The following is a 57,268-nucleotide window of genomic DNA, read 5'->3' on the forward strand; positions in this document are numbered from 1 at the left end:
AAACCGAGGTGGTCCCGTTTCAGCCGGATCACAGTGCTCAGGATTCGAGCGGCGTTGACAGCCGTCCGGGCGGGCCAGCCGTCGCTGCTGCATGAGGTCGAGTTCGCCGGTGGCCCGGTCGGCGGCGGCGATGTGTCGGGCAGCCGCGTCCGGTGTGATCCTCTCCAGGAGGTAGTCCCGCAGGGTTTGTGGGAGCGGTTGTCACGGCAGATCGGCGTGGCGATGGAGCCGTGCAAGTCCAGCACACGGATCGCGGGTCGGCAGTCCGCGGGCTGACAACAGGGTAGGAGCGGCGGGCCCGGCGTTTGCGGGTGGTCCCGGACCCGCAGACCGCAGACCGTACTACAACGCCGACCTGGGCGGATGGACGAGCCAGGATCGTCACCTGTCCACCTCCGGGCTTGGGTAGGCCGAGGCTCTTCGACAACTCCGCCGCGACGGTCAGGCCCGGCATCCGGTCGGCGAGGTGCTGCGCCGCGTCGCGCTTGTCGGCACGGACGTCGTCCGGCGTTTGGCCGGCTGCGACGTGATGTTGAGCTCTGCTGGCTCCGATGCCGAGCAGGGCCCAGTGCGCCGCCTGGTCGGCGGGGATGCCTGCCTGCGGGTACTCCCGGGCGGCGCGGTACCACACCTGCGGGTCGTGGCCACCTCGGCGCAGCTCGGTGCGGAACCGATCCGCGTACCGGCTGAGCTCGCGTAGCAGACCCCTGCCGTGCCGGTACGGTGGGGGCGAACGCGGCGTGTTCGTCGTACGGCTCGCACGTTGGCCTTTGCGTATGCGCTGTCGATCCGGGCGTCCACGACGATTCCCACTGCTGGCACCGTTCGGTGTGGACTTGCGGTATCGATCTCCCCAGGACGCCCACCGACGAGCAGAGGGCTCCAAGGGCGGGCGGCCCCCCAGCCGTCGACCCGAGGGTCTACAAGCAGCGTCAGGCTTCATCAGCAAGATCGGTGGCGGCACCGTCGAGGAGGGCGTCATCGGGTATGGGCAGCGCAGCGCCGGGTCGTCCAACGCCGTCGTCGAGGAGTCCAGGGAGGCCGGCGAGGACGAGTACAGCGCTTCGGTCAGCCCTGAACAGCGCCGGCGTGGGTTACTCGCTGGGCATTTCGGAGACAGAGAAGTTCTGACCCGTACCCTCCTCGTCGAACGGAGATAGCTATGCTGGAAAACCTCGCCGTGGTCGGCGGCCCGAAGACGCCTGTCGCCACACCGGTGCTGATCGGCTTCTTCGTCCTCGTCGCGGTCGCCATGGTCGTGATCCTGTTCCTGCGCTCGCGCAACAAGTAGCACCGCACGATCCGGGCCGGCCGGGCCGCACCGGCCGTCCCGGCACACCCCAATGTGGACCGGCACATGCAGAAAGAGAACAGCCGCGGGCCGGGTGTGTGGCGCTGGTAACGCTCGTTCAGTAATGGGCGAGGATCTGCGTGACGGGATGACCAAGAAGAGCGGCGACATCGGCGAGTTCTGCGGCGTCAAGTTCGTATTTTTCGCGCGTCGGGTTCATGGCGCTCACCTCGAACCGTGCGAACCCCATCGGCCAGTCGTACCGGAGGGTGTCCAGCAGGACGACCGCACCGCAGCATGGCACGGCGACGTCCAGTCTCTCGAAGCCTTCGTCGTTCTCCTCGGCCAGGTCGTAGAGCCAACCCACGTCGCTTTCTCCGTCGCACCGCGAGCACCTGATCCGGGTAGTGTTCTCGCCAGCGTCGATCAGGGTTACTCGATCGTAGAACTCGTAGTCGACCTCTTCGACATCGTCAGCGGGGCCGGAGAACAGCCGAGCGACATAAGCTGCGGCCGCAGCGGCGGCGTCGGGGGTAGGCTGCCATTCCAGGTCAGTGGGAATCAATCGTATGTACCCATCGCTCACAACGCTCAGGATGTCTGATGCCGTTCGCGCAGGTTGCATCGGGTAGGCATGGACCGCACTCAACTCGGCACCTCCGGACGTCCACCGGTGCCGGCGCCGGTCACGGATCGTGACGACTTCGGGTGGGGTGGCGCACGGGCTGCGGCTACGAGAGTAAGCACTGGTGACGTCTCCAGAACGGAAACGACCTCCTCACGCAGCTGCGAGCTGTTCGTAGTCGTCGACGTCAAGCCTCAGGCTTGCGGCGGCGACATTCTCTTCCAGGTGTGCCTGGGAAGAGGTGCCGGGGATCGGCAGCATGACGGGCGAGCGGTGCAGAAGCCAGGCCAGCGTGACCTGTGTAGGGGTCGCGTGGAGCCGATTGGCGACGGCGGTGAGCGAGTCCGCGGCGCCGCCCCTTGTCATCGGCGCGACTGGAAGCCATGGGATGAAGGTGATCCCACGTTGTTCGCAGTGTTCGAGTACGTCCTCTGAGGCTCGGTCGGTGAGGTTGTAGCGGTTTTGAACGCTGACGATCGGAGTGATCTGCTCGGCCTCCCTGAGTTGGTCGACGGTGACTTGCGAGGGCTCTGTTGCGTCGCCGGTTGCGGGCCTGGGGCAGTGTTGACGCATGAAGCGATCGGGCCAGCGTCGTGCGTGGTCGCCGCCAGGGTCGGCGTTCGCCGGGTTCCGGTTTCCGGCTGAGGTGATCGTGGTCGCGGTCCGCTGGTACCTGCGATTCAACCTGTCCTACCGGGATGTGGAGGAACTGCTGGTCGAGCGGGGTGTCGAGGTCGACCACGTCACCGTGTACCGGTGGGTGCAACGCTTCACCCCGCTGCTGGCCGACGCCGCCCGGATCGCCCGCCACTCGCCTGGTGACCGGTGGTTCGTCGACGAGACCTACGTCAAGGTCAATGGTGTGTGGCGATACGTGTACCGGGCCGTCGATCAGACCGGGCAGGTCATCGATGTCCTCGTCTCGGCCCGGCGGGACGCCGCCGCGGCGCGACGGTTCTTCCAGCGGGCGCTGCGGATGCTGAAGGTGACACCCGTCGAGGTGGTCACCGATGCTGCCCCGGTCTACCCGGCGGTTCTCGACGAGCTTGTTCCGTCGGCCTGGCATCACGTCGAGCGGTACGTCAACAATCCGATCGAGGCCGACCACAGCCAGCTCAAGCATCGGTTACGGCCGATGCGTGGGTTACGGACCGGCGTCGCCAGGGGATGCGCCACCAGCACACCGGTGGCGCGGTCGGCGGCAAGCAGCACACGATCCCCGGCCACGAGCCGGCACCACCGCCGCACCGCCAACGGCAGAAGCAGGTGACCGCGATCGTCGATGCGGTGGACACCATCGGGGGTCGCACGGACCACGATCATCCCGGCCCGCTCGCGAACGTCCGCCGCACCCGCGAAGGACGCACCAAACGCGAGATCATGCGCAGCCTCAAGCGCTACATCAGCCGGCAACTCTTCCGGACCCGGAACAGCGCCCACTCAGCCACCAGCACCACTTGACAGCTATAGAAGCATCTCAGTGACTGGGTGGTGCAGCAGGCCCGCAACCTGATACTGGGCCTGGGAGAGCGAGCCAACCGGTTCCGGTTCCTGATCCGGGACCGGGATGCCAAGTACGCTTCCATGTTCGACACCGTGCTCCGGGTTGAGGGCATCGAGGTGCTCCGGACGCCGCCACAGGCGCCCCGCGCGAACGCGTTCGCGGAGCGCGTGGGTACGCACGGTCCGGCGGGAATGTCTGGACCGGATCCTGATGTACAACACGCGGCAACTGCTCGCCGTACTGGGCGAATACCTTGCGCACTACAACGGGATCGGCCGCATCAGGCCTGCGGGCAACGCTCACCTGATCGGGACAGCCTTCCGGCGAAGGTAGCTGATCTGGGTGCGGTGCGGGTCTGGCGAAGGAAGATGGTCCACGGGTTGATCAACGAGTACGAGCAAGCAGCGTAGTCGAAACCGAATTTTCGAACGGTACACGCTCTGTCAGCTGAAGTTGAGAAGGACGCTCTGGTCGACGACGATGGCGTGTGCGACGTCGGTGAGCTTCTTGTTGTTGCCCCGGGCGTAGGTGCGGATGACGGTGAACGCCTCATCGACGCTGATTTGGCGGGCTTGAGCGACGGCACCTTTCGCTTGTTCGATCACGATCCGGCTGTTCAGGGCGCCCTGTAGTTGCTCGGTCAGGACTTCGCCGCGGTGGATGGCGCGTTCCTGCAGCAACGCGATCGCGGCGATGTCCGCGAGGGACTGCACGATCGGCACGTCCGCACCGTCGAAGTCACCGCCCTGAGTGTCGCCGAAGACGTTCAACGCCCCGATGGTCTGGCTGCGTAGTCGCATCGGGAAGGCGTGTACGGACTGGAACCCGGTGGCCGTGGCGCGGGGGGCGAAGCGGGGCCACCGGGGGGCGGCTTCGCCGAGGTTCACGTTGATGACGGGCTGCCCAGTGCGGAACGCCTCCAGGCAGGGCCCCTCGCGGGTTTGCAGTTGGAACAGTTCGAGGAGTTTGACGTTCTCGTTGGAGCCTGCCATGAACTCGAGTCGGCCGTCCTTGCCGGCCAGGACCAGGCCGACGGCGGCGGCGCCGACCAGGTCGGCGGTCCGGTCGGTGAGCATGTGCAGGAACTCGAGCAGGTCGAACTCGTCGACCAGGGTGTCGGCGACCTCGACGAAGATCGTCGCGAGGCGTTCGGCGGAAACGGTGGTCATGCCTGCCTCCCGGCATCGATGCGTGAATACAACACGGTCATGGGCGATCTCGGTCGAACTGCAACCTGCGGGCCACGACGTCACGGGCGACATCACCCAGGCCGCGACCCTCGGCGTACGCGTAGGCCCGCATCCTTGCCATGGCCTCACTGAGTGTCCCTCCGATCTGCACCATCACCATGCCTTGGGCCTGGAACAGTTCCGCCCGGTAGCCGACCGCGTCGGCCACACCATCGTCGGTGTCGACGTCGCTGGTGGCTTCGTGCTGGTCGAGCAGGGCCTCCAGGGTGAGGTCGGCGAAGGTCATCGCGTCGCTGAGCTGATCCGCCGACAGTGCCCCGGGGTGATCGCGGAAAACGTCCAGGACGCCCAAACGGGCGGCGCCCATCTGGAGTGGGAACGCGAACACGGCTCGGACGCCGCTGTCGTGAGCGGCGGGACCGTACATCGGCCAGCGGGCCGCCGCGTCGTGGGCGAGGTCTGGGATCAGGACCGGGCGGCGGGAGTCGAAAGCATCGATGCAGGGACCTTCACCGAGGACGAACTGGAGTTCCTCGATCCGCTCGCTGTGTGGGTCGGAGGCCGCGCATACCCCGCGTACACCGTTGTCGGTCAACATGCTGATCCCGGTCCCGGACGCCGACAACGTTCGGGCGGCTGTCTGACACACCCGCTGGAGGTAGTCGGCGGTGCTGTGGGACCGGCCTGGCTGCGCCGCGATGAGATTCCTGATCGCGGTGACCCGGTCAGCCACGACGTACACCGGAGCAAAACAGCGGGTCGGTTCGGCGGCACAGCGTCGCCGTGGGAGTACCGGAAATGGGAACTGGCACGGCTACACCTCTGCGGCGGATGAAGTGACCGCCGGGGCTCGGGCAGTAGGACCGGATGGTCCGATCCTGCTGGAAGCCTACTCGCCCTGACGAATCTTGCAGATGCGTGCACCAGAAGCATCGGCCGGCTTGCCGGTAACCACGCCCCAGGGCATGATGCTTGATACGGCTCCAGGTGGTGGGCCGTTGCCCCGGACCCGGCATGACACACGCCACGCAAGGCGGGACCATGCCTCAAAACTCCGACGGCTTCTACCAGGAATCCGATCACGGTCTGACCCTCACCGCTCGCACTCTGCCCGGCGGTGATCGCCGTACCTACCTGTGCCTGGCCGGCGAGATCGACATTGCGTCATCTGCGGTCCTGTCCAAGGCCGTCGACTGGCTGACCGCGTTGGGGCCGGTCATTGTGCTGGTGGACCTCGCCGAGCTCACCTTCGCCTGCTCGACGCTATCCAACTTCGTCGTACGAGTCCGCCAATCGATGCCGGACGACGCCGAGCTCATCCTGTGGCGGGCCAGGCCGGCGACCGAATGGATGTTACGGGTCACCGACATGGCAACCATCGCCACTATCCGCGACGAGGCCCAGTGATGCCCCCACCGCACTCGTCTGAGTCCTTACCTGCCAAGTGCGGAATGAACCCATCCCTTGACATACGTCGTGCCAACCGAGGATGCGCGAGCGTCGGCCCGCATAAGTGATGCCCATAGTTGATTTTGACCTGACTCTTGGCGGACATCATTAGCTTGATCAGCCCTTTGCTCGCTGTCGGCAGCTCGGCCACGTCGTCGTTCGGCTCGGCATCATCGAGCACGCATCTGGCCTACGGCGCCGAAAGCGCTTACTGAGCAGGTGTTGCGATGGACTGGTAGGTACGTCGTTCTGATATGGACAAAAACTGGTGACGCTATGTGCCCACTGTTGCGCCACGAGTGAATGACCGGGAGGAAGAATTATGACAACCGTCGGTTCGGTCATCGACCGGCCTGCCAGCGCGGCGCGCGGTAGCGACTATGGGCAACTTCTGAAGCGCGTCAAGGACGATGGCCTATTGGACAGGAGGGCGGGCTACTACACATTCAAGATCACGGTGACCGTGCTGGCGTTCACCGGCGCGTGGGTGGCATTCGTGGTGATCGGTCCGTCCTGGTGGCAACTGGGTCTGGCCGCGTTGTTGGCGGTGCTGTACACCCAGGTCGCCTTCATCGGCCACGACGCCGGCCACAAGCAGATCTTCCGTACCAGGCGCGCGAATTACCTGCTCGGCGTGACACTGGGCAACCTGTGCGTCGGGCTGAGCTACGGGTGGTGGATCGACAAGCACAACCGTCACCACGCCCACCCCAACGAAGTCGGCAGCGATCCCGACATCGCACCAGGTGTGCTGGTCTTCACCGGGTGGCACGCCCCACTCCGCAGCAGGGTGGTCCGGCTCTGGCGGCGGCTACAGGCGTACATGTTCTTCCCGCTGCTGCTGCTCGAAGGACTGAACCTGCACGTTGCCAGCGTGCGGGCACTCGCCGGACCGACGGTCAGATCCCGCGCCTACCGGGCGACGGAGATCACATTGTTCGCCGTGCACACCGTGGGCTACCTGGCCATTGTGTTCCTGGTGCTCTCATCCTGGCAGGCAATCGCGTTCATCGCGGTTCACCAAGCCCTGTTCGGCCTCTACATGGGTTGCTCGTTTGCACCCAACCACAAGGGCATGCCCGTGCTGACGGCCGACGACGACCTGGACTACCTGCGTCGACAGGTGCTCACCTCCCGCAATATCCGCGGCGGCCGGCTGATGGACTTCCTCCTCGGCGGGTTGAACTACCAGATCGAACACCACCTGTTCCCGAACATGCCGCGGCCCAACCTGCGCCGCTCGCAGCACCTGGTCCGCCGGTTCTGCGCCGAGCACGACGTCAGCTACACCGAGACCGGTCTGTTCGCCTCGTACCGGCAGGTCCTGCGTCACCTACACCAGGTCGGACGCCCAGGCGCTGACCCCACGCCCCTTACACAGGACGGCTGACCATGCATACCGCCACGCCACGGGCCACCATGTCGCCGCGGTCACCGCCTTGCAACATCGACTGGTATTCGCCCCTGTCCGAGCCAGCCGGGCCGGTCTGGACGGCGGGTGGTGGCCCCGCTCCTGGGAGCCGGCCGAACTCCCCGGACTCGTCCTGACCCGGTCCAGCCGCTACGGGCGGATGCGGAACGTGATACTCAACGACGGCGTCCCTGAGCACGTATTTGGCCGCTGTGCTCGCGCTGAGCGCTATTGCCCCGACCACCGGCGAGCCCATCGGGGCGGCTCCGAACGCAGACCATCCCGGTGCATTCGGCACGTACGGACGCTCTCGCCCGTTGTGCCCCACCTCTGCAGGGCACACCCTGTACATCACCTCGGACCCAGATGCACAGGCGAGGAGTCCACCTTCCGTCAACGGGGCTGAGAAAGAACCGGGTTACCGAGCGGAATGGCGCGGGGGAGCGGTTTGGGCATCGAGCCGGGCAACTGGACCGGTTCCACTGTCAGCAGACGCACCGGCCATGCCCGAACGCGCACGACCGCTGACGTCGAGCCAGCAGCCGCGCTGGACATCATCTCCCAATGAACCCTCTTCGCACACGGAGGCCCCCGTCACCCCTGTCAGTATTCAGCGCCCTTACCGCAGCCCGCTCGGACGACTGACCACGGCGGAACGCCGGACGGCACTCGCGGCACCTGCGACATCCGAAGGATTCCTCGGCCTCTGGGTACAGATAGACCGGCCGGGGGATGCATGTCCGGGCACCAAGACCACCGCAAACTCGACTCGGAAATCGCCTTCCTCGCTCGCCCAAACGGGGCGCGGCTTACCAGATCACTGAGATCACCAGGATGAGAAACGCGGTGAGCACTAGTGATACCAGTAGTGAGCCAATGCATCCCAGGCGGTTGGAAAAGAACACGAACACAGCTGCTCCTGCCTCCGACTCGATCTGTCCTTGGGAACGCGATACCCGCCGTTCAGGACAGCCAGAGGGCGCCGACACTTTCAGGAGCGCCTACCACGAAATGCCGCTGGCCCGTCAGCGCACTACACGTCCTACGATCCCTAATACCCAGACCCAGGGGCGATTATCGCTCGGCCCGACGAGGCCCGCCCCGCTCGCCAGTGTTGCCGTGCGTCGATTCCGGATTCGAGGAGGTGACGCTGCCCTCCGCCCGCGCGGGGTGGTCGGTGTCGGGAGGGCTAGCGCTTCCTCGCGACCGGTCAGGGCGTCGATTCCGCGATGTTTCCGGGTTTGCCACCAGGGGGTGAGAGGCTGGAGAGCAGGCTGCGGATCGTTGCAGTTGTTGTGTGGCGTCGGTCGGTCACTTCAGAGGGCGGCGTCGAAAAGCCAAGATCGCAAGGGCGGCGGCGCAGACGGCGGCGGCGAGGACCGGTGGGGGTATGGCCCGCACCGAGCCGCCGATCTTGGTTGTCGCGGCGCGGGCGGAGGCGACCAGGGTCGACTCGGCCTTGCCGGTGGTCTGCGCGCTGGCTTTCGCCGAGTTGCGTACCGTGGCGGTCGCCTGTTGGGCCTTTTGTACGACCGGGTTGACAGGCTGAAGGGCCTTCTGGCTCATTGTGCGGGTCAGCTGCGTCGCTTTGGTCTTCGCCGACTGGCTGGCCTGGTTGACACGGTGTCCGAGTCCGCCGACGGCGGTGGTGGCCTTGGTGCGTGCACGGGCCTTGACGTCGGTCTTGGCGGTCAGGGCGGCCACGGTCTCGCCGAGTTCCCCGCGTGTCTGTTGAATGTCGCGCCGGGTCTGGTCCGGGTTACCGTTTCCCGATGGCGCGCTCATGGCTGCCTCCGGGTCGTTGCGCCACGTATCGCCTCGGTGTCGGCTCGGACACTGTCTCTGGTCGCGGTGGGCGTGGCGGGCATCGCCGTTGCGGCCCAGGTCGTCCTGGGTGTGCACGATGTTCGCTCGGATCTGGTCCTGGCCGGCGCTCACTGCGCTACCCCGATCGATGGTCATCCTGGCCCCTGACCGCACCAGAGGTTCGACGCAGCGTGCTGGTGGTCTGTGGCAGGGCCTTGAGACCGCGCATCCGTTGGCGTGCGACGGCGACCAGCACCCCCGCGATCAATGCCCAGATCGCCGCGACGATCAATGCCGCCCAGCCCTGGTCGATGGCGTTCGACAGTCCCCACCACATCGCGTAGGAGAGAAACAGCAACACCATGAAACCGCCGAGGGCCGCGGCACCGAACATGCCAGCGACCTTCGCCGCGCTGCCGATCTCGGTCCGCGCCTCGACCTTGGCCAGCTCGATCTCCTGACGGATCAGAGCCGACGTGTCCCGGGTGATCCCGCTGAGCAACGTACCGATGGAAGCCCTGCCCGGATCGCGTTCCCGTTCCGGAGCGGCGCTCGGTCCACTGGCCGCGCTGCTCATCGCGGACCGCCCGGTCGTGCCTGCACCGCCTCGCTCGTTTCGGTCCCTTGGGCCATCGCATTACTGCGGCCGTCGAACGGCACAGTCTGTCCGGCCGGGTCCGGCTGGTATGCGGAGGTGCTGCCCGGTTGGCCGCCCTGGCGGTGACCATCGCCGTGTTCGGCCGTCTCACCGCCGTCCTGCATGCCTCTCATGCTCTTGCCCAGCCCCGGCCGGCGAGGACCCCGGCGATTGCGGCGCCAGCGAGGAAGAGGCCCGGATTGCGTCGGGTGTAGTCGCGTACCTCGCTGACCACCGTCGCCGCTTCGCGCTGGTCCAGCCACTGCGCCGCCTGGTTTGCGCGGTCGGCCGCGTGCCGAACCAGATCGGTGGCAACGCCCTGCTGGCCGCTCTGCTCCGACATCGCCTGTAGCTCGTTGCCCAGAGCCCGTAGTCCTTCGGCCGCAGGATGCTGCTGAGCACCGGCCTGATCCTTGAGCTGGGCCGACGCCTGCTCCATCAACTCCTGTGCCTGCCGGCTGGCCTCGTGGGCCACGTCCCGACCCTGAGCCGCGGCGCTCTGCGCCAGCTGGCCCCCCGCTTGTGCAACCTGCTGGCCGGTCTGAGTGGCTCCCTGCTTGGCAGCCTGCGTCTTCGACCCTCCGCCGCTCTGCACCATGCCCGGCCCTCCGTCAACGCCGCAGGCCATCTAGCCCAACTGGCTGCGGCTACCCGCTATCTCCGCAAGTAGTCGGTCGCCGGCATCGGCATCGGTCATGCTTCCGGGTCACCGTACCGGCGCGGTCGTCAAGTGCATGGGTTGTAGCAGCCGCCGGTCGGCTTCTGAGATCGATCGGCCTGAAGCCGAGGATACGGGTGCATATCGAGGTGGATCAGTCAGAAACGCCTGCTCCTGGTGAAAGTGCCGAAGATCCCGCGGGCTGACGCAAGACCGGCGTCAGTCGAGGGAGGCGCGGCAGCGAGGTCGAGGTCGTGGTCGCCCGGGTAGAGCTCGTACCGCGCCTGCTTGCCGTCGGCGATTCAACAGCCATCCTCGCTGCCCCGCTAGATCCTGCAGGGCAGCCAGCGCGGACGTGACCCGCGCGGCACGATCGGATGTCCTAGATCCGCCCGCGACCTTATTCGTCACTCACGAGTCTGGCACGCAGGAGGCCTGTCGGGCGCCCGCCAGTCGTCGAAGCCAGAGCCGCGTCGCGATGAGCAGAGAATCGCTGGTCAGGTCGGCAGGTCGTCGCGCATCTGCTCAACCTGATCCTGTAGGCGGTTCACCGCGTCCTGGTCGTTGAGGAAGGTGCTGACACCGGCTGCGAATGCGATCGCGACCAGTACCGCCAGGATGCTGAGTACCAGGCCACCGATCGCGACGCTGTGGCCGGTAACCCCGGGCCGCCGGGCCATTCTCAGTCCGGCGACGCCCAAGACAACACCGATGATTCCGAGGATGAGCCCGACAACCGACAGGATCACCGTAAGCGAACTGATCAGGGCGGATACTCCGAAGACCAGGGCGAAGGTGGCCGCGGTGCTGGTCTTCGCCCCGGTTGCCCCACCGACGTCGTGCCGCGTCGCGTGCTGCGCACCGCGACCAGGGATGGGATGGTCAGCAGCGGACATAATGACCTCCTCCGCTAGAACGTGCTCCCCCCGCTATCCCCGATCCAATGGGATATATGCGGGCACCGACGCAACAACACGCAGATGCCCTTACTGCCATGAGGAACCTCATCCCTCTCGCAACCCGAACCCCCCGAGGCGCTGCTCGGGTCAGCTGTGTTGAAACACTGCTGTGCTGATCGAGTGCTGCGGAGGACTGTCAATACGCCATAATGAATCCTGCCGGGGGCAGGTGATCTCGGCGGCCCGCCCGGATTGGATCCTTCCAATCGCCGGACTGCAGACCGTCCAGTTCCGCCGCCTGGTCAGGCTGGTCGTCGAGCGTGGCGGGGAGGCGATCACTGACGGCCGACCAGGCCGGCAGTTGGCTCTCGACCTTGCCGACCGGGTGTTGCTGACAGCCGCGTACACGAATCTGACGATGCAGATGGGCCTGCTGTTCGGGATGCCGCGCCCACCGCACATCGGGTCATCAACACCGTCGGCTGCCTACTCGCCTGGCCCCGGTACACAGGGCAGAATCGACCAGATCACCATCGCTGATGGCACCCTGATCCCGACCTGGGACCATCGCCTGACCGCGCCGAGCATCGAATTGGTGATGTTCATAGTTCGGTAAGGTGTTGGGTGATGCGTAGCAGCACGTGATCGGGCGGCCCGGCGACGAAGGTGGCGGTGTCGGCGAGTGCGGCGATCAAGGGCAGTCCACGGCCGCCGACGGTCAGCGGGGCGGGGAGGTCGGCGTGCAGCCGGGCGCCATCGGGGGTGCTGCCGCGGTTGCCGACCTCGAGCAGACAGACGTCGTTGTCGATGATGATGATGGTGATGTCGACGGCGCTGTCAAGATCGGCGTGCATCACCGCGTTGGCGCATGCCTCGGTGATCAGTACGGCGAGGTGGCCACGGGCGTCCTCGGTGGCGTCGGTGAGGGTCAGCAGGGTGCTGAGTACATGGCGGGCGCGGGTCACGGAGGAGGGTTGCCGCGGGAGCGACAGCGTCATGCTCACCCGCATTGTGTAGCTCCTCCCGAGCCCGTGCGTGAACCGCCGGACTACTGGTCACACCTTAGGCGGATGCTCCGTTGTGATCAGGACTACCCGGGGTTGCTGAGGCGAAACGGACAGGGTGTCGGTTCGAGGTACGTCTCCGGCGGCGGTTCACCCGCCGGCCGCATAGGGTGAGCGGGGATCATCCGCGTGGGGAGGTTGTTGTGGATCTGCTGTTGTCGGTCCGGCCGGGTCGAGGTTGCACCGTGCTCGAGGTGCGCGGCGAGCTGGACATGGCGACGTCCCCGCAGTTGCGTGAGCGTCTGCAACGGTTGGTTGATGCCGGTGACCGTCAGGTAGTAGTGGATCTGGCCGAGGTGGGGTTCATGGACTCCAGCGGGCTGGGCGTGCTGGTGCTGATCTTCAAGGCATTGCGTGACGTCGGCGGTCGGCTGTGCCTCGCCGCGGCGCAGCCCGCCGTGCGCAGCGTCCTGACGATCACGTCCGTCGACCGCGCGATCCACCTCTATGACAGTGTGGAGGCGGCTGAAGCCGAGGTGCCGTTGCCGGACAACGCGACAGGCCGATAGTCAGTCGGGCACCGCGGTGCTGGCACGCACCTGGTCAGCGCCGCCACTGGTACGCCGGTTCTCGCTGTGCCCGCTGTGCCAGTCGAGGATCAGCAGGGTGGCGTCATCGGCCAGAGTCGGTCCGCTGACCTCGAGTACGGCGTCGGCCAGCGCCCGGGCAGCCTCGCGCGGGTGCAGATCGGCGATCGACCGGAACAGGTCCGGTAGGTCCAGGCTGGCGGCGTTGCGTTCCCGCATGCCGTCGGTGACCACTACCAGACGGTCGCCGGGTCGCAGCGTGATCTCGCCGGCGAGGTAACCGGCCTCGGCGAACATACCCAGGGGGAAGTTGCCCGGTAGTTGGAGTGCCCGGGTGTCCCCGTCGCGTATCAGCATCGGCGGCACGTGCCCGGCGTTGAGCAGCGCGCACACCCCGGTGCGCAGGTCGAGACGGCCGAGGACCGCGGTGACGTAGCTGCCGGGCACGGGGGCGTGTTCGGCCACGGCGGCATTGGCAACGTCGGCCTGCTCCACCAGCCCGGCCGCGCGGCGGCGGCTGTTGCGCAGGCTGCCCACGCCCAGGGTGGCCGTCAGCGCGCTGGCCACCCCGTGCCCCATCGCGTCGGTGACACTGAAGTGCAGTACGTCCCGGGCGAGGCTGTAGTCGAAGGTGTCCCCGCCGATGCTAGCAGCGGGTTCGAGCCAGCCGGACAGGGTGAACGAACTACCCTCACACGTGAACGAGCCGGGCAGCAGGCGGCGCTGGATCTCCCCGGACAGGGTGAACGGGGTCGTGCGTTGCCCCCACTCGAAAAGATCGGTGTACCGCCGATTGGCGATCACCACGAATGCCAACATGTGCGCCGTACGCGCGATCTCCTCCAGCACCGGCGCGGCGGGCTCGTCCGGCAGAATCATCTCCAGCAGGCCGATCGCCTCACCACGGTCGGTCACCGGCGCCAACACCGTCCACCTGCCGGACCGGGCGACAACCTGCACCGTCTGGCTGCGTAGCGCCTGCTCGGCGGGGCCGCCGTCGAACGGGATCACCGTGGCGACCTCGTCACCGTCCCGGCGTCCCGCACCGGCGCCGTCGAGCGACACGTGCGCCAACCGAACCAGCGCCCGACCGCTGAGGTCCGCGATCAAGAACGCGGCGTTACGCGCCCCCAGCGCCGCACCGAGTTCCCGGGTGACTGCCTCGACCGCCTCGACCGGCGAGGCGTTCTCCGCCGCTTCCAACATATCGGCCATGATCCGCCCTCGACTGCTTTCCACGGTCGGAGCCTACGAGACCGGCCGGTCCTCGCCGAGCACGACGATCGTCACAACAGACGTCGGCAGCCATCCAGATCCCAATCCAGGTGATGTTCGACATCGGTGGGAGTACGGCCGCGCTTTAGTTGAGGTGTCGGCGTGGCATAACAACGAAGGACCGCCACCATCTGAGCTGACCCCGGCGTACTTCTGCGGCTCTCGGAGCTCCCTGTGGCCGTCATACGGCACTGAGCTGTCTTGGCGGGCCAGCCGTAGCCCCGTCGTCACCCCGTCGACCTTGCCGTTGGCATAGCGGAGGAGTCCGGTGCGGTGAGCTGCGCGGTGCAGCTGCGCCGCTGGGTCGCCGAACCAGCAGCGACCGCGTCGACTACCGGCTGACCGTCAACGACGAGACCGCGCAGGAGCCGTACCCCCAACGAGGACCACCCGGCGGTGGCCGCCCTGGCAGCGGCCATGACCGACGAGTTCGGCCAGCCGGCCGGACGGAGGGGCAACGCCGGCGGTGGCCCCGCCGACCTGCTCGCCAACACCCTCGACACGCCGGGGAGGTCAACCGGCAGCCCGCTCGGGTGCCCCGCGCCGAGCCGCCTCGGGCCCCGGTACCACCCCGGCCGCCCTTGCCGGTGCCGGGACGGCCGGTGCGGTCTGGGCGGGCTTGGCCGGCGTGGCGGTGGCAGGAACCCGAAGGGCTGGCGGTTCGGTGCCCTCCCGCAGCGCGGCGCGGGCCAGCACCTGCTGCAGGGTGACGGTCCGCTCGGAGCGACCTCGTCCGATGAAGCTGACGAACCAGTGCAGCACGGCCGTGACCCGGTTCTTGAACCCAACCAGATACAGCAGGTGTACGGCGAGCCAGAGCAGCCACCCGCTGAGCCCGGCCAGCCGGAGCCGGCCGATGCTGGCCACTGCGGAGAAACGCGAGATGGTGGCCATGTTCCCCTTGTCGCGGTACCGGAACGGCTCACGTGCCGACTCGCCGCGTACCCGTCGGACGATCTGCCGGGCCGCGTGCTGCCCGCCCTGAATCGCCACCTGGGCGACGCCCGGCAACCGGTCCAGTGCCATCAGGTCACCGATGACGAACACCTCCGGATGTCCCGGAAGGGTGCAGTCCGGTTCGACCCTGACCCGACCGGCACGGTCGGTCTCGGCACCGGCCGCGGCGGCCAGCCGGGTTCCGAGCGGGGAACCGGACACCCCGGCGGCCCAGATCTTCGTCATGCATTCCATCCGGTGTCGCCGACCGTATCGGTCGACCAGCTCGATGCCGGTATCGTCCACGCCCACCACCGTCGTGCTCAGCTCCACCTCGATTCCGAGGCGGTGCAGCTGGCGCAGGGCCTTGGTGGACAACTGGTCCCCGAACGTGCCGAGGACCGATTCGGCCGCGTCCAGCAGCACGATCCTGGCCTTGCGCGGGTCGATCCGCCGGAACTCGCCCGGCAGGGTCCGGTGGGCCAGCTCGGCGATCTGCCCGGCCATCTCCACCCCGGTCGGCCCGGCACCGACCACCACGAACGTCATCCATCGCTCGACCGCCGCCGGGTCGGTCTCCAACTCGGCTAGCTCGAACGCCCCGAAGATCCGTCCACGTAGCTCGAGCGCGTCGTCGATGCTCTTCATGCCGGGAGCGTGCTCGGCGAACTCGTCGTGGCCGAAGTACGACTGCGTCGCCCCGGCCGCGACGACGAGGCTGTCGTATTCCACGGAGAAGGTGGTCAGCGGAGCGCTGGCGGTGACGGTGCGGCGTTCCAGGTCGACGTCGGTGACCTCACCGAGCAGGACTTCGACGTTGCGCTGTCGGCGCAGGATCTCGCGGGTGGCGGGTGCGACCTCGCCGGGGGAGAGGATGCCGGTGGCCACCTGGTACAGCAGCGGCTGGAACAGGTGATGGGTGGTACGCGCGACCATGGTCACGTCTACCGGTGCGCGGCGCAGTGCCTTGGCCGCGAACAGCCCGCCGAAGCCGGAGCCGACGACCACCACCCGGTGCCGCCGTTCACCGGTCTCCGCGCCGCTGCCGGTCCTGGTTCGATTCACCTGTGTCCTCCCCCTGCGGTCGATCCACGCCCTCGGCGTGACTCGTCGTCCTCGAACCCGGATCCGGCTGGTGAATGTCGGCATTTTGCTGGTAAACGGTCCAATGGCCGGTACGCCCTCCCGGAGCGCCGCACTAGCGGCGACGCCCGGCGATCCGCCGGAGAGCGACGTAGGCGAGCCCTCCTGCCAGCAGCCAGGGTGCGGCGACGAGGATCGGATCGAGCGGTTGGTGCGCCAGGTCCGCGCGTCGGCCACGAATCCGGGAGGCCAGTCCGTGATGGGAGAACTCGCTGAGTACCCCGGTCTCGGTGACCGGGTTGTCGGGCCGCCGGGTCAGGAGTGACCGGAAGACGCTCTCGACCGTGTCGACCCGGTCCGCGGCCAGCAGCAGCAGCCAGTGCGCGGCCCGTCCCTCGCTGTACTTCCGGTAGGAATACCTGCGCATCACCCCGGAGAGTCCTCTGGGTGGGCAGGACGTGCCGAACACGGGGGTGAGGAACTGGTGCTCGATCGACCTCTCTCGTGGCCATCTCTCGGGCTGCCGTTCGGGAAACTCCCAGCGCGCGCCGTTGAGGTTCGGGTCGAACCTCTCCTGCGGTACGGAGGGGCGGTCCTTCGGGTCCAGGTCGACACCCCAGCCGGGAATGTCGGCACGTAGCTCATCACTGGAGCGAGCCAGGGGCGGCTTGTCGGGCGTGTACGGCATGGTCCGGCTCCCGGTCTGGTCAGGCGGCGTTCGGGATGATCAACGGCTTGATGCATCCGTCAAGTTTGGCGGAGAAGATGTGGTAGGCCTCCGCGATGTGCTCCAGCGGGACGCGGTGGGTCACGATGTCGCTGGGCTTGAGGTAGCCGTTGCGGATGTGCTCGAACAGGCGTGGCCACTGCCGCTTCACCGGGCACTGGTTCATCCTCAGCGTGAGCCCCTTGTTCAACGCGTCGCCGAACTTGACGGCGCTGAACATCGGCCCGTAGGCGCCCATCACCGAGACGGTGCCCCCCTTGCGTACCGAGTCGATCGCCCAGTTCAGTGCGACCGGCGATCCGCCCTGCAGCTTCAGCTTGGTGGCGGTCACGTGCTGGAGGAAGTTGCCGTCCGCCTCGGCACCCACCGCGTCGATGACGACGTCGGCGCCGAGGTGGTCGGTGATCTTCTTCAGGTGTACGACGATGTCGTCGTACTCGGCGAAGTTGTAGGTCTCGGCCTGGGCGAACGAGGCCGCCTTCTCCAGCCGGTAGTCGAGGTGGTCGATGACGATGACCCGACCGGCTCCCATGAGCCACGCCGACTTCGCGGCGTACAGACCCACGGGTCCGGCTCCGAAGACCACCACCACGTCGCCCTCGACGATCTCGCCGAGCTGTGCCCCGAAGTATCCGGTGGCGAGCGCGTCGGTGAGCATGACCGCGTCCTCGTCGTCCATCCACTCGGGAATGAGGCTCGGTCCGACGTCGGCGAACGGCACGCGGACGTACTCGGCCTGGCCGCCGTCGTAGCCGCCGCAGGTGTGGGAATAGCCGTAGATGCCGCCCACCGCCGTGGCGTTGGGATTGACGTTGTGGCAGTTGCTGAACAGGCCCCGGGCGCAGTAGAAGCAGGATCCGCAGAACACGTTGAAGGGAACCATCACGCGGTCGTTCGGTTTGACGTTCTGGACCGACGGGCCTACCTCGTCGACCACGCCGATGAACTCGTGGCCGAACGTCATCCCGACCCGGGTGTCGGGCATCATCCCGTGGTAGAGGTGTAGGTCCGACCCGCAGATCGCGGCCCGGGTCACCCGGACGATCGCGTCGTTGGGATGCTCGATCGACGGGCGGTCCTTCTCCTCGACCCGGATCCGGTACGGCCCGCGATAGACCATTGCTCGCATTAAGCTGCCTCCTGGGCTAGCGCGCTGGCGGACTGCTCGACCCCGGCCCCGTCCGAAGCGCTGCAGTTGGTACCCCCGATTCGGCCGAATCGGTAATTCGATGCCTGATCCGACCACGTTGCTACCCCCAGAAGCCGGCCCTACACCCGGCCGTCGCCGTCGAAGGTGGCGGGACCGGCGCGGCCCGATCGGCATGGTCGGCCGGGGCAGGGGTAGGTGGACACGCACCCCGAGGTGAGGTGAGGTGAGGGCCATGGCGGGAACCTGGTTGCTCGGTCCGGACGGCGGCGCCCAGGGAAAGCGTCCGACGGCGGTGCTGGTGGCGGTCCGCGACGACGGTGCGGCCGACAGCGGGCCGGGCTCGCGGACCTCGCTGACCGAGCTGCGCCGGCTCGCCGCCACCGACGGCCTGACCGTCGCCGATGAGATGGTGCAGAGCCGGCCCCACCCCGACCCGGCAACCTATGTCGGCTCCGGCAAGGTCGACGAACTGGCCGCGCTGGCCGAACGAGCCCGCGCGGACCTGGTGATCGCCGACGGCGAACTGACCCCGGGACAGGCACGCAACCTGGAGGAGCGGGTCGGGGTGCGGGTGGTCGACCGCACCGCGTTGATCCTCGACATCTTCGCCGAGCACGCCCGGACCACCGAGGGCCGGCTGCAGGTGGAGCTGGCACAGGTCGCCTACCAACTGCCCCGGCTGCGTGGCGGCGGCCGGGCGATGTCGCGGGTCGGCGGTGGCCGGACGGCCGGGGGTGCCGGCGTGGGTGTGCGTGGTCCCGGTGAGCAGCGGCTGGAGACCCAACGCCGCACCCTGCGGCAGCGGGCGACCCGGCTGCGCCGCAACGCCGTGGAACTCGCCCGGCGCCGCGAGCGCACCCGCAGCCGGCGGGCCCGTAGCCAGACGCCCTCGGTGGCGATCACCGGCTATACCAACGCCGGCAAATCTGCGCTGCTCAACCGGCTGACCGGCGCCGACGCCCAGGTCCAGGACGTGCTGTTCGCCACCCTGGACCCGACCGTCCGCCGGATCAGCACGGGCGACCTGACCTACACCGTCACCGACACCGTCGGCTTCGTACGGCACCTGCCGCACCAACTCGTCGACGCGTTCCGCTCGACGCTGGAGGAGGTCACCCGCAGCGACCTCGCCCTGCACGTGGTCGACGCCTCCGCACCCGACGCGCTGGACCAGATCACCACCGTGCACGGCGTACTGCACGAGATCGGCGCGCGGGACGTACCCGAGCTTCTGGTCCTCAACAAGATCGACGTAGCGCCGACGGAGTGGGTCGACGCGCTGCGGCGGGTCCACCCCGACGCCGTCCCGGTCTCGGCGCGCACCGGCGCCGGCATCGACCACCTCCGCGTCGAGCTCACACGGCGGGTACGTCGTCAGCACTGACCCGACCGATCCGTTCCGGACCGACCGGGAAGAGGTCGTGTCCCGCCGATGCCCGCGACCCCTGGACACCTCTCGCCCGCGTCCGATCTACTCCGCTCCGGCCCGGTCCGACGTGGCCCTCCGGCGGGCATCGGGGGCAACGGTGCGGTGGCCGGCCCCTGCCGCACCCCGCCCCGATGTCGAAGCGGGAGTCGTGACAGGGGCAGTTCCGGGTCTGCTCGTCGTCGTTGAAGGCCACGTGGCACCGGCCTCGCTCGTCAACCCGCACGGTTCGCCCTCGTCGAGGTCGACCTCACCTGCCTCGATCACCGACTTCGCCCGGCGCAGCGCCGTCCGCAGCAACTGGTCCGGATCGCGGCCCCGCAGCACCCGGCTGGTGGCGTACCCGTCACCGTCGCGAACTGGTAGGGATTCCTTGCGGCGGGCGACGATTGCCCGCCTACCCCGACGCCCACCGTGACCGCCAGCCATCGGCCGATCCCTGCCTGCCATGCCGCTCCTCCTGGATCAGGAGGTCGAAGGTTCCTCGTGTTGCGAGCGAAGGCCCCGCTTGGGGCAGGAATCCTCGCGAGTGGCGTGGCGGCGCCAGGACTGGGCTACGGGATTAGCGAACGGATAAATGGCCGGAGAGACGACCGGAGATGGTGTCGATGCCGGCCGGGCGTACCGCTGCCCAAACGGGACGTTCGACCTTGAGGACCCTGCCGCGTCGACTGCCGCCCCACGGCCGAGAGACCGAGCCCTCCGGTCCGGCCGGGTCCCGGTGGCCCGGTACGGGCGACCGGGTTGGCAGTCTCGATCGAACAGACATGGACGCTGCGACCTGGGGAACCTGCGTCGGGACCGATTCGATAGTGGGCCGGAGGAGGGGTGGCGAAGGTGACGGCTGGGGTGAAGCAGGACGTGCTGGACCTGCTGGTGGAGCAGCACAGTCAGATCAAGGCGCTGTTCGGGCAGTTGGGCCGGGCGCAGGGGGTGCAGAAGCGGGAGCTGTTCGAGGATCTGGTTCGGCTGCTCGCGGTGCACGAGAGCGCGGAGGAGATCGTCGTACATCCGAGTGCCCGGCGGAAGATCGATCGTGGGGAGGCGGTGGTGAAGAAGCTCGAGCATGAGGAGGACCAGGCCAAGCACGAACTGGCCGCGCTCTACGACCTCGGGGTCGAGCACCCGGATTTCGACGCGCGGCTGGCAAGGTTCGCCGACGCGGTCGTCGAGCACGCGAGCCACGAGGAGTTGCAGGAGTTTCCGGCACTGCGCCAGAACTCCTCCCCGGCGCAACTGGCGCGGATGGCGGGTGCGGTACGCGCGGCCGAGGCGATGGCGCCGACCCGGGCACACCCGCACAGTGGTGAGTCCGCCGCTGCCAACCTCGTTGCGGGTCCGCCGATGGCGGTGTTCGACCGGATGCGTGACGCCGTACGGGACTGGCGTCAGTCACACAGCGACCGGGACTGAGCGGCACGCCGCCGGACCGCCGTTGGATCAGTCAGGTCGGCCTGGTGCGGCCGACCGGACCCGGAACCCGGACCGAAGGAGCGCGAAGGTGGTCGCGGCTCGGGAGCGTCGCCGGCCGTCGCTCGGCGCCGGTAGTCCCAACTACCCAGGAGTAACCGCCGGAGGCCGGCGCGTCCGTCCTGCGCGGTGACCGCCACCGGAATGAGTAGCGTCGTCGTCAGGATCCCGAACGACTGCCAGAGCGGGAGACCGGTGATGAACGCGGTCGCGCTGAGGCCCGCGAGCACGACGAGCTTGAGCCTGGTCCCGGCCAGCGACCCGGGGTTCGGCTCCGGCCCGGATCGGGCGTGGTCGGGTCGAGGCAGGTCGGATCGGGGCTCGTCGGCGACCGGAGCGGAATGCCCAAACAGGGTTCTCATCGGTTTCTCCTCATCCGGCCAGGGTCAGGAGGGCCAACCCGACGAGGATCGCCGGGATTGTCGTGATCACCGTCGCCAGCGCCGCGGCGCGGCGGCGCAGCGCGGCGAGTGGGATGAGGGCGTCGCCGTCCTGACTGATCGCGTTGGCCACCAGCGTCGGCATGGGCAGTCCACCGCTGACGTAGATGCCGGTGAAGACGATCTGTACGGCGCAGCCGGGGATGAGACCGACGAGGCCTCCGACGACGACCCCGGCGACACCGGCGAGGGCGAGTTGGGAGCCGTCGAACCCGGTAGTCGTGCTGACGACCTGCCAGGCGACGTAGGCGACCGCGACCCAGACGGTGACGAACGAGGCTTCGTGCGCGCTGTGCCGCAGTGCCTCCCGCAGGTTGGCGGGTTGGGCGGTCTCGATGGTGTCGTCGGCGAAGCGGCCACGGCCGGTCGAGAAGATCAGCAACGCGACCAGAGTGCCGCAGCAACCGAGGACGAGGTACGGGTCGACACCGCCGAGCGCCACCCGCAGGAGTTGCGGATCCACGGCGTGGAAGACCACCGGGACGGAGACCAGGAACGCCGGAGTGGTGAGCCCCCAGAACGCGCCGGCCAACGCCTGCCGCCGGTCGGACCGCAGCCCCACCGCGGCCAGTACGGCGGCCGGAGCCGGCTGGTTCGGCCCGGCGACCGACGCCAGCACCGGGGCGGGCAGCGCCGGCTGGTTCCGGATCTCGGTGCGGGTGAGCGCTTCCCGGGAAAGCGACGGGATCTCGGAGGGGGTGGGCGCTTCCCGGCGCAGCGAGCGCGCGGGATCGATGCCGAGCAGGTCGACGGCGTATCCGGTCAGAAGTCCCACCGCGAAGAGCAACAGGTGGATCTTCAGCGCGAAGGCCGGATCGGCGGCGATGATCACCCAGGAGGAGTCCCCCATGGTCGAGGCGAGAGCGGCCACCACCGTACCGAAGGACACCTTGCCCCGGGCATAGAGCGGCATCAGGATGATCGCGCCACCGCAGCCGGGACTCACGCCGAGCACGGCGCCGACCAGCGGACCGAGCCTGGGGCGACGGGTCAGACCGTCGGTGACCCGGTCGCCGTACCGCCAGCGAAGCCAGCCAAACAACGCGACCAGGACGGCGACGTAGACACCGACCTGCATGAAGGCGTCCGCCAGGGGGCGGGCCAGAAGATCAACCATTGCTCAACCCCTCGTTGCCGCCGCGCCGGAACGCCACCGGGTGACGGCCCGGCGCGGCGTACGGCGGATCAGCGGCGCGACTTGCCCGCGCCGCTCGGTCGGTTGCCCGCCGGTGGGGGAGTGCCGTGCAGCCGCGGGTCGCCCGGCGGCAGCATCGGCTCGCCCGCGTACGCGGTCGCGGTCGCCTGGTAGCTGAACTCACCCTTGCCATCCGGACTCGGACCCGACGCCCACCGGCCCTTGGCAGACTCCTCACCGGCGGAAAAGTTGATGAACTGGTAGGCGAACTCGTTCTCCTGCTCGGCGTCCGGGAACGCCTCGGGGACCGGCATCTCCTCCAGCCCGTCCTCCTTGAGTTGCTCGATGGCGGCCAGCCACATGTTCTGGTGCATGGTGTCGCGGGCCAGCAGGAACCGCAGCAGCTGCTTGACGCCCGGGTCGTCGGTCATGTTGAACAGGCGGGCGACCTGTAGCCGGCCCTGCGCCTCGGCGGTGACGTTGAGCTGGAAGTCGGCGAGCAGGTTGCCGCTGGCGGTGATGAACGCCCCGTTCCACGGCACTCCGTTGCTGTCCACCGGCAGCGGGCCGCCGCCCGAGTGGATGAAGTGCGCCGGGTTCGACCCGGAGTAGATGGCGGTCAGCATCGGATTGTCGTCGGCGGCGGCCTCCTGCACCGACAGGGGGGCGCTGTCGAGCAGCCGCGCGATCATCGCGCAGATCATCTCGACGTGGCCCATCTCCTCGGTGCCCACGTCGAGCAGCAGGTCCTTGTACTTGCCGGGAAGTCGGCAACTCCAGCCCTGGAACAGGTACTGGTTGGCGACGGTCATCTCGCCCCACTTGCCGCCCAGCACCTCCTGGAGACGCCGGGCGAAGGCGGCATCAGGGCCGTCGGGCTTGGCCTCGAACTGTAGATCCTTGATGTGGCTGAACACGGTGGCCTCCTCGGTCGCGGATGGCGGGCACCGGGCTCTTTCCCATCCTGCGGGCCCAGGTGGGCCATCCGACGGCCCGCCGGGGCCAGGTTCGGGCCCTCGGGGAGGGTCGGTCGCCGGGTAGGACGACTCGGACGGCAACCCCGCTCGCACGCAGCCGGTACGCGGTGACGCTGCCGCCCTGCGCCCCGACCAGCCGGCGGACGACCCAGAGCCCCAGCCCGGACATTCCCGAGGGCGGGGCAGAACGGCGCAGAGCGGCATGTAACGCCGCGCAGGAACGTCCTTCGTCGGCCACCACGACGACCAGCCTGCCGGCCCGGACCGAGGCGCGGAGTTGTACCCGTCCATTCGGTGGCCCGTGTCGCAGGGCGTTGTCGATCAGGTTGATCAGCGTCTGGCGGATCGGTTGACCAGCTACGGACCATTCGCCGGCCGCTGCGCTGACTCGCACCCGTATCCGGTCCGCCGGTACGGTCGCGAGTACCGCCGGCAGGATCCGATGCAGCGGAAGCCGGAAATCATCCGGATTGGGCGTCGTGCCCCGGGCCAGCGCCACCGCCTGCCGCCACACGCCATCGAGGTGCAGCACCTGTTCGCGAGCGAGCAGCACGATGGCCTCCCGATCCGTCACGCTGAGTTGACCCGGGGCGTCGGTCAACGCCCGGGTCAGGGACACCAACGCGGTGATCGGTGACCGAAGCTCGTGGCAGAGCGTTCGCAGTAGCAGGGGGTCGGCGAAGGCCACGGCGGGTTGCGGCACGGGCTTGGCGCGAGTACGGACCCCAGCCCCGACGTCACGGAGGAGCGTTCCAGCTACCAGGCCGGCCAGCCCGATCAGGACAGTGGCCACGCCGACACCCACGATCGTCAGTGTCGCGGCCCCTATCACTACGGAAATTGGGATAACGGTCAAGGTCAGACGTCTCCTGCTCAATTCTCGCCCCCTTTGCAGCGGATAACCGATCCTTTTTTGGGTAACGCCCCGGCGTGCCCGGCTCGGCCACCGTCCGCATCGCCCTGATCGACGACCACGCACTGTTCGTACGAGGTCTGGAACTGTTGCTCCCACGCCTGAGCGACGGTCGGGCCTGTGTGGTGGGGTCGACGTGTGACGCGTCCCAGGCGGCCGGGCTGGTTCGGCAATGCGCACCTGATCTGGCTCTGGTCGACCTCCACATGCCACCCCCCGGTGGAATCCGCGCCATTGCCGCCATTCGCCGCACCGATCCCCGACTACGGATCGTCGCCATGTCCGGCCTCGACGAGAGCGACGTCGTTGTCGAGGCTCTGCGGGCCGGCGCGGAGGGGTACCTACCCAAGAGCAGCGAGCCCGAGGAACTGCTACCGCCGCTGATGGCGGTTCTCGACGGCTGGGCTGTGCTGCCCGCCGAGCTGCTCGCAGGGCTTCTCGCACCGACGCGCAACCGGCTCCCGGTGTCGGCTCTGCTCGACGACGAGGAACGCCTGCTCCTGCAGCTTATTGCCAGGGGGAACAGCACGGTGGAGATCGCGGATAGGCTTCATATCTCCGAGCGGACTGTGAAACGGTTGACCGCATCACTGCTGCGCAAACTGCGCGTGTCGACCAGAACCGAAGCTGCCGCGCTGGCCGGCAATGCTGGGCTGCTCTAGTGAATTTCCTTGACGTGGCGCGGCGACGGTGGATAGGTACCGGCCGTGTTGGGTACGGACGGCACTCCGAGCGGTGGCGGGCGGATCTTCCACGCGGACGAACCCCTGCGACTGTGGGCTGCCTGCGGCGCCCAGGTCCGTACCCGCTGGCTTGACGGTGCGTGGAAAGCGAGGCTGTCCCGCCCGTCAGGTGGACGGGCGGGACAGCGCGCCTCAATCAGTCCCGCATCGCGGTCAGGATCGCGTTCCGTACCGCGTCGACCATGGCGAGGGGCGGGCCGAGCAGCAGGTTCGCGGTGGGGGACTCGGTGCCGAGATGCGGCCTGGTAGGTGCCACTGCCTCCGCGGCCGGAGCGCCCCGGCGCGGCGGGACCCGTCAGGCGTCCGGCGCCGCCGAGGCGGAGCACGCACCCTGGCCGCTGCACCGGGCCGAACTGGTACGACTCGACCAGGACCTGGTGACCGCGGTCGGGCTCCCGGCACCGACCGGCGCTCCGCTGGTGCACGCCTCCCCGGGCGTGCCGGTCCGGATCGGTCTGTGGTACCCGAGGAGGCCATCCCGCAGCCTTCCCAGCCGGTCCCGGCTTGGTTGCCCGACCGGTAGCGGAGCATTCGAGTCGCGGAATCTCGTCGACAGGTTTCGACAGCCGGCGTCCGGATAATAGCCAGCCGTCCATATCGACGGAGGTGAGATCATGGTCAGCAGGTCAGAATCGACCGGTCGGACAATGAACGCCACCGCACTCGTACGCCGGGTCGCGGTTGCCGTCAGTGCGGTGTTCCTGCTGGTCGGCGTCCTGGGGTTCGTGCCCGGGATAACGACGAACTACGACAGCATGAAATTCGCCGGGCACGAATCCGGCGCCGAACTGCTCGGCATATTCCAGGTTTCGGTGCTGCACAACATCGTGCACCTGCTCTTCGGCATCGTGGGTCTGATGCTGGCCCGAACCCTGGACGGAGCGCGTCTCTACCTCATCGGCGGCGGCGCGGTATATCTCGCCCTCTGGCTGTACGGCCTGATCATCGGGCACGACAGCCCCGCCAACTTCGTCCCGCTCAACGGCGCGGACGACTGGCTGCACTTCTTCCTTGGCGTAGGGATGATCGCGTTGGGGCTGCTCACGGGCCGGAGACGTTGAAGGATTGCCGTTTCCCGATCGTGGCTGGCCGGTGACGCCGGCTGGCCACGATCGCCCCGTGGAGCCCACCCGTCGCCGGACTCGGCGTACCGGCCGACCTGGTCGGGTGATGGGGGTGTAGGCGTGACGAGCACGGCGCCCCGGCGTCCGGACAGGCGCCGACCGCAGATACGGGTGTATTTCCCAGACTCCTGGGTACCGTGTCCGCGCGGTTCAGAGGTGAGCCTTGGGCGATCGTCCATCGGAACTCGTGGCAAATCTTGCCGCCCAACTCCTGTCGATCCTGGCCCGAGGCCCTCATGCCCACCCAGCGACTGCCCGCCGCGACGGCGGGCCACCCCCGATGTGACCCCCGTAATGTCGCTGGAGCGAGCTGGCCAGGACAACCTCGCTGTCCACCCATGGGCTTGCCGCGTTGCTTCAGGTCCAGCACGGTCGCCGCAGTGGACGGGCAGCTCGTGCTCCGCAATCTGTCGCCGGTCGCCCGATACCTACTTGGCGTGTCCGGAGCCGTTGGTCATTTCGACGTCCAGGACAGTACGCAACGGCACTGCCCGGAGAACATCGTGTCGGCCCGGGAACGTCGGTCGGGCGCAAACCGGGGTCGCGAGTACCCCGGAAACGTGAGTGGCCGTCCGTCGTCGCGGATAAGGCATAGACCGGCGAGCTGCCGTGCTCTGATGGAGGTCCCCGACGTGTCGACAGGTCTTCCCGGGAGGAGAGAAAGATGGGTGCCCTGCCACAGCCGCAGGCCACGGTGACGTTCGTCGGTACGGCGACCACCCTGTTGAAACTGGGCGCCATCACCCTGATGACCGATCCCAACTTCCTGCATGCCGGTCAGCGCGCCTACCTCGGCTACGGGTTGTGGACCCGGCGACGTACCGATCCCGCCATGCGGATCGGGGAACTGCCACCCCTGGACGGGATCGTGCTCTCGCACCTGCACGGTGACCACTTTGACCGGGTGGCGCGGAGGAACCTGCCCAAGGCACTGCCCATCATCACCACGCCGCAGGCGCGGCTCCGGCTGCACCGCTGGGGCTTTGCCTCGGCGGAGGCCCTGACCAGCTGGGAAAGTCACGAGATCAGTCGCGGCGACCAACTCGTACGTATCACAGCGGTGCCCGGCAGACACGGGCCGGGTCCGCTGGCCCGAGTGTTGCCGACGGTGATGGGCAGCATTCTCGACTTCGAACGGAACGGGCAGCGCCTGCTTCGGCTCTACGTCACCGGGGACACCCTCAACCATCCGGCGCTGGCCGAGATTCCGCGACGTTTTCCCGATATCGACGCCATGCTGATCCACCTTGGCGGGACCAGGCTCCTCGGCGTTCTCGTCACGATGGACGACCGGCAGGGGGTCGAGCTGGTCCGGCTCGTCCGGCCGGGTCTGACCCTGCCCATCCACTACGACGACTACCCGGTCTTCCGGTCCCCGCTGCGGGACTTCCTCGATCGCGCCCGGCGGCAGGGCATCGGGCCGGGTGTCCGGGCCATCCGTCGCGGCGAGACCGTTCCGCTGCTCGGACCCGGCCCAAACTCCACAGCGCCGGGCCCGTGACGATCGGCATCACCGCTGATGGATGATGCCGCGCCAATCACCCGGCCGGTCTGACTCGGTCTGTGGACGATCCGCACCGCCGGGACCGGTCAGCGTCAGCCAGCTGGGGCGACGTGAGTCCCGCCCCGTCTGACCGAGGGCGTCCGGTGGTCACGGCTTGGGCGGTGGTTGTTTGGCCCGGTCGACAAGGGCGGTGGCGACTTCGCGGACTTTGCGGTTGGAGTCCTGGGATACCTTCGCGAGGATGGCGAACGCCTCGTCGGCGGTGCAGCGGCGTTCCCCCATGATGATGCCCTTGGCCTGTTCGATGACGGCTCGACTCTCCATGGCGGCTTGCATCTGCTGGGCCAGGGTGGCGGTGGTGTCGTAGAGGTGGGCGTTGGCCAGGGCCACCGCGGCGTAGCCGGCGAACGTCTGGGCCTGGAGGACGTCGTCGTCGTCGAAGGCGTCGGGCTTGGCGCCGTAGACGTTGAGTGCTCCGACGACGGCTTCCTGAATCGGTAGGCCGATCGACATCGAGCTGAGCGCGCCTTCCGTACGAGCCCGGGCGGCCCAGTCCGGCCAGCGGGTCTCGGAGGACATGTCGGGCACGGACATGGTGGCCCCGCTCTGGGCGGCGTCCAGGCACGGCCCGTGACCCTTTTGGTACTGCGACTCGTCCAGGCGCAGCGCGAGCTGGCCGGTGAACGCCGCGGTGTAGGCGTCGTCGCCGCGTATCAGGGTGACGGAGACCTCCTCGGCGCCGGGAATGCTCCGTTTGGCGAGTTCGGCGATCCGGTCGAGGACGCCCGCGAGGTTGGTGTCGCCGAGTTTGATCCGTCCGAGTTCAGCGAACGCCTCAGTAGTATCCAGGGACAATTCAGACATACAGTGCAGATCCCTCGCGAACGCGCCCGCGCGCTGGTTGGCCGGTGGCAGGCGCTCGTTGGCGGCCCGCGATCGCGCGCCGCTGCACGGACCAGCAGAGGCTGGACCCGGGACCGACGTCCTTTGCTCGACGCCGGTTCGCCGGTCAAGTGTGGGGACCGGCCACAGGTCCCCCATCCTACGCTCCCCATCCAGCCGAACTCATCGACGCTCGTCTCGGGCCTGGACCGCCCGCGCGGAGCTACCGCTGCTCGTCGTAGCCCGGGGTGGGCTCGGCTTAGCCGTACCCCGTCCGGTGAGCGTGGCTACCGCGGCGTGTGGTCCGGAGGCCGAACTCGGCAGGCGACCGCGTTTGACCGAGGCAGTCATCATCGCCTGCACCGTCCGGAGCGCCTGCCGTCAGACGCGCCGGCTCGTCGACGTACGAAGCGGCAGCCCGGTGTCGTCGACGTCCCGGCCAGCGGCGTCGGCCGGTCACCTCAGCCGGCGGCGTCGCAGAACCAGAATCGCAAGGGCGGCGGCGCCGACGGCGGCGGCGAGGACCGGTGCCGGTTTCGCGCGTACCGAGTTGCCGATCTTGGTTGTCGCGGCGCGGGCGGAGCCGACCAGGGTCGACTCGGCCTTATCGGTAGCCGCCGCGCCGGCCTTCACCGCGCCACGTACCGCGGCGGTGATCTGTCGGGCCTTCTGGGCGACCGGCCTGACGCGCTGGGCGGCCGTCTGACCCAGGGTGCGGGGTAGTTGCGTCGCCTTGGTCTTCGCCGACTGGCCGGCCTGGCTGACACGCTGTCCGAGTCCACCGACGGCGCTGGTGGCCTTGCTGCGGGTACGGGCCTTGACGTCGGTCTTGGCGGTCAGGGCGGCCACGGTGTCGCCGAGTTCCGCGCGGGTCTGCTCGATGTCGCGCCGGGTCTGGTTCGGATCACTGCCTGCCGATGGTGTGCTCATGGCTTCCTCCGGCTCGCCGCGCCACGTATCGCCTCGGTGTCGGCTCGCACACTGTCCCTGGTCGCCGTGGGCGTGGCGGGCATGACCCCGCTGATCTGCTTCTTACCGCGTTGGGCCGCGACGGCGGCGGCGATGGCGAGGATGACCGTGACGATCAGGGCGGCCACCGCGTCGGGCAGGACCGCGGCCAGGGCCAGCACGACCGTGGCGACGGCGGTCCCGGCGGCGAGGAGACCGAACATCGCGCCACCGCCGAGCAGTCCGGCACCGACGCCCGCGCGCTTGCCCTTGGCGGTCATCTCCGCCCGTGCCATCGTCAGCTCGTCGCGTACCAGCCGGGTGATCTGTTCCGTGGCGCGCTGGACCAACTCGGCGACCGGCGTGTCAGCAGACGGGGCGCCGGAGCTGCCGCCGGGACGTTCTGCCATGGGTATCCTCGTCTCTTCCGCACACGCCGGGACCGTTCGAGCGCTGCTCGGGTCAGCTGTGCTGGGCCGTCGGCGTGCTGATCGGGTTCTGCGGGAGCCCGTCGATCCGCCCCTCCAGGGACGGGACGGGGTTGCCGTCGAGCTGTCCGGCATCGGCATCCGTCGGGAGGCCGCCATCCTGGCGACGACGTCGCAGCGTCAACGTGCCCGCCGCGGCGGTCAGCGCCCCAGCGGCGAAGGCGAGGATGAGCGTTTGCCGCGCGGCGGACTTTCTCTTGCGAACCATGACTGCTCCCTGAAACCGACGTGCCTGCCAGTCCTGATTGTTGGACTCGGCCGCCGGAGCCGCGCACCTTATCGGCAGACTCACACGAACGGGAGCGTCACCCGCGTTCGGTCGCCCTGACCTGCCGTTTCCTCGTACGGAGAGGCGGCTGTGCGCCGAGACTGGGACCGTCAGCCGCAGTTCGCATGTTCGATCTCTGCGGCACCCGGATGGATCGCGCGCCTGCCCGGTCGTGGCTACGGCGGAACAGACAAGTCGATCTCCGCGGTTACCGAGGAGCGGCGAGGTGAGTGATACGGATCTTGGAGCCCGTAGCGAGCGGGGCAGTGAGTACGCTGACCTGCTCCGCCTGGTCCGAGGCGCGGGTCTGCTGGACCGGCAGCCGGGCTACTACGCGCTGCGGGTGACGTTGGTGCTCGGGTGCCCCGCCGCGGTGGGCCTGTTGTCCGTCCGGCTCAGGCCGTCGTGGTGGCAGACGGCGGTCGCCGCCGCTTTCGGTGTACTCCTCGCGCAGGCGGCGCTGGCGCACTTGCGGACGATCGGCACCGGAGCGGTTCGACCGGGCGGCGATCGGTTCTGAAGTCGGGCAGCCCTGGCTGCGGATCCGCCGGTACGGCAGCGTCGCGGGTCGAGGTTTATGCCGACGCCCATCGGGGCATCCTCGCCTCCACGCTTCTCATCGCTTGGCGGGCACTACCTGCGCTCGTCGGCTGACGCCCCCACCGGTGATCCTTCCGGTCTCTGCGGTCGTCTGCCGTCCTCGCTGCCCCGAAGTGGGCGCACCGGGCAACGATATACAGGAGTCGCCATGCCCGCACCGACGCAAGGCATCGCAAACCCAGCCGCCAGCTGGATCGCCACGGCGCGCCAGCGGGCCCTCAAGCCCTCTTCGAGATGAAATCGACGTCTGTTCATGGCTGGTCTCGGTCGAACCGTAGCCGGCGGGTGACCACGTCGCGGGCCACGTCGGCCAGCGGGCGGTTTTCGGTATAGGCATAGGCCCGTAGCCGGACCAGCGCCGCAGTCAGCTGGACACCGAACTGGACCATGACCATGCCTTGCGCCGGGAACAGCTCCGCCCGGCTGTCCATCGCCTCGACCAGTCCCTCGGCGGGCCACGCACACCCTCCTCGGCCATCAGGCTCACCCCGGGCCCGGCCCCGGACACGGCCAGCGCCTGGGTGGCCGCCACGCACAGCCGTTGCAGGAAAGCCGCGGTGCCGGTGCCGGCGTGCGGGCTCGCTGGCTGCTGGGCGATGAGCGCTGCGATACGGGCGGCAGGGTCACCCACCCGCCGCCACCGACCTCGCACCGCGAGGCCGCACCCGGCCGCTGCTCGTATTCATTGGCTGCACCTTCACCGCAGGTCAGGCACTGCCGAGGGCCAGAGCAGCCACGAATCGAAGTTCCCGGATCCACCCTACCCCCGCGGGCGAGGGCGGCCTCGGCCGCGCGCGACGCGTTCGGTGCAAGCGTCCAGGCCGCCCAGTCCTCGTAAGCGACGAATACCGGGGACCGAGGCGGCACACCGCGGCCACCCGAACCGCCGGCCTGCCCGGTCCGTCAGCGGTGGCATCGCGGACAGCCGGCATGTGAGACCCGACCGGGTGCCCCGCCCTACACGTTCGGAGCCACGAGCCGATGGCCGCGCTCGGCAGCCGCGTCGGCATCCTGCGCCAGGTCCGGGTGGCCCGCCGGCTGCGGCACACACAGCCAGAGTGCCTTCGACAACACCTGCACGTTCAACAGCCGGCCCGCCTCGACGAGGTCGCCGTCGAGCTGTCGGGGCTGGACCCGGTCGCTGGCCACCTCTACCCGGGCTCCCCGGAACACGTCCATCGACGGCACCCGCTCCTTGCGTCGGAGCACCGCCCAGCCCAGCGCCAGCCAGTGCCATAGGGTACGGGGGGTCAGGATCGCCACGTCCAGGAGACCGTCATCCGGCTTGGCCTCGGTGAGCAGCCGTACGCCTCCTTGCATGCGCCCGACGTTGGCCACGAGCACGGTCTGCGCCCGGCGTCGGATCGGCTTGCCGCCGTCGACGCGGACCGTCACCTTCATCCGCCGATCCGTCACGTGACGCAGGGCGCCCAGCAGGTACGCCGACCAGCCGATGCGCGCCTTCGCCGTGTCCGAGGTCGCGTCGAGCATCCGGGCGTCGAAGCCCATCCCGGCCATCACGGTGAAGTACTGCCCGTCGACCTCTCCGACGTCCAGCCGGCGCAGGCCGCCCTCTAGGGCGACCTCCAGCCCGGCGGCCAGGTCGGTGGAGAGGCCGAGGTTCGCGGCGAGCAGGTTGCCGGTGCCCGCCGGCAGGACCGCCATCGCGGTGTCCGTGCCCACGAGCGCGGAGACTGCCGACAGGATGGTGCCATCGCCGCCGGCGACGAAGACGATCTCGGCGCCCGCGTCGACCGCCGCCGCCGTCTGCGTGCGTCCCGGCTCCTCGGGCGTGGTCTCGTACCACCGTGGTGCGGGCCACCCCGCTTCGGTCAGCGCGCCGTCGACGCTCGCGCGGAACCCGTCGAGGTCATCGATCTTGGCGGGGTTGACGACGACCGCTGCCTGGACCGGCCGGCCGGCGGAGTTCTCGGTGACATCCATCAGTTCGGCTCACCTTCTGCCGGACGCGTCGTCGAGCCTGGTGTCCGGTCGCTTTGTTGGGGGAGTACACCGTGCTGGTCCGCCACGGCGTACCGGAACGGTCGGGTCGAATCGAGGAACGCCTGCATCGGCGGCAGGAGCCGCTCCGGCGCGGTTTCGTGTGGGAAATGCCCGGCGTCGGCGATCTCGGCCAGGTGCGGCGCGGACAACCGGCGGGCGAAGGCATGCTCGTGCCGCGGCGGTATGGTCCGGTCGTTGGCACCCCAGGCGAGCAGCACCGGCAGCTCTTCGAGCAGGCCCAGGTGGCCTGTGGCGCTGACTGTTTGACCGCGCCAGTCGATCACGGTGCGCGCGGTGCGGATGAAGGTGCGGCGTTGTTGTGCGTCGGCGAGACCGTGCAGCGCGTCGGCGACGACTCGGGCGTCCTGGCGGGCGACGACGCCGGGCAGTACGGACAGCGCCGGAAGGAGCCGTCTGATAAGGGGGCGCGGCAGGTACGCGAGGCCGGCGACGCTGATCTGGGCGGCGGGCAAGGTGGCGGCCCGCAGCATCGGGTTGAGTTGAGGGCCGAGACCGCCGCTGCTGATCAGGATGAGGCGGTCGATACGCTCGGGAAACTGGTAGGCGAACTGCAGGCCGATGCCGCCGCCGAGGCTGTGGCCCACGATGGTGGCATGGGTATGTCCCAGCGCGACGAGTAGATCCCGGAGCGCGGCGGCGTGGGCGCCGAGGGAGTAGTCGCCGCCGGGTACGTCGGAGTCGCCGTGACCCGGCAGGTCGGGAGCGATCACGGTGTGGGTGGCCGCGAGCGGGCCGATCAGGTGCCGCCAGGTGTGCCGGGTCCCGCCCAGCCCGTGCACGAGCAGCAGCGGTGCGCCGGATCCGGCACTGGTATAGGCGACAGAGCCACAGGGCAGGTCGAGGCGGTCGGACCTGGGTGAGGTGGCCGGGCGGGTACCAGACCAGCTTGTCGGGTCTACGGGATGGGTGACGGCGGTAATCGTGTCTCCTGATCATGCGTTGCAGGGGTGGTCCGGAAGGTGCGGAACCAGACGGAGTCGCCGGCGCACCGGTCTTGATCTGGCCGCAGCCGGTGGCCAGCGCCCGGCGCGGAGGTAGGTGTCCGCTCAACCGCTACCATCGACCGAGAGGGATGCGATCAGCGCGGTGCTGGATCGACGGACAGGATCCAGTGTGTATACCCCGCGTACTGCCATCGCAAACGGTTCGGGCGAGGTGGGCTGCCGGTCGGCCGTGCCATCGGGGCGCCGCCGAACGTGCCTCAGCGTCGATCGGCCGACGGTCCACTGCGGGACGGCGGTACGAAAACACCGGTCTGGGCCAGCGTGCGAGCCATCTCCGCAACCTTGATGCTGGTGTGCTGACTTGCCCGTACCAGAAGGATGAAGGCCTGGTCAGCAGTGAGCCGGTACCATTCCATGAGGAGCCCGTGCCAGGTCGGACACCCGCACCGTCTGCTGTTCGTAAACCGCATCCAGGCACCGCCCCTGACCGGCGTCGCACTGCGCCTGATCGATTCGACGCACCCGGTCGTCGGTCACCGCACGAGTATCCAGAGCGCACCTGCCCCGCACGACGGCCAGGCCGGCATATCGTGCCCCCGGTATCGTCTCGGCGGCGGCAGCGACGATGGCGCTCAACGTGTCCGCGAGGTTGTCCTCATCCTGGAGGCTACGCGCAGGGTCACCGAGCGCCTCCGCCAGGTGCTCAGGCTGCACCCCACCGGTGTAGCTGCTCGAAGGCTGACCGTGACCACCCCTGCCTATCGATTTCGCTGGCGAGGCATTCCGCAACTAGACGGCCACTCTGCCGTTCCTCACCCGCGACCTCGTCCATCCCGCGCAACGTCGAGTCCTCACCAGGGAACTCGTCCTCGCCATCGTGCCGGCCCGCGACGGGAAACTGGGCCATATGCCTCACAAGCTCCACCCATCCAGAGACCGTTTTCTGTGCCGTGGCAGTCCGTCGCAACGCAATGGCTCATGCGCTCCATTAGGTTTCCTGCCTCCTCGGCGCACCTTGATCCAGCATTGCGACCCGTCTACGGTAGATACCGGTATCTACGCTGTCTGCCGCACGAGGAGGCCCCGTGACGTCACGCGATCCGCACCGGCTGCTGAACGCCTCGGGCGCTCTGCCGCAGGCACATCCGCCGTGGGGGCCCACGGACGGATTGCGCATCACAGGCGTGCGGGCGATCGTCACCGCCCCGGAGGGCATCCCGCTCGTGGTGGTACGCGTCGACACCTCGGACGACGGCCTCTACGGGCTGGGCTGTGCCACCTTCACCCAGCGGTACGAGGCGGTGGTCGCCACGGTGCAGGGATACGTCGCGCCACTGGTGCTCGGTCGCCATCCCGCAGACATCGAGGACATCACCCGGCTGGTGCACTACTCGTCATACTGGCGCAACGGGCCGGTGCTCAACAACGCGCTGTCCGGCATCGACCAGGCGCTGTGGGACATCGCCGGCAAGCGCGCCGGCCTGCCGGTCTACGAGCTGCTTGGCGGTCGCTGCCGTGCCGCGGTCGAGGTGTACACGCACGCGGCCGCCGCGACGGTCGAGCAGACCCTTGACCAGGCCGAGGCGCTGATCGCGGACGGCTACCGCAACGTCCGGTTGCAGGTCGGCGGCCCGGGCCTGGGCACGTACGGCGCGCCCGGCTGGGCTGGCGGGTATCCGCGCTCGCCATATCCGGACGGCTGGGACGCCGAGCGGTACCTGCGCAGCACCCCAGGCCTGTTCGCGGCGGCCCGGGAGCGGCTCGGCGACGAGGTCAACCTGATGCACGATGTGCACAGCCGGCTGACGCCGAAGCAGGCGGTGGTGCTGGCCCGTTCCCTGGAGCCGTACGGGCTGTCGTTCCTGGAGGACGTGGTCGCGCCGGAGCATTACGACCGGCTGCCCGAGGTGCGGGCCGCGGCGCCGGTGCCGATCGCGGTGGGGGAGCAGATCGGCTCGGTGCCCGACGCGGTGCGGCTGGTCCGGGACGGCGGAGTCGACCTGCTGCGCCTGCACACCTCGTCAGTCGGTGGGCTGACCCCGACCCGCAAACTGGTCGCGCTCGCCGAGCTGCTCGGCGTGCGCACCGCGTTCCATTCGCCGGGCGATATCTCCCCGGTTGGAGTGGCCGCCAACCTCGCCGTCGACGTCTCGACCCCGGCCTTCGGCTATCAGGAGTCGCACACCTACAACGGCGCCACTCATGAGGTGTTCGCGGGTACCCCAGTGGTCCGCGACGGCTATCTGGTGCCGTCGGCCGAGCCGGGCTGGGGTGTGGATCTGGACGAGCGGGCGGCCGCCCAGTACCCGCCGACGAAGTTCCTGTTCGATTCCTGGACGGCACAGGTGCGCCGACCGGATGGCGGCCTGGAGGCACCGTGACCGTCGCGACACCACGGCGGGTCCTGGTCACCGGAGCCGCCGGCCTCATCGGCCGTGCCGTGGTCGAGCTGCTGCACTCCCGGGGCGTACCGGCCACCGCCCTGGTGCTCGACGACCCGGGAGACCTGCCGGTCGATCGTGTGGTCATCGGCAACGCCGGCGACAGCGACCTTGTTCGCGGGGCACTGCGAGACGTGGACGCGGTGGCTCACCTGGCCGCGGTGCCCTCACCACACGGCATGCCGGCGATCGACGTGTTCGCCGGCAACAGCCGGGCGACCTTCGCGGTGCTCGAGGAGGCCGGCCGGGCCGGAGTGCCCCGCATGATGATCGCCAGCAGCTACTCGGTTCTCGGCCTGCCGTGGAGCCCACGTCGGCTGCACCCGGACTACTACCCCATCGACGAGCGGACCCCGCTGCAGGTCGAAGACCCGTACGGGCTGTCCAAACAGGCCGACGAGGCCACCGCAACCATGATCAGCCGACGATACGGGGCAACCGTCGTCGCGGTGCGCTTCCCGTTCGTCGGCGACGACCGGCGCCTCGCCGAGCGCCTCACCCGTACCGTCGCTGATCCCGGCTCGGCGGCGATGGACTCCTGGGCCTACCTGCACGTGCGTGACGCCGCCGAGGTGACCTGGCGGGCGCTCACCGAGCCGTTGACGGGGTTCCAGGCGCCGTTCGTCGCCGCGCCAAAGATCCTCGCGCCATACGCGACCGAGGCGCTGATCGCCGCCTACCACCCACACACACCGCTGCGCCGCCGGCTGCCAGGCCGCGAGGTGCCCATCGACCTGCGTACCGGCCAGCGACTGCTGCGTTTCACCGCGCAACATCTCGTCGAGTTGGACACCATCGCACTGCCGGCGAAGACCTCGTGAAGATTGTCAAGGTCGAGACATTCCTGGTGCCGCCGCGCTGGCTGTTCCTGCGAGTGGAAACCGATGACGGCATCGTCGGCTGGGGCGAGCCCATCGTCGAGGGACGAGCCGAATCGGTGGCCGCCGCGGTCACCACACTCGCCGAGCGGCTCGGGGGCGCCGATCCCACAGCGATCGAGGACCACTGGCAGGTACTCGCGAAGGGTGGCTTCTACCGGGGCGGTCCGGTGCTGTCGAGCGCATTGGCCGGCATCGATCAGGCCCTGTGGGACATCAAGGGCAAGGCGCTGGGCGTACCGGTCCACGAACTGCTCGGCGGTCCGGTCCGCCGCAGGGCCCGCGTCTACCGCTGGGTCGGCGGCAATCGCGCCGCCGACCTCGCCGACGACGGGGTGCGCGCCGTCGAAGCCGGCTTCGACGCCGTCAAGTGCAACCCCACTGGCCAGCTCAGACACATCGAAGGGCCAGCGGCGGTACGCGAGATCGTGGACCGCCTCACCGTGCTGCGCGAGTCCGTCGGTCCGGCGGTGGACATCGCCGTGGACTTTCACGGCCGGTTCTCCACCGCGATGGCCCGCCGCGTTCTGCCGCTGCTGGAGCCGCTGATGCCGATGTTCGTCGAGGAGCCCGTCCTGCCGGAATTCTCCCGTGACCTCGCCCGCGTCACGGCGGCCACCTCGATCCCGATCGCGACCGGGGAACGCCTCTACTCCCGCTGGGACTTCCGCGACGTGCTGCCCACCGGCATCGCGGTCGCCCAGCCAGACCTGTCTCACGCCGGTGGCATCTCCGAGGTGCGCCGGATCGCCGCGATGGCCGAGGCGTACGACGTTGCGCTGGCCCCGCACTGCCCGCTCGGTCCGATCGCCCTGGCCGCGAGCCTGCAGATCGCCTTCGCCGTTCCCAACTTCCTCATCCAGGAACAGAGCCTGGATATCCATCAGAGCCACGGCAACCAGCTGCTCGACCACCTCGTCGACCCGGCGGTGTTCCGTTTCGCCGACGGGCACGTCGAGCGGCCCACCGGGCCCGGGCTCGGAATCGAGATCGACGAGACGGCGGTCCGCCGGGCCGCCAGGACCGGACACCGGTGGCGCAACTCGGTGTGGCGCCATGTCGATGGATCGTTTGCCGAGTGGTAGTCACCGCTAGTGCCACGAGGATTCTCGATAGAAACCGTTATCTAGTCGTAGCTGGCATGGACCACATCGGACGACAGCTGGCTGAGGGTGACGAACGTGCCGGCGCGAGCGGCAAAGCGTGGTCGCTACATGCATCGTGTACAGCATGGACGCTACGCGGGTCGGGTATGGGCATGTCGGGAGCGTGTAACGCCGTGGCAACGAACTCTTGACGCGTCAGCTACGCCAGCATAAGTTTCGTAGAAACCGGTCCCTATGACCGAGGTCACTGAATGTCGAGCACATGGCGGTGCGGTGGCCGTCCCGATGCGAGGAGGAGCACGGATGCGCGGCACGAGCAGACGTTGGCTGACAGGTGCACTGGCCCTTTGTCTGGCGACAGCCATGGCGGCATGCGGTGACGGGGACGAAGGTGCGTCGTCCGGTCCGGTCGAGGTCGAGTACTGGGCTTGGGCGCCGCAGGAGACCGTCGAGCCGGTCGTCAACAAGTTCAACGAGTCCCACACCGACATCAAGATCAAATATGTCAAGCAGGCCGACAACGCGACCGCCTACACCGGCCTGCGCAACGCGATCGCCGCCGGTCAGGGCGTGCCCTGTCTGGTGCAGGGTGCCGCCAACGCCGAAATCCCGTCGCTGCTGGGGGAGGGCCTGGTCACCGACATCACCGAGTATGTGAAGCCGTATGTCGACAAGGGCCTGTTCACGGCGGCGGCGCCCAAGAGCGCGCAGGTGCAGGGCAAGTACTACGGCATCCCCGGTGGTGCCACTCCCACCTTCATGATGGTCAACCGGAAGGTGTACGACCAGCACGGCGTCGCCGTACCGAAGACCTGGGACGAGGTCATCACCGCGGGCAAGGCACTCAAGCCGCACGGCGTGCAGGTGATGAACCTGGCCGGTGAGGACCCGAGCACGCTGGTCAACCTGGTGGTCCAAGCCGGCGGAACCTGGTACACGATCGACGGGGACGCGTGGAAGGTCGACTTCCTGACGCCGGAGTCGCTGAAGTCCGCAGACGTTCTCCAGCAGTTGGTCGACAACGGGCTTGTCGCCAACCAGACGTACCAGGACCGGCCGGCGCTGATCGCCTACTTCGACGAGGGAAAGATGGTCTCGCTGCCCACCTCGACCTGGCAGCTGCGCAACTACGAGCTCAACTACAAGAAGTCGATCGGGAACTGGCAGCCGGTGGACCTGCCGCAGTTCGCCGACGCTCCGCAGTTCGCCACTCCCAACCACGGCATGGCGATGCCCGTGCCGAAGGGATGCCGGCATCTGAAGGAGGCGACGGACGTCGGCGTGTGGATGGCCACTCACAAGGACGCGATCGACGCCACCTTCGACAAGGCGACCGGCGCGTACGCGTTCCCCGGCTCGGTTCCCGACCCGTCGCCGTGGGTGGAGTCGGTTGTCCCGCAGAAGCTGTTCGGCGACAAGCGGGCAGAGGCCGCGCCGGTCATCCTGAAGGCGGTCCGGGCGGGCGTGGACAACTGGCAGGTAGGCCCGAACTACACCGGCGTGTTCACCGAGCTGCAGGACCAGTGGGCGCAGGCGGTCACCAAGCGAATCACCTTCCGACAGCTGCTGGAGAACATGCAGAGATACACCGTTGACGACCTGAAAGCCAAGGGAATCAGCGTCGTGGGGAGCTGAGGCACGGATGTCGGTGGACCAGAAGCTCGTTCCGCCGCCGGTCACCGGACCGGCGGCGGGGCAGGCCGGGGCGACCCGCCCACCCCGGCTGCGCTGGCGCAGGACGATGGCGCTCAAGGGGGCGTCGTTCACCCTGCCCTTCTTCGTCGGCTTCGTCGTCTTCACCGTCGTGCCCTTGGTCATGGCGCTGCGCGAGAGCCTCTACACGAGCCAGAGCGGCGGCCTTGGCTTCGGCGAGAAGACGGTGTCGTTCAGCGGCTTGAACAACTTCAGCCGAGGGCTGGGCGACGGCCGGTTCTGGGGCGGCATGTGGCAGGTGGGAGTGTTCGCGCTCATCGTCATCCCGATGATCCAGGCGGCCAGCCTCGCGATGGCCCTGCTGCTCGACGTGGTCAAGCGTCGGCTCGCCGGCCGCTTCCGGGTGGCGCTGCTGATCCCGTACATGATCCCCAACATCGTGGCCACGCTCATCTGGATATACCTCTACAGCCCCGCCGTGGGGCCGCTGACGCCCCTGTTCGCGTTTTTCGGGCTGGACGCGAACTTCTACAGCGGCGAGCTGATCTGGGTGTCCATCGGCAACCTGATGGCCTGGAACGGCATCGGGTTCAGCATGCTGATCGTGTACGGGGCGCTGCAGTCCGTACCCCGGGAGATCTTCGACAGCGCGCGCGTCGACGGCGCGTCCGAATGGCGCATCGCCTGGTCCATCAAAGTGCCCTACGTACGCGGCTCGCTCGTGCTCGTCTCGGTCCTGGGCATCATCGGCACGCTGCAGATCTTCAGCGATCCGCTGCTGTTCCGGTCGATGACGCCGGAGACCGTCAACAAGGACTTCACGCCGATCATGATGATCTTCAACCAGGCGTTCGCGGTCGGCGACTTCCATTACGCCGCCGCGCTGTCGGTCATCCTGGCGGTGGTCGTCGGGCTCGTCTCCGCGATCTTCTACAAGCTGACGAACAGGGCACCGCTATGACGACGAGACAATCGACAGGATCCCGGCTGCTGGTGATCGCCGGGCTGGTGATGTTCGCGTTCTACTCCCTGGCCCCGGTCTGGTTCCTGCTGGTGTCCGCGACCAAGAGCCAGGACGACCTGTACAGCACGAACGGGTTGTGGTTCGCCGAGCTCAACCTCGTCGACAACGTACGGACGTTGTTCACCTACAACGATGGCATCTTCCTGCGCTGGATGGCCAACACGCTGTTCTACGGTATCGCCGGCACCGTCGGTCAGACCTTGATCTGCGTGGCGTGCGGTTACGGCCTGGCGATGTACCAGTTCCGCGGCCGAGGGTTGCTGATGGCCTGTGTCATCGGCTCGTTCCTGGTGCCCGGAGCGCTGCTGACCATCCCGTCGTTCCTGCTCTACACCGACCTGCGGATCGTCGATACCCCGTGGGCGATCATCGTGCCCGGCTTCTTCAGCGCGTTCTCGGTCTACCTCGCCAAGGTCTACGCCGAGGGCGCCATACCCAAGGAGCTGATCGAGGCGGCCCGGATCGACGGGGCGGGGGAGTACCGGATCTTCTTCCAGATCGGTGTGCGGCTCATGACGACCGGTGCCGCGACGGTGTTCCTGCTCGGCTTCGTCGGGGCCTGGAACTCGTTCTTCGGGCCGCTGGTCTTCCTGCGCAGCGAGGAGAACTGGACGGTGATGCTGGGCCTGTACTCCTGGCTGAACGTGAAGATGGACTCCTCGGTCGACCTGACCAGCCTGGTCATCGTCGGCTCGATCATCTCGCTGGTGCCGATGGTCGTGCTCATGCTGGCAATGCAGCGGTACTGGCGCTCGGGCGTCACCTTGGGCAGCCTCAAGTAGGTGCCGCTACACCCTGGTGGACCGACCCGGGGACGGTGCGGAGTCCCGGACCACGACATGGGTGCCGAGCATCAGGTGTTGGGCGCCAGTGTGCTGGTCGCGACTGAGCGCGAGGCGCACCGCTGCGCGCCCGAGCTCCTCCTGCGGCACGTGCACGGTTGTCAGCGCCGGATACAGATCGCCGGCCAAGGGGATGTCGTCATAACCGGCCAGCGCCATGTCGTCCGGCACCCGGACGCCGGCCTCGTGCAGCGCCCGCAGCGCTCCCGCGGCCACCACGTCGGTCGCGGCGAGGATCGCGGTCGCGCCGTGGCCCGTGGCCAGTAGCTGCCGAGTGCGTTGGTAGCCGTACGACCGGCTGAACTCGCCGGGCAGGACAAGCGACGGGTCGTGGTCGACCCCGTGCACCTCATGGGCGCGGCGGAACCCGCGCAGTCGCTGGCTGCTGGTAAGTAGGCCCGGCACCGCGCCGAGGTAGACGATGCGCCGGTGGCCCGCCGCCAGCAGGTGGCTGGTGATGGCGTACGCGCCACCCTCGTTGTCGTACTCGACGGCGGTGGCGGGGGCGTCCTCGGCCAGCGGTGGCCGGCCCACCAGCACCAGCCGGGAGCCGGAACGGTGCAGCGCCCGCGCGTAGTGGATCATGCGCTGCTCGTACTCGTCGTTCTCCCAGGCGCCGCCGACGACGACCACCGCGTCGGCGTTCTGCTCCCGCATGAGTTCGACGAACAGGAAGATGCTCTGCGCGTCGCCCTCGGTGGTGCACAGGATGCACAGCCGCCCCTCGGCCTTGGCCTGCTGCTCGCAACCGCGGGCGATGTGGGCGTAGAAGGCGCCGGTGACGTCGTCGACGAGGAACGCGACGGTCTTGGTCGAGGCTCCGGACAGGGCGCGGGCCTGGGCGTTGACGACGTAGTCCAGCTCGCGCATGGCGCGCTGGACCTTGGCCCTGGTCGCCGACGCCACCGGGTAGTTGCCGATCAGGACCCGGGACACGGTGGCGGGTGACACGCCGGCCCGTGCCGCGACGTCCCTGATCGTGGAGCGGTTGCCGTTGTCAGGGGTCAGTTTCTTGGCCAACGAAGACCTTCCTCCAACCCGGTGGGTGGGCTGCCCGTACAGGATAGTTCGCGCCCGTCATGTCGAACCATCAGGCAATCCGGACGATCTCGTGCTGGTGCACCTGGTATGCCAGCGTGCGGCCGGCCAACAGCCGTTCGACCTCGTCCACGGCGCTGCGGCCCATCCGCTCCACCTCGTTGCCGTGCGAGCCGGCCACATGCGGGGTGAGGAAGACGTTCGGCAGGTCGAACAGGGGCGACCCGGCCGGCAGCGGCTCAGGGTCGGTCACGTCGAGGACGGCGCTGAGGCGGCCGCTGGACGCCTCAGCGGTCAGGGCGGGGGTGTCGACGAGGTCACCTCGGGCCGTGTTGATCAGGACGGCGCCGTCGGGCATCAGCGCGAGCTGCGCCGCGCCGAGCATGTGCCGGGTCTGCGGGTTGGACGGGGCGTGGAGGCTGACGATGTCGCAGGTCCGCAACACCTCCTCCAGGCTCATCAGATGCGCGCCCAGCGCCGCCGCGTCGGTCGAATCGACGTACGGGTCGGCCAGGTGTACGTCGAGATCGAAGTGACGCAGCAGGCCGATCACCCGCCGGCCGATCCGGGACGCGCCCACAATGCCGACCCGACGGCGGAAGTTACCGACCCCGGGCACGATGGAGCCCAGCACGAATCCCCGGTCGCCGCGATAGCGCTCGCGCACTGCGAACACACCCTTGCCGGCGAACAGGATCGCGGCCAGCGTGTACTCGGCAACCGGCACGGCATTGACCGCCGCGGCGGAGGAGACCACCAGCCCGCGATCCCAGCAGGCCGCCGTGACGTGCGACTTCACCGTGCCGGCGGCGTGCACCACCGCCCGCAGCCGTGGTGCCGCGGCCAGCACGGCCTGGTCCAGCGGCGGGCATCCCCAGCCGGTGATCAGGATCTCGACGGAGGCGAGCGCCTCGAGCACGCGAGAGTTGTCGAACCGCTCGGCGACGATGTCCGGATCGACGCTCACCAGCCGCCGCAGCCGACCCATCACCTCCGGCGGGAAGAACTCGGGCAGGTGCCGGGAGCGCATCGCGAAAAGAGCCGCCGGGCGGTCGGCCACGGTTGTGCTCCTTCCCGGCGCAGCTGTCCAGTTTCGGGACCAATAGTAACCGCTCTCTACGCTAGAGAACAGTGTGCCTCTGGTCAACTGCGCCATGATGACGTGGGGACACGCAGCATCTGTGTTTCTTTGTTGTTTCTTCCTCGTGACATCTTGACCGCTCGATGCCTCAACTTTACTCTCCTGATAGAGACCGGTCTCTAACCCGCGGCCTCCACCCCACAGGCCAGCCCCCAAGAGAGAGCACCGATCGGCCGCGGCGCCGCTGCGGCCGTCCCGGCGCAGACCACGGATCAGTCCCAGAATCGGCACCCGGGTTGGGGCACATCGCGGCCCTGCCGGTGCCACCGAGGCGCAGGTCGCGCCGATCTGTCGTCGCGCCCCAACGACTGAAGGAGGAAAGGGCATGCCTCCGAATACGCCCAGCCGCCGCACGCTTCTGAAGATGGCCGGTGTCGGCCTCGGGGCCGCCGCCGTGTCGAGCACGAGCATCGCGCTGGCACCGTCGGCGTCCGCAGCCACGCACCCCGGGATGCTGCACACGCAGGCCGACTTCGACCGGATGCGGGATCGGGTGAACGCCGGCACGCAGCCGTGGAGGGCGGGTTGGGACCGGCTGGTCGCCAACTCGCATTCACAGAGCACCTGGACGCCGCGCCCCACCGCGACGATCATCCGGGGCGGCGACGGGCAGAACTATCCGCAGCTCTACAACGACATCCACGCCGCCTACCAGAACGCGTTGCGCTGGCGGATCAGCGGCAGCACCGCGCACGGCGACAAGGCCCGCGACATTCTCAACGGCTGGTCCGGGACGTTCCGGACGCTGACCGGCAACGCGGACCGGTTCCTGGCCGCCGGGATCTACGGCTACCAGTTCGCCAACGCAGCGGAGATCATGCGCGGGTACAGCGGGTTCGACCTGAACCGGTTCAAAACGATGATGCTGAACATCTTCTACCCGATGAACAACAGCTTCCTGACCAACCACAACGACGCCTGCATCACCAACTACTGGGCCAACTGGGACCTGTGCAACATGAACTCCATCTTGGCCATCGGCATACTCTGTGACGATCAGGCGAAGATCGACCAGGCGATCAACTACTTCAAGACTGGCGCCGGCAACGGCTCGATCCTGCACGCCATACCGTTCCTGCACTCGGGCGGCCTGGCCCAGTGGCAGGAGAGCGGCCGCGACCAGGGCCACACCATGATGGGTGTCGGCCTGATGGGCACGTTCTGCGAGATGGCTTGGAACCAGGGCCAGGACCTGTACGGCTACAGCGGTAACCGGTTCATGCAGGCGTGTGAGTACATCGCCCGGTACAACCTGGGCCAGTCGGTGCCCTTCACGACGTACCGGTGGGGCAGCGGCCAGAACTGCGCCCAGCAGCAGCAAACCGCTGTCTCCTCGGCCAGTCGGGGGCAGGACCGGCCGGTCTGGGCGCTGGTCCACGCGCATTACGCTCAGCGCCGCGGCCTGTCGGTACCCAACATCACCGCGTACATGAACCGGGTACGCCCCGAGGGCGGTGGCGGCGACTACGGTACCACCAGCGGCGGCTTCGACCAGCTCGGCTTCGGCACGCTGACACACACCCGTTAACACCCGTGCGACCGATTCCGGGTGGCTGGCGTCGCACGGCGCGAGCCACCCGGCCCCGGCCCCGGCCCTGGTACCTGTAACTGATCGACAGCCATCGCGTGGGAGCGGGCACATCTCGATGTGGTTACAGTCAGGCACCGCGACGCGTCACTTGGGACACCCGCATAAGGGCACGCACAACCGACACCACAGTCGCGTACCTCTCCCCGCCGACTGCCCTGTACCAGGACTGCGCCGAGGTGGGGGGCCGACGTGTGCGGGCACTACTGCGGCAGAGCCGACGGCTCGGGTGGAACCTTCGACACTCCGTCGTCGCCCGTAACGTCGACGACCGGCATTCTGGACGAATTCGTCGCGGCCTGCTGCACGCTGCCTAAGTTCTGCCACGGCCTTTGCGCGGCGCCGAACGGCCGTGCGCCGCTGGTTCACTGAGGTGTCCCGGCCTCGGTCGAGGACGTGCCGCACTGCCATTCGGTGCCCGTGCTCACTGGCTCGTCCACGCACGATCGCCCCGGTCAACTGCGGCTAATCAGCTCCATGATCACGCTGGTCCCTGTCGGTCTCGGCGTGCACGGAAAAGCCGGCGAAGTCGGCAAGCAAACACCTTCGGGCGAGGTCTTGGGCGCAAACTCCGACCATGGTTCCGGTGAACCGCAGCGGCGGCCCGATCTCGTCGGACAGTGCGTCGAGGTCCAGGTCAGGACCGATCTGTTCCCAGCGGCCGTCCGGCTGGGCGACGGAGAAGGTGAGGTGAAGCCGATTGACGTCGGCGCGGAGCCGAACTGGCCCGCGGCCGGTGGGCCGTCGACCGCGTTCGCGGGTCTGACCGGGCACCTTGCTGACCACCTCGACCACTCGGCCCCAGCGCTCGTCATGAGTGACCGCGAGGTAGTGGTAGCCAGTGGTGTTGTAGTAGAGGACGAGGCCGGCCGACTGAGTGAAGTGTTCGGGGTCGACGTCGACCGTAACCTCGATGGAGCATCGCAGGCTGGATAGGCGGCGGGCCAGCAGCGACTGGTGGAACAGTGAGTCCAGGCTTTCCCGGCCGCGTAGCCGCAGCCAGCCAGGCCGGACGCCCAGGTCAGCCCAGCTAGGATCGGTGGGCACGCGCAGGCTCATCCACTCCGGTCCGTCGAACGGCGGGAGGTCCGGGGCCGGCTCGGGCAGGACCGTTTCAATTTCGCGTATCTGTTCAGCGGGGTGGTGGCCGCCGTCGACCAGCCGGAGCCAGCCGTCGCCGTCCCAGTGCACCGGCTGCAGGAAGGTCTCCCGGCCGAGCGGACAACGCAGCCCCTGGCGACCCATGGCGGGCCGGGCTCCGAGATGGACGATGAAGTGCTCCCCGTCGGGCGTGGTGAGCAGCTGGCCGTGACCGGCCTTCTGGATCGCACTGCAGGGGTCGTCGCGCGACGTGAGCAGCGGCCGTGGATCGATCTCGTACGGTCCACGCAGAGCCGTGGAGCGGGCCAGGCGGATGCCGTGGTTGTAGCCGGTCCCGCCCTCCGCAAGCATCATGTAGTACCAGCCGTCCCGTTCGAACAGGTGCGAGCCCTCCATCAGCTCGTCACTGCGAAAGATGATCGCAGGTTCGCCTACGAGTTCGTGGCGGCGGTGGTCGTACTCCTGCAGCAACACACCGCCGAAGGAAAAGCGATCGCCGCGATGGTCCCAGTTCACGTTTACCAGATACTTGCGTCCGTCTTCGCCATGGAAGAGAGAGGGGTCGAAGCCGGAGGAGTTGAGGTAGATCGGGTCACTCCACGGTCCGCCCGGGTCAGCCGCGGTCACCAGGTAGTTGTCGAGATCCTTGTGTGGCCCGGACATGGTCCGCACGATCGTGAACACCACCCAGTAGAGCCCGTCGTGATGGCTCAGGGCCGGGGCCCAGATGCCGCCGGAGTCGGGAATGCCACGCAGGTCGAGGTGGTCCGGTCGACAGAGTACGGAGCCGATGGGCCGCCAGGTCCGCAGATCGGTAGAGGCGTGCAGGCTGATGCCGGGAAACCACTCGAAGGTGCTGGTGGCGATCAGGTAGCGGGTGCCGACGCGAATGGCGGAGGGATCGGGGTGAAACCCGGGAAGGATCGGGTTCGTGATCATTGTGGGACTCCCGATAGGTCGGACGACTACCTGGCGGTCACGCGAGAGCACAGCGGCCCACGCGGAGCGTCTCACTGACCAGGCTGTGTCGATGGTGTGTAGCCGGTTGGCCGCATCGTGGACGCTGATCCACTTGGACTATCAACCACTCGGAACAGCCGCTCATCTACCGGGTTCCTAGGTCGAGTAGCCGAGAGGCGGAGCGTCTCCCGGCTACTCGACCTGTCGCAGGTTGGGCATCAGTGCGATGCCGTGACCGCTGCCGGTCCGATCAGCCAGCCGGCGTGATCTGGATTCGTTTTCCGTCGATGCGCAGCTCGCTGAAGGACGAGATACCTGGATAGGCGGGGTCGGTAGGTATCCCGGGACGATCGACTTGCACCTTGAGCAGGCGGAAGTTTCGTCCGCGAACCTCCTCGCGGACGGGGATGGTTTCCATGGCGAAGCCGGCTTCGGTGGTGTTGGTGGTCTCGCGGGAGCTGAGCAGGGTCCAGGTCTGGCCGTCGTCGGAGCCGTAGATGTTGGCACCCTCGGACCGGTTGGCGAAGTTCCACCGTGCCTGCAGGCCGAAGGCGTCTGCTTGCACGCGGAAACCCTCGCCGAAGTCGAGCACGAACGGTGCACGCAGGTCGCCTGAGGTCGAGTTGAAGTCCTCATCGGCCATGTTGTCGATCGCGTAGCTGGCCAACGTCGGAGAGGAGACAAGCCCGCGGTAGTCGAGTGTCCTGTCCGGCAGCTGGGGGTTCAACGGTTGGAGTTGAGCGACCGCCTCCTGCAGCGCGACGATCCTCGAGGCGAATGTGCTGTCGTCCGCGGTGGTGGCGGCCTGCTCCGCGGCAGCGCGCTGGGCGGACAGTGCCTCCAGCGTGGCCGAGACGTATGCCTGGTCCGGACGGTACCCGCCAATGGCGGCGACGATAGCGTCCGACCGGGTGGCGACGACCTTCACGGTGACCTCGAGGGGGGTGACCACTGTGCCGTCGTCGGCAGACACGAGGAAGGTGTGGATGCCGACATGTCGGGTTGTCGGTGACCAGTCCAACGCGCCTGACGAGGGGCTGAATGTCGCGTCCTGCGGGAGGCTGTCGGTCGTGTAGCCGAGGGGGTCGCCGGCGCTGTCAGTCGCTGCCAAGGACCGGGTCAGGGGTGCGCCGGCCACCGCGATCAGGGTCGCCTGCTGGCCTTGCGGAAACGTCGGCGGGCTCAGTTGGGTCTCGGCCTGCAGGTTGAGGCTGTCGATGTCCACGCTGGTGCGCGCCGGCGCCTGCAGGGTGAAGTAGGCAAGGTTGTCCCCAGCAAGCGTGCCGGGCACCAGGCCGAGGTCCATGTCATATACGACGTAGCGCCAATGTCCACGGGTGTCCGGGATGTTGAGGGTGTGGTACGGCGCGAGCCGCTGATTTTTGCGAATCTGCATTGTGGCCTTGCCGTTGGTGCGCAGCAACAGACCCACCGGGCTGTACCCTCTGCGGTCCTGGTACATCAGGGTGCGGATCGCGATCGTGGTGCCGCGGTCGCCACCGTGCATGCGAACGAAGGCACGGTCCCCCTCCTGCCGCACGTCCCATTGCTGCGCGATCGCGATGCTGCGGTGTTCTGCCTGGACCAGCGCATCGGTCTGGATGGGGCGATCCCGGCCGGCCACCGCTGGCGGCATGGACAACCAGTAGTCGATGTTGTAGTCCGGGTTGCTGTTCCAGAAGTTGTATTCGCCGGTACCCCAGTAAAATACCGGGCCGTCCGCCTGCCGCGCGATCCGCGCGACGTTCGGCGCCCGTCGATCGACATCGACGCCAAGGTCATAGCGATATATCTCGTAGAGTTCGTCGATCGGTGCGAAGACGCGTCCCCGGTAGGCCTCGGAGATGACGCCGGCATGGTTGCTCGTGTCGATCCACGGTACGGTCTTGCCCATCATGTAGGCGTAGAAGGCGTCCGCCCCGGCCAGCAGCCGGTCGTTGGCGAACCGGTAGGGCGAGACTGCCTCGCGCCTTGTGGAGACCGTACCTCTGTGCGGATCAAGCCGGGTCTTCTGGATGGTGAGCAGCCGGGCAATCTCGCTGAGTTTGGCGATGTCGTCCCAGGCGTGCGCCTGGTCCCGTCCCATCTCCTGGTTCTGGATAAAGGTGTAGCCGTACGGGTTTAGCGGATCCTTCGCGTCAATGCGCCGGATGACCGAGGTGAGCGCGCCGTTAGCGTACGTGTCCGGGTTGGAGGCGTTCACCGAGAACCACTCGACGCGTTGGCGGTAGCGGGGCATGTTGTTGGTGAAGATGGCGCCGGCCAGCGCACCCGTGAGCCCGTAGAGGTGCTGGTTCATGAACCGGGAGTTGCTGAACAGGAACGTCGCCGTCATCGGTTCCACCAGGTTGACGGTCAGATTCGTCGCATCCGCGTCCTGCCATGCCGTGTTGTAGCCACTCGCCCCCGGGTTGACGCTGGAGTAGCGCATTAGCTCTGCGGCAGCCAGGATGCGCAGAAGGGGCACCCCGCTGTGGATGTGTGCGTCGGCGTAATATGCGTATTTCGCCGGGTCCATATGGCTCCAGATGCGCAGTAGCCGCATCGTGTTCTCCCGATACACCGGGTTGCCCGTGATCACATAGAGGATCGCCTGGGTGTACGCCCGGAAGGCATCGTCGATCAACTTGCTCTGAACCGCTTGCGAGGCGAAGGCGTCCGCACCCGGCCGGTCTACTTCGCTGCCGAGGTTGGCCGATGTGAAAGTGGTCGACGCGTACTTCGTGGCGACCATCGCCGAGTAGTAGGACGCCCACGGTTCCACGCCCAAAAGGACCTGGCGACGGGCGAGGAGCAGCCGATCGGCGCTGACACCGATGCCGGGATGGACGAACCCGGCGCTGCTGGTCACCCGGTTCAACGTGACCGTGGGGAAGGTGTCATTCGCGACGGCGGCGAACGTCGCCCGGGGGGTGGGTGCGGTCAATAACGTGGCGACGACGATTAGCACGGCGAAGCCGACTGTGAACCTTTTCGCTGCCTTACGGACAGCTCTCTGATGCCTCGGCATGGCCCCTCCTGGGGTGGTGTCAGTGGCAACGGTGGTGGATGCGGTCGCGAGTTCGGCCGCCCGGGACAGGAGGCGGGCAGCGAGCCGACGCGGCTGGGACCGGATGGTGCCTACGGGGCCCGCATCCCGGACGGGGACCGGTGGGTCCCCGCCCGGGATGTGGGAGCTAGCTGATGATTCGAAAGGTGGCGTCCGCCCGGTCCGGGTCGGTGCTGATTGAATCCAGTCGCCGCAGATAGTCGTGGTGGCGGCGGTACCGGCGGCCGGTCGAGCCCGGTGGAAGGGTCGGCGGGTCGGCCTGTATACGAAGCATGTCCAAGTGGGTAGCGGCCAATGCCGGCAGCGCCTGCGTCAGACTTGACAAGACGGCCACGCCGGCACCAACGCCGGCGGCCTTGAGCACGGTACATCGACTGGTTCCCTTCGGAGGCATGACCGATCTCCTGGTTGCTGAGACTCCGGCCAGGGCGTTGCTCAAGGCTCTGCCGAGGAAGTCGAGGGGACGGGTTGGCGGGGTTGGTACCTCATGGTGATAGAAACCGCTCTCTACGCAAGGTAGGCTTTGTGAACATTCTCGTCAATAGCTGGTTGCTCAGCGGTCCCTCGGCCCACTGGTCCCAGTGCGATACGGGCTGGGATGCGTAGCTGGCCCCGGCGGCTGGGCAGTAGAGACCGTTACCACAAGCCCCTCCTACTCGATCCCACAGACCGACGTGTCGGGCGCGGTCCGGTTGGACGCAGGCGTGGTCGTCGTTCCGGTCCTACAACCTTCCGGGCCGGTACCCGCGGCACTCCGGCTGGCTGCCGCGCATCAACCCCTGTTCAGCCGGCATTCCAGGCCGGGACGGGGAACAGTGGCGCGCTCGTCGCGCTCTCGGGGACCGGTGGATTTCGGCCGGCGGTCTCCACTTTGGAGGTGCTGTCGGCCCGCGACTGCGCGGCACACCGGCTAGTCTTGTCGATCGATAACATCGGGCACGTGTGAAGGGACGCCATGGACGCCACACGGACCGGTCCCGCTCATCGGGACGTGGCCATCGTCGAACGGTTGCACTCGTTCTCGCCGGGAGCGGGCCGGGTCGCCCCGCGCGCCACGGCGAGCGGCAGTGCGGAGACGATCACGCTGAACGGCAGGTGGCGCTTCCGGCTCGTGCCCACGCTCGCGGACGTCACGGAAAGGTTCATGGATCCGGAATTCGACGACGGAGCCTGGGACTCGATCGACGTGCCGTCGGCGTGGCAGATGGCGGGCCTGCGGGACGAGGACGGCCGGCTCCTCGAGCGCGGACAGGCCCGCTTCGGCACCCCGGCATACACCAACGTGATCTACCCGTTCGCCATTGATCCGCCGTTCGTTCCGGACGAGAACCCGACCGGCGAGTACCGGCTCGCGTTCGACGTCGAACCTCAGGGCGGCGGGCGGTGGCTCGTCCGGTTCGAGGGCGTCGATTCGATGTTCACCGTGTGGCTCAACGGGGTGGAACTCGGATGGAGCACAGGGAGCCGGCTGCCCAGCGAATTCGACGCCAGTGCGCACCTCCGGGCCGGACGCAACGTCCTGGCGGTCCGCGTGCACCAGTGGTCGGCCGCGAGCTACCTCGAGGACCAGGACATGTGGTGGATCTCTGGGATCTTCCGATCCGTGTCGCTCGTCCACCGTCCCGACGGCGGCATCGACGACCATTTCGTGCACGTGGCATTCGACCACCACGACCGCAGCGGCACCGTCCGCGTTGAGACATCGGCAGCCGCTGTCGTGCGCATCCCCGAGCTCGGCGTCGAGGCCGCCTCCGGCGAAGCCGTCAGGATCGCGGGCGTCGAGCCGTGGACCGCTGAGACACCCCGCCTGTACCGCGCGGAGATCACCAACGAGGCGGAGACCATCCAGATCCAGATCGGTTTCCGCACAGTGACTGTCGAGGACGGCCGGCTCCTGGTGAACGGCCGCCCGATCCGATTGCGAGGCGTCAACCGGCACGAGTGGCATCCCGACACCGGCAGGACGCTGGACATCGCGACCATGCGCCGCGACATCGAGCTGATGAAGCGCCACAACATCAACGCCGTGCGCACCAGCCACTACCCCCCAGACACCAGATTCCTCGATCTGTGTGACGAACTCGGCCTCTGGGTCATCGACGAGTGCGATCTGGAGACGCACGGCTTCGGGCGCGTGAACTGGAAACGCAACCCCAGTGACGACCCACGCTGGCGGGAGGCATTCCTCGACCGTATGCGCCGTATGGTGGAGCGGGACAAAAACCACCCAAGCATCATCCTGTGGTCACTCGGAAACGAGGCCGGCTTCGGTCAGAACCTGAGCGCGACGGCCGCGTGGGCGCACGCTCGCGACCCGGATCGGCTGGTCCACTACGAGGGCGACCACAACGCCTCGGCCGTCGACGTGCACAGCCAGATGTACACCAGCCCGGACGAACTGCGCCGGTACGGAGCCGGCATCGAGGACGTGACCACCGATGCAACGCATGACCGGCACCGGCGGAAGCTGCCGCTCATCCTCTGCGAGTACGCCCATGCGATGGGCAACGGACCGGGCGGCCTGCGCGAGTACGAGGAACTGTTCGACCGCTATCCGCGGCTGGCCGGCGGTTTCGTCTGGGAGTGGATCGACCACGGGATCCGGCAGCTGCGGGACACCGAGCCGCACCGGAGCACCGAGTTCTTCGCATATGGCGGTGACTTCGGTGAGCAACTGCACGACGGCGTCTTCATCATCGACGGCTTGGTGTTTCCGGACCGCACGCCCTCGCCGGGCCTCATCGAGTACGCCGCCGTGATCACGCCCGTCCGCGTGACTATTGGCGAGGACGGCATCCGGGTCGAGAACCGGCACGACTTCATCGACACCGCCGGCTACACGTTCGAGTGGTCGATCGAAGCGGCGGGCTGCGCCGTCTCATCCGGAGTGCTCGACGTGCCACCGGTGCCGGCCCGGTCGGAGGCCGATCTACCACTACCGGCGGAGGTGGACGGCGCGGCAACACCAGACGCCTGGATCACGGTACGCGTGCACACCGCGACCGCCAGCCCCGCCGTCCCCGCAGGACACCAGGTGGGTGCTGCCCAGCGGCGCCTGACTCCCGCCGCCGCTCCCGTGCGAGCGACCCGCCGCCCGGTAGAGCAGCACGGGACGGGCTGGCGTCTCGGCAGTGCCCTCTTCGATCGTGCGGGTGGTCTGCGCTCGATGGGAGGCATCAGCGCCCGCCCTGTCGAGATCGATCTCTGGCGCGCTCCGACTGACAACGATCTCAATCGTGCTCGCGGTCAGGCATCCTGCTGGCGAGAGGCTGGGTTCGACCGCCTACGTCACCGCGTCGAGTCGGTCGAGATGCTCGACGACGAGTTGCTCGTCACCACCGTGACCGCCCCGGCCGGTGGCGATCTTGGGTTCCGGAGCCGCGCCGGCTGGGCTTGGTCGGACAAAGGACTGATACTGGACTTCCGCGCAGAGCCCTTCGGCCAGTTCCGAACAGCGCTGAACGCCGACGCTGCCCGTCTCGCCCGGGCAACTCCGTCGACCATTCCGCGACTGGGGGTCCGCCTCTGGCTCGATCTCCCTTCCGACAGCGAAATCAGGTGGCTGGGGTTGGGCCCGGGCGAGGCGTACCCCGACACCACATCGGGCGCCGTCCACGGCCTGCACACATCGCGGGTCGCGGCGATGCAAACCCCGTACGTGCGCCCGCAGGAGAACGGCAGGCGAGCGGATGTGACCTGGATCGAGATCACGGACGGCGCACGCGCGCTGCACGTTCAGGCCGATCGCCCCCTAGGCGCCACCGTGCGCCCGTGGTCGGCCGAGCAGCTGACCGCCGCCACCCACACTCCGGGCCTCTTGGAGGAGGGCGGCCTCTGGCTACACCTCGATCTCGGGCAGTACGGGATCGGCAGCGCGGCATGCGGACCGGATGCCTTCGAGCCGTATCGCCTGGGGCCACGCGCCTTCGACCTCCGGCTCCGGTTCCGTATGTGAAGGGTCGTCAGGTCGGAGCGCTGTGGCGGGGGTGCGTCCGAACGGGCGCGGCCGAGGCTCGCCGGATGAGGGCCGGCGGCGCCGGCTCGACCAACTCGTTGTCCCGCGCGGGGCCGCCAGCGATGACCTCCAGAAGTCGATCGACGGCGAACCGGCCGGATGCCCTGAAGTCGGCGCGCACCGTCGTCAGCGCGGGGACGGTGTAGGCGGCGAGCCGGATGTCGTCGAATCCCACGACGCTGACCCGGTCGGGAACCCGGATTCCCCGCGAGTTCAGCGCGGCGATCGCACCGACCGCCATCTCGTCGTTCGCCGCGATGATCGCGGTTGCCGCGCCGAGATCGGCCTGGGCGATCCGGTGACCGGATTCGGCCGACCAATCTCCGAACCCTTCGCCGACGACCGCCATCCCCCGTGCGCGGGCGGTCTCCACCGCTGCTTGACGGCGCTTACGGGAGGAGAACCACTGTTCGGGGCCGTTGATGAGGAAGATCTGCCGGTGTCCCAGCTCATAGAGGTGCTCGATGAGGGCGATCGTTCCGGGCTCCAGGTCGGCCTGCGCGCGGGGACCGTCGAAGCCGTCGCCGTTGACCTCGCGTAGCACGGGCGCTGAGAACGGGAACCGGTCGAACAGTTCCGCGAGCTGCGGCGTGGGAGCGAACGCGAGGACGCCGGCCACATAGCTCTGATCGACTGACCCGAGTGTCGCCTCGCTCGCCTCGGCGTCCGTTGCGTCCAGGGGTACGACGTCGAGCACGTATCCGGCCTCTCGCGCCCGTGTGGATGCTGCGACGATGATGTTGCTGGGACCGCTCTCGCCGAGTTCGTGGACGAACAGCAGGATGCGGTTGCCTGTGCTCGTACGGAGCGCCCGGGCAACCGGGTTGGGCCGCCACTCGAGTTCCTCAATCGCGGCCCGCACCTTCTCGCGCGTAGGTGGGCGGATCCCTTGGAATCCCCGAACGTACCTGCCCACGGTTTGAGCGGAAACCCCCGCTCGTGCCGCGACATCGTGGATCGTTGGGGGCCGGGTGCCGGCCGCGCGCAGGCTCATGGTCCCTCGATCGGCAGGATGGGCACGTGCAGGGCCTCGTCGCGAGGCGCCTCGCCGGGCGCGTGGTCGGGATTCGTAAAGTAGAACACGAGTGCATTTTGGCCCAGGGCGACCACGTCACCATGGAAGCGTTCCCGCGTCGCGGGGGTCCGGAAGCCAGGCTCGCTGAGGATGCGCTCCTGTCCCTTCCCGCCTTTAGGTCAGTAGACGGGAACTGCGGGTGCCGAAGACGAGCCCCGTGTGGACTCGGCGTGTTGCCGGGAAGTAGGGCGGCCCACCGTCTGATGATCCTCGCGATTCCTGCAAGGACGCGAGGAAGGACGTTGGCCGTGGCCACGATTCTGGACCGTTTGGCTGGGCTGCTGCCGTCCGACACGCCTAGGTGCTGTGTCACACCTACGGCCGTGGCAAGGACACCCACCTCATGATCCCGGGCTGGCCGTACTCCCTGGTCACCGCGTTGGAGACCGGCCGCAGCTCGTGGACGGCACCGCTGGATGTCCGCCGCCTGGCCCTGGGCGACGATGCCGCCACGGTCACCGCCGGGCAACTGCGTGACGTGGTACGGCGGCTGATCACGGCCGGGCAGTGGCAGCCGGGGGATCCGGACATCTGGATCGTCGCGGACGCCGGCTACGACGGTCCCCGACTGGCGTTCCTCCTGGCTGACCTGCCGGTGCGGGTGCTGGTGAGGATGCGCTCCGACCGGGTCCTGCGACGCCGCGCCCCGCTGGAGCGGACCGGTAACGGCCGGCCGCCACGCCACGGCGACGAGTTCATCTTCGCCCGACCCGGCCAGCTGGGGCGACCCCGACGTGGCCACCACCACCGACACCCGTCTCTACGGCGCCGCGACCGTGCGGGCCTGGCACGCGCTGCACCCCCGGTTAACCCACCGCACCGCCTGGACCAGCCACACCGACACGCTGCCGATCATCGAGGGCACCGGGCTGGGACCGCAGGCCAGGTCGCCGAGAGTGCCATACCGGACGACTTTTAATCTTCATACGGCGCCTTTGCCCGTGCTGCTGAACGTAAGGCATCTTCGTCCGGATTCTCGGTCCGGCGTACACGACGACGCCGACCCCGTCCGGGCTCTCGACCTGGCGAACGGCTCGGCCGACCGGGACGTGGCCACCTTTGAGAACACGTCGTAGGTGCCCGGTTCGGTTTACCGGTGCCGCCCGGACCCGCCTCGTATGCACGAGTGCGAGTGCCCAGCGGACCGCGCCTGCTATGGCCGGGAGGCCGGCGCAGGGCCGAGCGGCTGGCCACCGGGGCCGTTCTGGTAGGTCAGCCAGGGCACCGACGGCACCCGG

At 68.2% G+C, this 57,268-nt stretch carries 53 protein-coding genes and 2 pseudogenes (1 of these 55 cut by a window edge); 24 read left to right on the plus strand and 31 right to left on the minus strand.

All coding sequences use genetic code 11. From position 1 onward, the window contains the following. The first annotated feature begins 1,162 nt into the window (after positions 1–1,162). Positions 1,163–1,291 (plus strand): hypothetical protein, encoded by a 129-nt coding sequence (locus ACFP2T_RS42590; RefSeq protein ID WP_377432665.1) that lies wholly within the window; start codon positions 1,163–1,165, stop codon positions 1,289–1,291. 118 nt (positions 1,292–1,409) lie between these two features. Here the strand turns inward: ACFP2T_RS42590 and ACFP2T_RS42595 are convergent, their stop codons facing one another. Beyond that, a complete protein-coding gene (locus ACFP2T_RS42595) occupies positions 1,410–1,877 on the minus strand; it encodes a hypothetical protein (protein WP_377432667.1) in 468 nt (155 codons plus the stop codon). 192 nt (positions 1,878–2,069) lie between these two features. After that, entirely contained in the window at positions 2,070–2,489 is a 420-nt protein-coding gene (locus tag ACFP2T_RS42600; RefSeq protein ID WP_377432669.1) for an aldo/keto reductase, read from the minus strand. Here ACFP2T_RS42600 and ACFP2T_RS42605 point away from each other — a divergent pair. Both ACFP2T_RS42605 and ACFP2T_RS42610 read left to right on the plus strand, forming a co-directional pair. Beyond that, positions 2,488–3,186, plus strand: a complete 699-nt coding sequence (locus tag ACFP2T_RS42605; protein ID WP_377432671.1) for an IS6 family transposase — start codon at positions 2,488–2,490, stop codon at positions 3,184–3,186. The two genes, ACFP2T_RS42600 and ACFP2T_RS42605, sit on opposite strands and share 2 nt — an antisense overlap. Then, positions 3,183–3,377: a hypothetical protein gene (locus tag ACFP2T_RS42610; RefSeq protein WP_377432673.1), complete on the plus strand. Its 195-nt coding sequence runs from the start codon at positions 3,183–3,185 to the stop codon at positions 3,375–3,377. The genes ACFP2T_RS42605 and ACFP2T_RS42610 overlap by 4 nt, the downstream gene beginning before the upstream one ends. A gap of 486 nt (positions 3,378–3,863) precedes the next feature. On the opposite strand, the gene ACFP2T_RS42615 is transcribed toward ACFP2T_RS42610, so the two are convergent. Together ACFP2T_RS42615 and ACFP2T_RS42620 are read right to left on the minus strand one after the other, a co-directional pair. Then, on the minus strand, positions 3,864–4,589 hold the full coding sequence (locus ACFP2T_RS42615) for an ANTAR domain-containing protein (RefSeq protein WP_377432675.1): 726 nt from the start codon (positions 4,587–4,589) through the stop codon (positions 3,864–3,866). Between the two features lie 37 nt (positions 4,590–4,626). Further along, positions 4,627–5,343 carry a GAF and ANTAR domain-containing protein gene (locus ACFP2T_RS42620; protein ID WP_377432677.1) on the minus strand — a complete coding sequence of 239 codons (717 nt, stop codon included), beginning with the start codon at positions 5,341–5,343 and terminating at the stop codon, positions 4,627–4,629. Between the two features lie 281 nt (positions 5,344–5,624). Between ACFP2T_RS42620 and ACFP2T_RS42625 the strand changes: the two genes are divergently transcribed. The 3 genes from ACFP2T_RS42625 (at position 5,625) to ACFP2T_RS42635 (ending at position 7,876) form a co-directional block, all read left to right on the plus strand. Then, positions 5,625–6,017, plus strand: a complete 393-nt coding sequence (locus ACFP2T_RS42625) for an STAS domain-containing protein (protein ID WP_377432679.1) — start codon at positions 5,625–5,627, stop codon at positions 6,015–6,017. A 364-nt stretch (positions 6,018–6,381) separates the two neighbouring features. Continuing rightward, positions 6,382–7,449, plus strand: a complete 1,068-nt coding sequence (locus ACFP2T_RS42630) for a fatty acid desaturase family protein (protein WP_377432681.1) — start codon at positions 6,382–6,384, stop codon at positions 7,447–7,449. Between the two features lie 49 nt (positions 7,450–7,498). After that, positions 7,499–7,876, plus strand: coding sequence for a DUF5994 family protein (locus tag ACFP2T_RS42635; RefSeq protein WP_377432683.1), 378 nt, complete (start codon positions 7,499–7,501; stop codon positions 7,874–7,876). Positions 7,877–8,781: 905 nt separating this feature from the next. Here ACFP2T_RS42635 and ACFP2T_RS42640 read toward each other — a convergent pair. The 4 genes from ACFP2T_RS42640 to ACFP2T_RS42655 form a co-directional block, all read right to left on the minus strand. Further along, positions 8,782–9,432 (minus strand): DUF3618 domain-containing protein, encoded by a 651-nt coding sequence (locus ACFP2T_RS42640; RefSeq protein ID WP_377432685.1) that lies wholly within the window; start codon positions 9,430–9,432, stop codon positions 8,782–8,784. After that, positions 9,413–9,853: a phage holin family protein gene (locus ACFP2T_RS42645; protein WP_377432687.1), complete on the minus strand. Its 441-nt coding sequence runs from the start codon at positions 9,851–9,853 to the stop codon at positions 9,413–9,415. Before ACFP2T_RS42645 ends, ACFP2T_RS42640 begins: the two co-directional genes overlap by 20 nt. A 190-nt stretch (positions 9,854–10,043) precedes the next feature. Further along, complete coding sequence (locus ACFP2T_RS42650) at positions 10,044–10,388, minus strand: hypothetical protein (protein WP_377432688.1); 345 nt, start codon at positions 10,386–10,388, stop codon at positions 10,044–10,046. A gap of 680 nt (positions 10,389–11,068) precedes the next feature. Further along, complete coding sequence (locus ACFP2T_RS42655; protein ID WP_377432690.1) at positions 11,069–11,467, minus strand: hypothetical protein; 399 nt, start codon at positions 11,465–11,467, stop codon at positions 11,069–11,071. 202 nt (positions 11,468–11,669) lie between these two features. Here ACFP2T_RS42655 and ACFP2T_RS42660 point away from each other — a divergent pair. Beyond that, positions 11,670–12,056: pseudogene (locus ACFP2T_RS42660) on the plus strand (helix-turn-helix domain-containing protein); the annotation flags it as partial. Between the two features lie 16 nt (positions 12,057–12,072). On the opposite strand, the gene ACFP2T_RS42665 reads toward ACFP2T_RS42660, so the two are convergent. Further along, on the minus strand, positions 12,073–12,480 hold the full coding sequence (locus tag ACFP2T_RS42665) for an ATP-binding protein (RefSeq protein ID WP_377432692.1): 408 nt from the start codon (positions 12,478–12,480) through the stop codon (positions 12,073–12,075). Positions 12,481–12,677: 197 nt separating this feature from the next. Here ACFP2T_RS42665 and ACFP2T_RS42670 point away from each other — a divergent pair, with 197 nt between their 5' ends. Further along, positions 12,678–13,043, plus strand: coding sequence for an STAS domain-containing protein (locus tag ACFP2T_RS42670; protein WP_377432694.1), 366 nt, complete (start codon positions 12,678–12,680; stop codon positions 13,041–13,043). On the opposite strand, the gene ACFP2T_RS42675 is transcribed toward ACFP2T_RS42670, so the two are convergent. The 4 genes from ACFP2T_RS42675 to ACFP2T_RS42690 form a co-directional block, all read right to left on the minus strand. Beyond that, positions 13,044–14,300, minus strand: coding sequence for a PP2C family protein-serine/threonine phosphatase (locus ACFP2T_RS42675; protein ID WP_377432696.1), 1,257 nt, complete (start codon positions 14,298–14,300; stop codon positions 13,044–13,046). A gap of 549 nt (positions 14,301–14,849) precedes the next feature. Then, positions 14,850–16,337: an NAD(P)/FAD-dependent oxidoreductase gene (locus tag ACFP2T_RS42680; protein WP_377432698.1), complete on the minus strand. Its 1,488-nt coding sequence runs from the start codon at positions 16,335–16,337 to the stop codon at positions 14,850–14,852. Between the two features lie 133 nt (positions 16,338–16,470). Further along, complete coding sequence (locus ACFP2T_RS42685; RefSeq protein ID WP_377432700.1) at positions 16,471–17,043, minus strand: hypothetical protein; 573 nt, start codon at positions 17,041–17,043, stop codon at positions 16,471–16,473. Between the two features lie 19 nt (positions 17,044–17,062). Beyond that, positions 17,063–18,211, minus strand: coding sequence for a zinc-dependent alcohol dehydrogenase (locus ACFP2T_RS42690; protein ID WP_377432701.1), 1,149 nt, complete (start codon positions 18,209–18,211; stop codon positions 17,063–17,065). Between the two features lie 253 nt (positions 18,212–18,464). Here ACFP2T_RS42690 and hflX point away from each other — a divergent pair, with 253 nt between their 5' ends. Then, on the plus strand, positions 18,465–19,616 hold the full coding sequence (gene hflX, locus ACFP2T_RS42695) for a GTPase HflX (RefSeq protein ID WP_377432702.1): 1,152 nt from the start codon (positions 18,465–18,467) through the stop codon (positions 19,614–19,616). 879 nt (positions 19,617–20,495) lie between these two features. Next, positions 20,496–21,071, plus strand: a complete 576-nt coding sequence (locus ACFP2T_RS42700; protein ID WP_377432703.1) for a hemerythrin domain-containing protein — start codon at positions 20,496–20,498, stop codon at positions 21,069–21,071. On the opposite strand, the gene ACFP2T_RS42705 is transcribed toward ACFP2T_RS42700, so the two are convergent. The 4 genes from ACFP2T_RS42705 to ACFP2T_RS42720 all read right to left on the minus strand — a co-directional run bounded on the left by ACFP2T_RS42705 (position 21,047) and on the right by ACFP2T_RS42720 (position 24,473). Further along, positions 21,047–21,490, minus strand: coding sequence for a hypothetical protein (locus tag ACFP2T_RS42705; protein WP_377432704.1), 444 nt, complete (start codon positions 21,488–21,490; stop codon positions 21,047–21,049). The genes ACFP2T_RS42700 and ACFP2T_RS42705 overlap by 25 nt on opposite strands. A gap of 10 nt (positions 21,491–21,500) precedes the next feature. Next, a complete protein-coding gene (locus tag ACFP2T_RS42710; protein WP_377432706.1) occupies positions 21,501–22,685 on the minus strand; it encodes a putative manganese transporter in 1,185 nt (394 codons plus the stop codon). Positions 22,686–22,753: 68 nt separating this feature from the next. After that, positions 22,754–23,620, minus strand: a complete 867-nt coding sequence (locus ACFP2T_RS42715) for a manganese catalase (protein ID WP_377432707.1) — start codon at positions 23,618–23,620, stop codon at positions 22,754–22,756. Beyond that, positions 23,568–24,473, minus strand: a complete 906-nt coding sequence (locus tag ACFP2T_RS42720) for a sensor histidine kinase (protein WP_377432709.1) — start codon at positions 24,471–24,473, stop codon at positions 23,568–23,570. The genes ACFP2T_RS42715 and ACFP2T_RS42720 overlap by 53 nt, the downstream gene beginning before the upstream one ends. 137 nt (positions 24,474–24,610) lie before the next feature. Here ACFP2T_RS42720 and ACFP2T_RS42725 point away from each other — a divergent pair, with 137 nt between their 5' ends. From ACFP2T_RS42725 to ACFP2T_RS42740, 4 genes are all read left to right on the plus strand, one after another. Further along, the gene (locus ACFP2T_RS42725; RefSeq protein WP_377432711.1) at positions 24,611–25,255 is read left to right on the plus strand and encodes a response regulator; all 645 of its coding nucleotides are present in this window, start codon (positions 24,611–24,613) and stop codon (positions 25,253–25,255) included. 308 nt (positions 25,256–25,563) lie between these two features. Further along, positions 25,564–25,917, plus strand: coding sequence for a DUF2071 domain-containing protein (locus ACFP2T_RS42730; protein ID WP_377432786.1), 354 nt, complete (start codon positions 25,564–25,566; stop codon positions 25,915–25,917). A gap of 33 nt (positions 25,918–25,950) precedes the next feature. Then, positions 25,951–26,397, plus strand: coding sequence for a DUF4383 domain-containing protein (locus tag ACFP2T_RS42735; RefSeq protein ID WP_465264298.1), 447 nt, complete (start codon positions 25,951–25,953; stop codon positions 26,395–26,397). 727 nt (positions 26,398–27,124) lie between these two features. After that, entirely contained in the window at positions 27,125–27,961 is an 837-nt protein-coding gene (locus tag ACFP2T_RS42740) for an MBL fold metallo-hydrolase (RefSeq protein WP_377432713.1), read from the plus strand. A gap of 150 nt (positions 27,962–28,111) precedes the next feature. Here the strand turns inward: ACFP2T_RS42740 and ACFP2T_RS42745 are convergent, their stop codons facing one another. The 4 genes from ACFP2T_RS42745 to ACFP2T_RS42760 form a co-directional block, all read right to left on the minus strand. After that, positions 28,112–28,828 (minus strand): ANTAR domain-containing protein, encoded by a 717-nt coding sequence (locus ACFP2T_RS42745; RefSeq protein WP_377432715.1) that lies wholly within the window; start codon positions 28,826–28,828, stop codon positions 28,112–28,114. Between the two features lie 474 nt (positions 28,829–29,302). After that, positions 29,303–29,776: a DUF3618 domain-containing protein gene (locus ACFP2T_RS42750; RefSeq protein ID WP_377432716.1), complete on the minus strand. Its 474-nt coding sequence runs from the start codon at positions 29,774–29,776 to the stop codon at positions 29,303–29,305. Continuing rightward, a complete protein-coding gene (locus tag ACFP2T_RS42755) occupies positions 29,773–30,204 on the minus strand; it encodes a phage holin family protein (protein ID WP_377432718.1) in 432 nt (143 codons plus the stop codon). Before ACFP2T_RS42755 ends, ACFP2T_RS42750 begins: the two co-directional genes overlap by 4 nt. A 52-nt stretch (positions 30,205–30,256) precedes the next feature. After that, the gene (locus tag ACFP2T_RS42760; RefSeq protein WP_377432719.1) at positions 30,257–30,490 is read right to left on the minus strand and encodes a hypothetical protein; all 234 of its coding nucleotides are present in this window, start codon (positions 30,488–30,490) and stop codon (positions 30,257–30,259) included. A gap of 286 nt (positions 30,491–30,776) precedes the next feature. On the opposite strand from ACFP2T_RS42760, the gene ACFP2T_RS42765 reads away from it, so the two are divergent. After that, positions 30,777–31,070, plus strand: a complete 294-nt coding sequence (locus ACFP2T_RS42765) for a hypothetical protein (RefSeq protein ID WP_377432721.1) — start codon at positions 30,777–30,779, stop codon at positions 31,068–31,070. Between the two features lie 331 nt (positions 31,071–31,401). On the opposite strand, the gene ACFP2T_RS42770 is transcribed toward ACFP2T_RS42765, so the two are convergent. The 4 genes from ACFP2T_RS42770 to ACFP2T_RS42785 form a co-directional block, all read right to left on the minus strand. Continuing rightward, positions 31,402–31,581 (minus strand): ANTAR domain-containing protein, encoded by a 180-nt coding sequence (locus ACFP2T_RS42770; RefSeq protein WP_377432723.1) that lies wholly within the window; start codon positions 31,579–31,581, stop codon positions 31,402–31,404. Positions 31,582–32,107: 526 nt separating this feature from the next. Then, positions 32,108–33,094 carry a diacylglycerol/lipid kinase family protein gene (locus ACFP2T_RS42775; protein WP_377432725.1) on the minus strand — a complete coding sequence of 329 codons (987 nt, stop codon included), beginning with the start codon at positions 33,092–33,094 and terminating at the stop codon, positions 32,108–32,110. Then, entirely contained in the window at positions 33,094–33,954 is an 861-nt protein-coding gene (locus ACFP2T_RS42780) for an alpha/beta fold hydrolase (RefSeq protein WP_377432726.1), read from the minus strand. The genes ACFP2T_RS42775 and ACFP2T_RS42780 overlap by 1 nt, the downstream gene beginning before the upstream one ends. A gap of 422 nt (positions 33,955–34,376) precedes the next feature. Beyond that, the gene (locus tag ACFP2T_RS42785; protein ID WP_377432728.1) at positions 34,377–34,589 is read right to left on the minus strand and encodes an ANTAR domain-containing protein; all 213 of its coding nucleotides are present in this window, start codon (positions 34,587–34,589) and stop codon (positions 34,377–34,379) included. 615 nt (positions 34,590–35,204) lie between these two features. On the opposite strand from ACFP2T_RS42785, the gene ACFP2T_RS42790 reads away from it, so the two are divergent. The 6 genes from ACFP2T_RS42790 to ACFP2T_RS42815 all read left to right on the plus strand — a co-directional run bounded on the left by ACFP2T_RS42790 (position 35,205) and on the right by ACFP2T_RS42815 (position 42,003). Beyond that, positions 35,205–36,500 carry an enolase C-terminal domain-like protein gene (locus ACFP2T_RS42790; protein WP_377432729.1) on the plus strand — a complete coding sequence of 432 codons (1,296 nt, stop codon included), beginning with the start codon at positions 35,205–35,207 and terminating at the stop codon, positions 36,498–36,500. Next, a complete protein-coding gene (locus tag ACFP2T_RS42795; protein WP_377432730.1) occupies positions 36,497–37,381 on the plus strand; it encodes an NAD-dependent epimerase/dehydratase family protein in 885 nt (294 codons plus the stop codon). Before ACFP2T_RS42790 ends, ACFP2T_RS42795 begins: the two co-directional genes overlap by 4 nt. Beyond that, positions 37,378–38,523, plus strand: coding sequence for a galactonate dehydratase (gene dgoD / locus ACFP2T_RS42800; protein ID WP_377432732.1), 1,146 nt, complete (start codon positions 37,378–37,380; stop codon positions 38,521–38,523). The genes ACFP2T_RS42795 and dgoD overlap by 4 nt, the downstream gene beginning before the upstream one ends. 384 nt (positions 38,524–38,907) lie before the next feature. Further along, positions 38,908–40,179, plus strand: coding sequence for an ABC transporter substrate-binding protein (locus ACFP2T_RS42805; RefSeq protein ID WP_377432733.1), 1,272 nt, complete (start codon positions 38,908–38,910; stop codon positions 40,177–40,179). A gap of 7 nt (positions 40,180–40,186) precedes the next feature. Next, positions 40,187–41,158, plus strand: coding sequence for a carbohydrate ABC transporter permease (locus ACFP2T_RS42810; RefSeq protein WP_377432734.1), 972 nt, complete (start codon positions 40,187–40,189; stop codon positions 41,156–41,158). Beyond that, complete coding sequence (locus tag ACFP2T_RS42815) at positions 41,155–42,003, plus strand: carbohydrate ABC transporter permease (protein WP_377432735.1); 849 nt, start codon at positions 41,155–41,157, stop codon at positions 42,001–42,003. The genes ACFP2T_RS42810 and ACFP2T_RS42815 overlap by 4 nt, the downstream gene beginning before the upstream one ends. A gap of 6 nt (positions 42,004–42,009) precedes the next feature. Here ACFP2T_RS42815 and ACFP2T_RS42820 read toward each other — a convergent pair whose 3' ends face one another. Beyond that, positions 42,010–43,083 (minus strand): LacI family DNA-binding transcriptional regulator, encoded by a 1,074-nt coding sequence (locus ACFP2T_RS42820; protein ID WP_377432736.1) that lies wholly within the window; start codon positions 43,081–43,083, stop codon positions 42,010–42,012. Between the two features lie 70 nt (positions 43,084–43,153). Next, the gene (locus tag ACFP2T_RS42825; protein WP_377432737.1) at positions 43,154–44,161 is read right to left on the minus strand and encodes a hydroxyacid dehydrogenase; all 1,008 of its coding nucleotides are present in this window, start codon (positions 44,159–44,161) and stop codon (positions 43,154–43,156) included. Between the two features lie 445 nt (positions 44,162–44,606). On the opposite strand from ACFP2T_RS42825, the gene ACFP2T_RS42830 reads away from it, so the two are divergent. Continuing rightward, complete coding sequence (locus tag ACFP2T_RS42830) at positions 44,607–45,770, plus strand: alginate lyase family protein (RefSeq protein WP_377432739.1); 1,164 nt, start codon at positions 44,607–44,609, stop codon at positions 45,768–45,770. 525 nt (positions 45,771–46,295) lie between these two features. On the opposite strand, the gene ACFP2T_RS42835 is transcribed toward ACFP2T_RS42830, so the two are convergent. Both ACFP2T_RS42835 and ACFP2T_RS42840 read right to left on the minus strand, forming a co-directional pair. Beyond that, positions 46,296–47,870 (minus strand): glycoside hydrolase family 43 protein, encoded by a 1,575-nt coding sequence (locus tag ACFP2T_RS42835; protein WP_377432740.1) that lies wholly within the window; start codon positions 47,868–47,870, stop codon positions 46,296–46,298. A gap of 271 nt (positions 47,871–48,141) precedes the next feature. Further along, positions 48,142–50,841, minus strand: coding sequence for a discoidin domain-containing protein (locus ACFP2T_RS42840; protein WP_377432742.1), 2,700 nt, complete (start codon positions 50,839–50,841; stop codon positions 48,142–48,144). 1,090 nt (positions 50,842–51,931) lie between these two features. Between ACFP2T_RS42840 and ACFP2T_RS42845 the strand changes: the two genes are divergently transcribed. Then, positions 51,932–54,895, plus strand: coding sequence for a glycoside hydrolase family 2 TIM barrel-domain containing protein (locus ACFP2T_RS42845; RefSeq protein WP_377432744.1), 2,964 nt, complete (start codon positions 51,932–51,934; stop codon positions 54,893–54,895). A 7-nt stretch (positions 54,896–54,902) separates the two neighbouring features. Here ACFP2T_RS42845 and ACFP2T_RS42850 read toward each other — a convergent pair whose 3' ends face one another. Further along, positions 54,903–55,949, minus strand: a complete 1,047-nt coding sequence (locus ACFP2T_RS42850) for a LacI family DNA-binding transcriptional regulator (RefSeq protein ID WP_377432745.1) — start codon at positions 55,947–55,949, stop codon at positions 54,903–54,905. 382 nt (positions 55,950–56,331) lie between these two features. Between ACFP2T_RS42850 and ACFP2T_RS42855 the strand changes: the two are divergent. Next, positions 56,332–56,896, plus strand: a pseudogene (locus tag ACFP2T_RS42855) (transposase); the annotation flags it as partial. 287 nt (positions 56,897–57,183) lie between these two features. Here ACFP2T_RS42855 and ACFP2T_RS42860 read toward each other — a convergent pair. Next, on the minus strand, positions 57,184–57,268 hold the 3' portion of the coding sequence (locus ACFP2T_RS42860; protein WP_377432747.1) for a DUF6351 family protein. The gene runs 2,177 nt beyond the window's last position; 85 of the gene's 2,262 nt are visible here — the last part of the coding sequence; the start codon falls outside the window, past its right edge; the stop codon is at positions 57,184–57,186.

Source organism: Plantactinospora solaniradicis (genome assembly GCF_042658085.1).
GTDB lineage: Bacteria > Actinomycetota > Actinomycetes > Mycobacteriales > Micromonosporaceae > Plantactinospora > Plantactinospora solaniradicis.

Coding starts and splice junctions, on each gene's coding strand:
- ACFP2T_RS42590 (WP_377432665.1), top strand. CDS start 1,163: ATGCTGGAAAACCTCGCCGTGGTCGGCGGCCCGAAGACGCCTGTCGCC.
- ACFP2T_RS42605 (WP_377432671.1), top strand. CDS start 2,488: ATGAAGCGATCGGGCCAGCGTCGTGCGTGGTCGCCGCCAGGGTCGGCG.
- ACFP2T_RS42600 (WP_377432669.1), bottom strand. CDS start 2,489: ATGCGTCAACACTGCCCCAGGCCCGCAACCGGCGACGCAACAGAGCCC.
- ACFP2T_RS42615 (WP_377432675.1), bottom strand. CDS start 4,589: ATGACCACCGTTTCCGCCGAACGCCTCGCGACGATCTTCGTCGAGGTC.
- ACFP2T_RS42625 (WP_377432679.1), top strand. CDS start 5,625: ATGACACACGCCACGCAAGGCGGGACCATGCCTCAAAACTCCGACGGC.
- ACFP2T_RS42630 (WP_377432681.1), top strand. CDS start 6,382: ATGACAACCGTCGGTTCGGTCATCGACCGGCCTGCCAGCGCGGCGCGC.
- ACFP2T_RS42640 (WP_377432685.1), bottom strand. CDS start 9,432: ATGACCATCGATCGGGGTAGCGCAGTGAGCGCCGGCCAGGACCAGATC.
- ACFP2T_RS42645 (WP_377432687.1), bottom strand. CDS start 9,853: ATGAGCAGCGCGGCCAGTGGACCGAGCGCCGCTCCGGAACGGGAACGC.
- ACFP2T_RS42655 (WP_377432690.1), bottom strand. CDS start 11,467: ATGTCCGCTGCTGACCATCCCATCCCTGGTCGCGGTGCGCAGCACGCG.
- ACFP2T_RS42665 (WP_377432692.1), bottom strand. CDS start 12,480: ATGCGGGTGAGCATGACGCTGTCGCTCCCGCGGCAACCCTCCTCCGTG.
- ACFP2T_RS42685 (WP_377432700.1), bottom strand. CDS start 17,043: ATGCCGTACACGCCCGACAAGCCGCCCCTGGCTCGCTCCAGTGATGAG.
- ACFP2T_RS42690 (WP_377432701.1), bottom strand. CDS start 18,211: ATGCGAGCAATGGTCTATCGCGGGCCGTACCGGATCCGGGTCGAGGAG.
- hflX (WP_377432702.1), top strand. CDS start 18,465: ATGGCGGGAACCTGGTTGCTCGGTCCGGACGGCGGCGCCCAGGGAAAG.
- ACFP2T_RS42705 (WP_377432704.1), bottom strand. CDS start 21,490: ATGAGAACCCTGTTTGGGCATTCCGCTCCGGTCGCCGACGAGCCCCGA.
- ACFP2T_RS42710 (WP_377432706.1), bottom strand. CDS start 22,685: ATGGTTGATCTTCTGGCCCGCCCCCTGGCGGACGCCTTCATGCAGGTC.
- ACFP2T_RS42735 (WP_465264298.1), top strand. CDS start 25,951: ATGGTCAGCAGGTCAGAATCGACCGGTCGGACAATGAACGCCACCGCA.
- ACFP2T_RS42740 (WP_377432713.1), top strand. CDS start 27,125: ATGGGTGCCCTGCCACAGCCGCAGGCCACGGTGACGTTCGTCGGTACG.
- ACFP2T_RS42745 (WP_377432715.1), bottom strand. CDS start 28,828: ATGTCTGAATTGTCCCTGGATACTACTGAGGCGTTCGCTGAACTCGGA.
- ACFP2T_RS42750 (WP_377432716.1), bottom strand. CDS start 29,776: ATGAGCACACCATCGGCAGGCAGTGATCCGAACCAGACCCGGCGCGAC.
- ACFP2T_RS42755 (WP_377432718.1), bottom strand. CDS start 30,204: ATGGCAGAACGTCCCGGCGGCAGCTCCGGCGCCCCGTCTGCTGACACG.
- ACFP2T_RS42760 (WP_377432719.1), bottom strand. CDS start 30,490: ATGGTTCGCAAGAGAAAGTCCGCCGCGCGGCAAACGCTCATCCTCGCC.
- ACFP2T_RS42770 (WP_377432723.1), bottom strand. CDS start 31,581: ATGGACAGCCGGGCGGAGCTGTTCCCGGCGCAAGGCATGGTCATGGTC.
- ACFP2T_RS42775 (WP_377432725.1), bottom strand. CDS start 33,094: ATGGATGTCACCGAGAACTCCGCCGGCCGGCCGGTCCAGGCAGCGGTC.
- ACFP2T_RS42785 (WP_377432728.1), bottom strand. CDS start 34,589: ATGCGGTTTACGAACAGCAGACGGTGCGGGTGTCCGACCTGGCACGGG.
- ACFP2T_RS42805 (WP_377432733.1), top strand. CDS start 38,908: ATGGCGGCATGCGGTGACGGGGACGAAGGTGCGTCGTCCGGTCCGGTC.
- ACFP2T_RS42810 (WP_377432734.1), top strand. CDS start 40,187: ATGTCGGTGGACCAGAAGCTCGTTCCGCCGCCGGTCACCGGACCGGCG.
- ACFP2T_RS42815 (WP_377432735.1), top strand. CDS start 41,155: ATGACGACGAGACAATCGACAGGATCCCGGCTGCTGGTGATCGCCGGG.
- ACFP2T_RS42830 (WP_377432739.1), top strand. CDS start 44,607: ATGGCCGGTGTCGGCCTCGGGGCCGCCGCCGTGTCGAGCACGAGCATC.
- ACFP2T_RS42835 (WP_377432740.1), bottom strand. CDS start 47,870: ATGATCACGAACCCGATCCTTCCCGGGTTTCACCCCGATCCCTCCGCC.
- ACFP2T_RS42850 (WP_377432745.1), bottom strand. CDS start 55,949: ATGAGCCTGCGCGCGGCCGGCACCCGGCCCCCAACGATCCACGATGTC.